This window comes from Streptomyces sp. NPDC028308, assembly GCF_055565855.1.
In genome coordinates, this window is the sequence record NZ_JBVHTO010000008.1 from 341,894 (window position 1) to 396,778 (window position 54,885).

Annotated in this window: 56 protein-coding genes and 3 pseudogenes (1 of these 59 running past the window's edge); 35 read left to right on the plus strand and 24 right to left on the minus strand. The window is 71.5% G+C overall.

All coding sequences use genetic code 11. The features are described from left to right. From ACZ4VA_RS20430 to ACZ4VA_RS20445, 4 genes are all read left to right on the plus strand, one after another. Positions 1–1,426, plus strand: the 3' portion of a protein-coding gene (locus tag ACZ4VA_RS20430; protein ID WP_468082305.1) for a winged helix-turn-helix domain-containing protein. The gene continues 1,295 nt to the left of window position 1, outside the view; 1,426 of the gene's 2,721 nt are visible here — the last part of the coding sequence; its start codon lies beyond the left edge, outside the window; its stop codon occupies positions 1,424–1,426. A 334-nt stretch (positions 1,427–1,760) separates the two neighbouring features. Beyond that, the gene (locus ACZ4VA_RS20435) at positions 1,761–3,389 is read left to right on the plus strand and encodes an MFS transporter (RefSeq protein ID WP_468082306.1); all 1,629 of its coding nucleotides are present in this window, start codon (positions 1,761–1,763) and stop codon (positions 3,387–3,389) included. A gap of 15 nt (positions 3,390–3,404) precedes the next feature. Beyond that, complete coding sequence (locus tag ACZ4VA_RS20440; protein WP_356169923.1) at positions 3,405–3,926, plus strand: hypothetical protein; 522 nt, start codon at positions 3,405–3,407, stop codon at positions 3,924–3,926. Positions 3,927–4,056: 130 nt separating this feature from the next. Continuing rightward, positions 4,057–4,254, plus strand: coding sequence for a hypothetical protein (locus ACZ4VA_RS20445; protein ID WP_355788727.1), 198 nt, complete (start codon positions 4,057–4,059; stop codon positions 4,252–4,254). A gap of 328 nt (positions 4,255–4,582) precedes the next feature. Here the strand turns inward: ACZ4VA_RS20445 and ACZ4VA_RS20450 are convergent, their stop codons facing one another. Then, positions 4,583–5,992: a DUF2252 domain-containing protein gene (locus ACZ4VA_RS20450; RefSeq protein ID WP_356169920.1), complete on the minus strand. Its 1,410-nt coding sequence runs from the start codon at positions 5,990–5,992 to the stop codon at positions 4,583–4,585. Positions 5,993–6,484: 492 nt separating this feature from the next. Between ACZ4VA_RS20450 and ACZ4VA_RS20455 the strand changes: the two genes are divergently transcribed. From ACZ4VA_RS20455 to ACZ4VA_RS20480, 6 genes are all read left to right on the plus strand, one after another. Next, on the plus strand, positions 6,485–7,159 hold the full coding sequence (locus ACZ4VA_RS20455) for an HdeD family acid-resistance protein (protein WP_468082307.1): 675 nt from the start codon (positions 6,485–6,487) through the stop codon (positions 7,157–7,159). Positions 7,160–7,235: 76 nt separating this feature from the next. Beyond that, the gene (locus ACZ4VA_RS20460) at positions 7,236–8,237 is read left to right on the plus strand and encodes a hypothetical protein (RefSeq protein ID WP_355794461.1); all 1,002 of its coding nucleotides are present in this window, start codon (positions 7,236–7,238) and stop codon (positions 8,235–8,237) included. Positions 8,238–8,282: 45 nt separating this feature from the next. Further along, positions 8,283–9,176 carry a YhjD/YihY/BrkB family envelope integrity protein gene (locus ACZ4VA_RS20465; protein ID WP_356169914.1) on the plus strand — a complete coding sequence of 298 codons (894 nt, stop codon included), beginning with the start codon at positions 8,283–8,285 and terminating at the stop codon, positions 9,174–9,176. A gap of 48 nt (positions 9,177–9,224) precedes the next feature. Further along, a complete protein-coding gene (locus ACZ4VA_RS20470; RefSeq protein ID WP_356169911.1) occupies positions 9,225–9,695 on the plus strand; it encodes an SHOCT domain-containing protein in 471 nt (156 codons plus the stop codon). A 35-nt stretch (positions 9,696–9,730) separates the two neighbouring features. Continuing rightward, the gene (locus ACZ4VA_RS20475) at positions 9,731–10,156 is read left to right on the plus strand and encodes a DUF7144 family membrane protein (protein ID WP_388904882.1); all 426 of its coding nucleotides are present in this window, start codon (positions 9,731–9,733) and stop codon (positions 10,154–10,156) included. A 67-nt stretch (positions 10,157–10,223) separates the two neighbouring features. Further along, a complete protein-coding gene (locus ACZ4VA_RS20480; protein ID WP_468082308.1) occupies positions 10,224–11,576 on the plus strand; it encodes a diacylglycerol/lipid kinase family protein in 1,353 nt (450 codons plus the stop codon). Positions 11,577–11,723: 147 nt separating this feature from the next. On the opposite strand, the gene ACZ4VA_RS20485 is transcribed toward ACZ4VA_RS20480, so the two are convergent. Continuing rightward, positions 11,724–12,275 (minus strand): hypothetical protein, encoded by a 552-nt coding sequence (locus ACZ4VA_RS20485; RefSeq protein ID WP_468082309.1) that lies wholly within the window; start codon positions 12,273–12,275, stop codon positions 11,724–11,726. Positions 12,276–12,470: 195 nt separating this feature from the next. Here ACZ4VA_RS20485 and ACZ4VA_RS20490 point away from each other — a divergent pair, with 195 nt between their 5' ends. Beyond that, positions 12,471–13,001, plus strand: coding sequence for an Imm21 family immunity protein (locus tag ACZ4VA_RS20490; RefSeq protein WP_468082310.1), 531 nt, complete (start codon positions 12,471–12,473; stop codon positions 12,999–13,001). 133 nt (positions 13,002–13,134) lie between these two features. Here ACZ4VA_RS20490 and ACZ4VA_RS20495 read toward each other — a convergent pair whose 3' ends face one another. Beyond that, positions 13,135–14,676: a pectate lyase family protein gene (locus ACZ4VA_RS20495; RefSeq protein ID WP_468082311.1), complete on the minus strand. Its 1,542-nt coding sequence runs from the start codon at positions 14,674–14,676 to the stop codon at positions 13,135–13,137. 896 nt (positions 14,677–15,572) lie between these two features. On the opposite strand from ACZ4VA_RS20495, the gene ACZ4VA_RS20500 reads away from it, so the two are divergent. Next, a complete protein-coding gene (locus ACZ4VA_RS20500; RefSeq protein ID WP_356169974.1) occupies positions 15,573–16,223 on the plus strand; it encodes a class I SAM-dependent methyltransferase in 651 nt (216 codons plus the stop codon). A 244-nt stretch (positions 16,224–16,467) separates the two neighbouring features. Here the strand turns inward: ACZ4VA_RS20500 and ACZ4VA_RS20505 are convergent, their stop codons facing one another. From ACZ4VA_RS20505 to ACZ4VA_RS20530, 6 genes and pseudogenes are all read right to left on the minus strand, one after another. After that, positions 16,468–17,133 (minus strand): hemerythrin domain-containing protein, encoded by a 666-nt coding sequence (locus ACZ4VA_RS20505; protein WP_468082312.1) that lies wholly within the window; start codon positions 17,131–17,133, stop codon positions 16,468–16,470. A 223-nt stretch (positions 17,134–17,356) separates the two neighbouring features. After that, the gene (locus tag ACZ4VA_RS20510) at positions 17,357–18,037 is read right to left on the minus strand and encodes a DUF3618 domain-containing protein (RefSeq protein WP_355779733.1); all 681 of its coding nucleotides are present in this window, start codon (positions 18,035–18,037) and stop codon (positions 17,357–17,359) included. After that, on the minus strand, positions 18,013–18,450 hold the full coding sequence (locus ACZ4VA_RS20515) for a phage holin family protein (RefSeq protein WP_468082313.1): 438 nt from the start codon (positions 18,448–18,450) through the stop codon (positions 18,013–18,015). Before ACZ4VA_RS20515 ends, ACZ4VA_RS20510 begins: the two co-directional genes overlap by 25 nt. Before the next feature lies 1 nt (position 18,451). Further along, positions 18,452–19,093 carry a hypothetical protein gene (locus tag ACZ4VA_RS20520; RefSeq protein ID WP_355779727.1) on the minus strand — a complete coding sequence of 214 codons (642 nt, stop codon included), beginning with the start codon at positions 19,091–19,093 and terminating at the stop codon, positions 18,452–18,454. Between the two features lie 403 nt (positions 19,094–19,496). Beyond that, positions 19,497–20,387: pseudogene (locus tag ACZ4VA_RS20525) on the minus strand (phytase); the annotation flags it as partial. Between the two features lie 82 nt (positions 20,388–20,469). After that, a complete protein-coding gene (locus ACZ4VA_RS20530; RefSeq protein WP_468082314.1) occupies positions 20,470–21,228 on the minus strand; it encodes an SDR family NAD(P)-dependent oxidoreductase in 759 nt (252 codons plus the stop codon). A 150-nt stretch (positions 21,229–21,378) separates the two neighbouring features. Between ACZ4VA_RS20530 and ACZ4VA_RS20535 the strand changes: the two genes are divergently transcribed. Beyond that, positions 21,379–22,017, plus strand: coding sequence for a TetR/AcrR family transcriptional regulator (locus ACZ4VA_RS20535; protein WP_389391540.1), 639 nt, complete (start codon positions 21,379–21,381; stop codon positions 22,015–22,017). Between the two features lie 88 nt (positions 22,018–22,105). Here the strand turns inward: ACZ4VA_RS20535 and ACZ4VA_RS20540 are convergent, their stop codons facing one another. Next, positions 22,106–23,329, minus strand: coding sequence for a cation:proton antiporter (locus ACZ4VA_RS20540; RefSeq protein ID WP_468082315.1), 1,224 nt, complete (start codon positions 23,327–23,329; stop codon positions 22,106–22,108). A 22-nt stretch (positions 23,330–23,351) separates the two neighbouring features. After that, a complete protein-coding gene (locus ACZ4VA_RS20545) occupies positions 23,352–23,498 on the minus strand; it encodes a hypothetical protein (protein ID WP_356169880.1) in 147 nt (48 codons plus the stop codon). A 267-nt stretch (positions 23,499–23,765) separates the two neighbouring features. On the opposite strand from ACZ4VA_RS20545, the gene ACZ4VA_RS20550 reads away from it, so the two are divergent. Both ACZ4VA_RS20550 and ACZ4VA_RS20555 read left to right on the plus strand, forming a co-directional pair. Next, positions 23,766–24,956, plus strand: a complete 1,191-nt coding sequence (locus tag ACZ4VA_RS20550; RefSeq protein ID WP_356169877.1) for an MFS transporter — start codon at positions 23,766–23,768, stop codon at positions 24,954–24,956. A 319-nt stretch (positions 24,957–25,275) separates the two neighbouring features. Further along, entirely contained in the window at positions 25,276–26,043 is a 768-nt protein-coding gene (locus tag ACZ4VA_RS20555; protein ID WP_468082316.1) for a tetratricopeptide repeat protein, read from the plus strand. 185 nt (positions 26,044–26,228) lie between these two features. Here ACZ4VA_RS20555 and ACZ4VA_RS20560 read toward each other — a convergent pair whose 3' ends face one another. Beyond that, positions 26,229–26,507 carry a GlsB/YeaQ/YmgE family stress response membrane protein gene (locus ACZ4VA_RS20560; protein ID WP_356169872.1) on the minus strand — a complete coding sequence of 93 codons (279 nt, stop codon included), beginning with the start codon at positions 26,505–26,507 and terminating at the stop codon, positions 26,229–26,231. 290 nt (positions 26,508–26,797) lie between these two features. Next, positions 26,798–27,199 (minus strand): excalibur calcium-binding protein, encoded by a 402-nt coding sequence (locus tag ACZ4VA_RS20565; protein ID WP_355795494.1) that lies wholly within the window; start codon positions 27,197–27,199, stop codon positions 26,798–26,800. Positions 27,200–27,373: 174 nt separating this feature from the next. Here ACZ4VA_RS20565 and ACZ4VA_RS20570 point away from each other — a divergent pair. The 6 genes and pseudogenes from ACZ4VA_RS20570 to ACZ4VA_RS20595 form a co-directional block, all read left to right on the plus strand. After that, positions 27,374–27,556, plus strand: a pseudogene (locus ACZ4VA_RS20570) (DUF2269 domain-containing protein); the annotation flags it as partial. A 287-nt stretch (positions 27,557–27,843) separates the two neighbouring features. After that, on the plus strand, positions 27,844–28,389 hold the full coding sequence (locus tag ACZ4VA_RS20575) for an ATP-binding protein (protein ID WP_356169868.1): 546 nt from the start codon (positions 27,844–27,846) through the stop codon (positions 28,387–28,389). A gap of 195 nt (positions 28,390–28,584) precedes the next feature. Beyond that, entirely contained in the window at positions 28,585–29,391 is an 807-nt protein-coding gene (locus ACZ4VA_RS20580) for an MBL fold metallo-hydrolase (protein WP_356169865.1), read from the plus strand. A 397-nt stretch (positions 29,392–29,788) separates the two neighbouring features. After that, positions 29,789–30,232 (plus strand): VOC family protein, encoded by a 444-nt coding sequence (locus ACZ4VA_RS20585; protein ID WP_355791969.1) that lies wholly within the window; start codon positions 29,789–29,791, stop codon positions 30,230–30,232. 141 nt (positions 30,233–30,373) lie between these two features. After that, a complete protein-coding gene (locus tag ACZ4VA_RS20590; protein ID WP_468082317.1) occupies positions 30,374–31,849 on the plus strand; it encodes a dihydrolipoyl dehydrogenase family protein in 1,476 nt (491 codons plus the stop codon). 438 nt (positions 31,850–32,287) lie between these two features. Then, positions 32,288–32,845, plus strand: coding sequence for a CGNR zinc finger domain-containing protein (locus ACZ4VA_RS20595; protein WP_355791975.1), 558 nt, complete (start codon positions 32,288–32,290; stop codon positions 32,843–32,845). A 55-nt stretch (positions 32,846–32,900) separates the two neighbouring features. Here ACZ4VA_RS20595 and ACZ4VA_RS20600 read toward each other — a convergent pair whose 3' ends face one another. Beyond that, entirely contained in the window at positions 32,901–33,269 is a 369-nt protein-coding gene (locus ACZ4VA_RS20600; protein ID WP_468082318.1) for an SgcJ/EcaC family oxidoreductase, read from the minus strand. 262 nt (positions 33,270–33,531) lie between these two features. After that, positions 33,532–34,455: a LysR family transcriptional regulator gene (locus ACZ4VA_RS20605; protein ID WP_468082319.1), complete on the minus strand. Its 924-nt coding sequence runs from the start codon at positions 34,453–34,455 to the stop codon at positions 33,532–33,534. A 426-nt stretch (positions 34,456–34,881) separates the two neighbouring features. Here ACZ4VA_RS20605 and ACZ4VA_RS20610 point away from each other — a divergent pair, with 426 nt between their 5' ends. The 3 genes from ACZ4VA_RS20610 (at position 34,882) to ACZ4VA_RS20620 (ending at position 37,402) form a co-directional block, all read left to right on the plus strand. Beyond that, on the plus strand, positions 34,882–35,184 hold the full coding sequence (locus ACZ4VA_RS20610; RefSeq protein WP_356241252.1) for a muconolactone Delta-isomerase family protein: 303 nt from the start codon (positions 34,882–34,884) through the stop codon (positions 35,182–35,184). A 251-nt stretch (positions 35,185–35,435) separates the two neighbouring features. Further along, a complete protein-coding gene (locus ACZ4VA_RS20615; protein ID WP_468082359.1) occupies positions 35,436–36,611 on the plus strand; it encodes a YbfB/YjiJ family MFS transporter in 1,176 nt (391 codons plus the stop codon). A gap of 389 nt (positions 36,612–37,000) precedes the next feature. Next, positions 37,001–37,402 (plus strand): MarR family winged helix-turn-helix transcriptional regulator, encoded by a 402-nt coding sequence (locus tag ACZ4VA_RS20620; protein WP_468082320.1) that lies wholly within the window; start codon positions 37,001–37,003, stop codon positions 37,400–37,402. 128 nt (positions 37,403–37,530) lie between these two features. Here ACZ4VA_RS20620 and ACZ4VA_RS20625 read toward each other — a convergent pair whose 3' ends face one another. Next, positions 37,531–37,782 (minus strand): DUF5133 domain-containing protein, encoded by a 252-nt coding sequence (locus tag ACZ4VA_RS20625; protein ID WP_468082321.1) that lies wholly within the window; start codon positions 37,780–37,782, stop codon positions 37,531–37,533. Positions 37,783–38,540: 758 nt separating this feature from the next. Here ACZ4VA_RS20625 and ACZ4VA_RS20630 point away from each other — a divergent pair. Both ACZ4VA_RS20630 and ACZ4VA_RS20635 read left to right on the plus strand, forming a co-directional pair. Then, positions 38,541–39,098, plus strand: a complete 558-nt coding sequence (locus tag ACZ4VA_RS20630; RefSeq protein ID WP_468082322.1) for a DUF3291 domain-containing protein — start codon at positions 38,541–38,543, stop codon at positions 39,096–39,098. A 21-nt stretch (positions 39,099–39,119) separates the two neighbouring features. Beyond that, positions 39,120–39,650, plus strand: a complete 531-nt coding sequence (locus tag ACZ4VA_RS20635) for a GNAT family N-acetyltransferase (protein ID WP_355793538.1) — start codon at positions 39,120–39,122, stop codon at positions 39,648–39,650. A gap of 86 nt (positions 39,651–39,736) precedes the next feature. Here ACZ4VA_RS20635 and ACZ4VA_RS20640 read toward each other — a convergent pair whose 3' ends face one another. Next, positions 39,737–41,344 (minus strand): sodium/solute symporter, encoded by a 1,608-nt coding sequence (locus tag ACZ4VA_RS20640; RefSeq protein WP_389391547.1) that lies wholly within the window; start codon positions 41,342–41,344, stop codon positions 39,737–39,739. Between the two features lie 397 nt (positions 41,345–41,741). On the opposite strand from ACZ4VA_RS20640, the gene ACZ4VA_RS20645 reads away from it, so the two are divergent. Together ACZ4VA_RS20645 and ACZ4VA_RS20650 are read left to right on the plus strand one after the other, a co-directional pair. Continuing rightward, the gene (locus ACZ4VA_RS20645; protein WP_356241268.1) at positions 41,742–42,071 is read left to right on the plus strand and encodes an antibiotic biosynthesis monooxygenase family protein; all 330 of its coding nucleotides are present in this window, start codon (positions 41,742–41,744) and stop codon (positions 42,069–42,071) included. A 219-nt stretch (positions 42,072–42,290) separates the two neighbouring features. Next, positions 42,291–42,764: a carboxymuconolactone decarboxylase family protein gene (locus ACZ4VA_RS20650; RefSeq protein WP_468082323.1), complete on the plus strand. Its 474-nt coding sequence runs from the start codon at positions 42,291–42,293 to the stop codon at positions 42,762–42,764. A 250-nt stretch (positions 42,765–43,014) separates the two neighbouring features. On the opposite strand, the gene ACZ4VA_RS20655 is transcribed toward ACZ4VA_RS20650, so the two are convergent. Together ACZ4VA_RS20655 and ACZ4VA_RS20660 are read right to left on the minus strand one after the other, a co-directional pair. Further along, complete coding sequence (locus ACZ4VA_RS20655; RefSeq protein ID WP_356169838.1) at positions 43,015–43,365, minus strand: hypothetical protein; 351 nt, start codon at positions 43,363–43,365, stop codon at positions 43,015–43,017. Between the two features lie 175 nt (positions 43,366–43,540). Then, positions 43,541–44,101, minus strand: a complete 561-nt coding sequence (locus tag ACZ4VA_RS20660) for an AMIN-like domain-containing (lipo)protein (protein ID WP_355794548.1) — start codon at positions 44,099–44,101, stop codon at positions 43,541–43,543. A gap of 281 nt (positions 44,102–44,382) precedes the next feature. Here ACZ4VA_RS20660 and ACZ4VA_RS20665 point away from each other — a divergent pair, with 281 nt between their 5' ends. Both ACZ4VA_RS20665 and ACZ4VA_RS20670 read left to right on the plus strand, forming a co-directional pair. Further along, positions 44,383–44,808, plus strand: coding sequence for a DUF6003 family protein (locus ACZ4VA_RS20665; protein ID WP_355793749.1), 426 nt, complete (start codon positions 44,383–44,385; stop codon positions 44,806–44,808). Between the two features lie 88 nt (positions 44,809–44,896). After that, positions 44,897–45,490: a DinB family protein gene (locus ACZ4VA_RS20670; RefSeq protein ID WP_468082324.1), complete on the plus strand. Its 594-nt coding sequence runs from the start codon at positions 44,897–44,899 to the stop codon at positions 45,488–45,490. 154 nt (positions 45,491–45,644) lie between these two features. Here ACZ4VA_RS20670 and ACZ4VA_RS20675 read toward each other — a convergent pair whose 3' ends face one another. Then, positions 45,645–46,028: a hypothetical protein gene (locus ACZ4VA_RS20675; RefSeq protein WP_468082325.1), complete on the minus strand. Its 384-nt coding sequence runs from the start codon at positions 46,026–46,028 to the stop codon at positions 45,645–45,647. Between the two features lie 433 nt (positions 46,029–46,461). On the opposite strand from ACZ4VA_RS20675, the gene ACZ4VA_RS20680 reads away from it, so the two are divergent. Then, entirely contained in the window at positions 46,462–47,583 is a 1,122-nt protein-coding gene (locus ACZ4VA_RS20680; protein WP_356169833.1) for a lipid II:glycine glycyltransferase FemX, read from the plus strand. Between the two features lie 16 nt (positions 47,584–47,599). Here ACZ4VA_RS20680 and ACZ4VA_RS20685 read toward each other — a convergent pair. Next, positions 47,600–47,854 (minus strand): annotated as a pseudogene (locus ACZ4VA_RS20685) (SAM-dependent methyltransferase); the annotation flags it as partial. 371 nt (positions 47,855–48,225) lie between these two features. Between ACZ4VA_RS20685 and ACZ4VA_RS20690 the strand changes: the two are divergent. The 4 genes from ACZ4VA_RS20690 to ACZ4VA_RS20705 all read left to right on the plus strand — a co-directional run bounded on the left by ACZ4VA_RS20690 (position 48,226) and on the right by ACZ4VA_RS20705 (position 52,166). Beyond that, on the plus strand, positions 48,226–48,558 hold the full coding sequence (locus tag ACZ4VA_RS20690) for a putative quinol monooxygenase (RefSeq protein ID WP_468082326.1): 333 nt from the start codon (positions 48,226–48,228) through the stop codon (positions 48,556–48,558). A 252-nt stretch (positions 48,559–48,810) separates the two neighbouring features. Beyond that, entirely contained in the window at positions 48,811–50,280 is a 1,470-nt protein-coding gene (locus ACZ4VA_RS20695) for a glycosyltransferase (RefSeq protein WP_468082327.1), read from the plus strand. A 102-nt stretch (positions 50,281–50,382) separates the two neighbouring features. Continuing rightward, on the plus strand, positions 50,383–51,408 hold the full coding sequence (locus tag ACZ4VA_RS20700) for a permease (protein ID WP_355791797.1): 1,026 nt from the start codon (positions 50,383–50,385) through the stop codon (positions 51,406–51,408). Further along, positions 51,405–52,166 carry a TIGR03943 family putative permease subunit gene (locus ACZ4VA_RS20705; protein ID WP_468082328.1) on the plus strand — a complete coding sequence of 254 codons (762 nt, stop codon included), beginning with the start codon at positions 51,405–51,407 and terminating at the stop codon, positions 52,164–52,166. Before ACZ4VA_RS20700 ends, ACZ4VA_RS20705 begins: the two co-directional genes overlap by 4 nt. A 32-nt stretch (positions 52,167–52,198) precedes the next feature. On the opposite strand, the gene rpmF is transcribed toward ACZ4VA_RS20705, so the two are convergent. From rpmF to ACZ4VA_RS20720, 3 genes are all read right to left on the minus strand, one after another. Then, positions 52,199–52,369 (minus strand): 50S ribosomal protein L32, encoded by a 171-nt coding sequence (gene rpmF / locus ACZ4VA_RS20710; protein WP_468082329.1) that lies wholly within the window; start codon positions 52,367–52,369, stop codon positions 52,199–52,201. Between the two features lie 89 nt (positions 52,370–52,458). Further along, positions 52,459–53,823 carry a vWA domain-containing protein gene (locus ACZ4VA_RS20715; protein ID WP_468082330.1) on the minus strand — a complete coding sequence of 455 codons (1,365 nt, stop codon included), beginning with the start codon at positions 53,821–53,823 and terminating at the stop codon, positions 52,459–52,461. Then, the gene (locus ACZ4VA_RS20720; protein WP_468082360.1) at positions 53,820–54,677 is read right to left on the minus strand and encodes an AAA family ATPase; all 858 of its coding nucleotides are present in this window, start codon (positions 54,675–54,677) and stop codon (positions 53,820–53,822) included. Before ACZ4VA_RS20720 ends, ACZ4VA_RS20715 begins: the two co-directional genes overlap by 4 nt. Positions 54,678–54,885: the final 208 nt, after the last annotated feature.

Below are 54,885 nucleotides of genomic sequence, written 5' to 3' on the forward strand. Positions count from 1 at the left end.
GCGGGCGGCCCGCGACCTGTCCCGGGGCGAAGCCGAACGCGGACTGCACCACCTGCGCCGCGCGCAGGAGCGGCTGGCCGCCGCGGGACCCGACGCCGCGTCCGCCCGGCTGAGCTGCGCCCTGCTGCAGACGCTGGCCGCCCGGCTGACCGGCGCGCCCGACGACGCCGAGGCGGCCGCCGAGACGGCCGGCGCACTCCGGCGGGAGGTCCCGGGTCCACTGCTGGACGGGCATCCCGAACTCATGGCGCTCCTGCGGACCCACCTGGGCTCGGCCCGCCTGTGGGCCGGACGGTTCGAGGACGCGCGCGCGGTGCTGGCCCAGGTGGCGGGCACGCCGGGCGGGGCGCCCACCGTGCTCCCGCGTGAGGAGGCGGTCGGGCACCTGGCTCTGATCGACCACCTCCACGGCTGGATCGGCCGGGCGGAGCGCAAGGCCCTGACGGGAGCCCCCGAACCGCAGCGGTCCGGTCCGCCTCGCCAGGACCCCTCGTCCGGGCCGCCCCGACAGGACCCGTCCGGCGCCGGCTCCGCCCTCGGGCTGCTGGTGCTGGCCGCCGTGGCCATCGAGCGCGATGAGCTGGGCCGGGCCCAGGGACTCCTCGACGAGACGGCCCGGCTCCCCCTCATCGGGCAGGACCCGGTGACGGCGGCGGGACGAGCCGTCGTCGAGGCTCGCCTTCTGCTGGCCCGGGGCAAGGCCCGCGCCGCCGTGGAGGTGGTGGACCCGGGCGTGTCCACCGCCGTGCCCTCGCCCTGGGCGGACGGCTGCGCGGCACTGGTCGTCTCCGCCGCCCACCTGTCGGAGGGGCACCCGGAGAGCGCGGTCGAGGTACTCGAAGACGTGTCCGCCGATCAGCCGGCCTGCGCGGTCGAGGCGGCACGGATGTTCCTCGCCGCGGCCCGTCCCGAGAGGGCGCTCGCCCTGCTCGACGCGATCCCCACCACGGGCCGCACCGGTCCGGCCGTGACCGTCCGGGCAGCGCTGGTCAAGGCCCGGGCGGCGCAGGAGGCGGGCGACGGCGCCACCGCCCGCCGACTCGTCGCGCAGGCGCTTCTCGACGCCCGGCGTGAGCGGCTGCGGCGTCCCTTCCTCGATGCCGGTCCATGGCTACGGCCCATGCTGGCCACCGCGCCGCTGCACGACCTTGCCGCGGACTGGCTGGCCCCCGGTCCGTCGCGACGGAGCACGCCGGCCGCCGCCGAGGACGAGCGGCCCCCGGCGCTCGTCGCCGAGGAGTTGAGCGGACGCGAGCGCGACGTCCTGGAACGGCTGGCCAGGATGATGTCCACCGAGGAGATCGCCGCGGACCTCTACGTGTCCGTGAACACGGTGAAGACCCACCTCAAGAGCGTCTACCGGAAACTGGCCGTGAACCGGCGCAACGAGGCGGTGCGCCGCGCCCGCGAGCTCGGGCTGATGTGAACCGCCCGCGCCGACGACCCCGGCCGGGGCGTCCGGCGTAGGCATCAGGTGCGGGCGGCCGCGGGCGCGAGCCGCCGCCTCCGGGCGACCGAAGTGAACTCCTTCCCTTGGGCCGTGTGGCCGAGGCCCGCATCCGATGGCGCGAGAGACTTCCGGACGCCGCGCCGGCCCGATTACCGCACGGCCCCGCCCGATCCCCTCTCCCTCCCCCGTGGCGGGTGAGGCGCTGGGCGGGCCGTTCGGCTGCGATGGGAGGGCGGCAGCGCACGCGTGGGCCGCCGCCCGGCGCATTCCGCCGGCAGCACGGCCGACTCACTGAGGCGAGGTGGACACCTTGAAGCACTGGCGCGCTCTGATCGTCCTGGGTACGGCCCAGTTCCTGATGGTCCTGGACACGTCCGTCATGAACGTCTCGATCAGCCAGCTGGTCGAGGACTTCGACACCGAGGTCACCGCCATCCAGGCCGTCATCACGCTGTACGCGCTGGTGATGGCCGCCTTCATGATCATCGGTGGCAGGTTCGGTGACATCCTGGGGCGCCGCCGCGTCTTCCTTCTCGGTCTCACCGTCTACGCCGTCGGATCGGCCCTGACCGCCGTGGCACCCACGCTGTGGGTCCTCACCCTGGGCTGGTCCGTCATCGAAGGACTCGGCGCCGCCATGGTGCTGCCCGCCATGGCCGCCCTCATCGCGGAGTCGTACCGAGGACGGGACCGGGCCGTCGCCTACGCGGTGGTCGGCGGGCTCGCCGGCGCGGGAATCGCGGTCGGCCCCCTGCTGGGCGGCTGGGTGACGACGTACCTCACCTGGCGGCTGGTCTTCGTCGGTGAAGTCGTGGTCGTGCTGGCCGTCCTGCTGTGCCGCGGGGTGATCCCGCGCACCGACCCGACCGGCCCACGACCGCGGCTGGACGGGATCGGCGCGGTGCTCTCCGCGGCCGGACTGGGGCTGTGCGTGCTCGGCGTGCTGCAGAGCAGCACCTGGGGATGGGTGCAGCCCCGCAATCCGCCCTTCACCGTCCTCGGCTTCGCCCCGACGCTGTTCGTCGTCGCCGCCGGAGCCGCCGTCCTCACCCTCTTCCGGTACTGGGAACGACGGCGGGACGAACAGGGCGCCGATCCCCTCGTCCATCTGTCCCTGCTGAGCAGACCGGTGCTGCGCTCCGGCCTGATGACGCTGCTGAGCCAGAACCTCATCCTGCTCGGACTGTTCTTCGCCATCCCGCTGTACCTCCAGGTGGTGCAGGGGTTCGACGCCTTCCAGACGGGGCTGCGGCTGCTCCCGGTGTCCGCCACCATGCTGGTGACCTCCCTGTGCGGTTCCGCGCTGGGAAGGGTGATGGGACCGCGCCGGGTGGTCCGGCTGGCCCTGCTGACTCTCACGGTGGCCGTCGTATGGCTACTGGCCACCATCGAGCCGGAGATCGACGACGCCCAGTTCGCCGGCGCGATGGCGCTGCTCGGCGTGGGTGTCGGCCTGCTCGCCTCGCAGCTCGGCAACGTCGTCCAGTCCAGCGTCGGCGAGAAGGAGCGCAGCGAGGTCGGAGGGCTCCAGTTCACCGCACAGAACCTGGGCTCCGCTCTGGGAACCGCGCTCATCGGGTCGATCCTCATCGGCGCGCTGGGCCACGCCGTCACCAGCAAGGTCGAGGACGACCCGCGGCTGTCCGCGCAGGCACGCGAGGGGGTCAGCGTGGCCCTGGAGGCCGGAGTCTCCTTCGTCCCGACCGAAGAGGTCCGCACGGCGGCCGAACGCGAGGGACTGCCGCCTTCGGAGGTCGACGCCATCGCGGAGTCCTACGCCGACGCGCAGCTCGACGGGCTGAAGGCGGCGATCCTCGCCACGGGCGGCATCACCCTCGCCAGTTTCCTCGTCACCCCGCATCTGCCGGCGGGCCGCGAGCGCCGTCCCTCGCGGCCGAAGAGCGGAGCCCCGGCCGGCGTCACAGGATCGACGCGCTGAACCCCTGGAGGACCGATGTCCCGGACCCCGAGCCCCGCCGAGGAGCGGACGACACCGACCGAGCGCCGGACGCGTGCCGACTACACGGGCGGCGTCTACGGCTCCATGCTCGCGGCCTCCGTGGTGATCGGCGCCGGCACTCTCGGCTCGTTCCCGCGCACGGAACTGGTGCTGCTGCTGTTGCTCACCGGCGTGGTGTTCTGGGTGGCGCACGTCCACGCGCAGTTGTTCGGCGCGCGTCTGGCGCAGCAGGCCCTGGACCGCAGAGCGGTACTGCACGTCTGCCGCGAGGAGTGGCCGATCGTCAAGGCGGCCGTTCCGCCCGCCGCCGCGGTGGCCGTGAGCCCGCTCCTGGGGCTGGACGTGCAGGGTGCCGTCTGGCTGGCCCTGTCCGTCGCGGTGGCCGGGCAGGTGGGCTGGTCCGTGGCCGCGGCCCGCCGGGCCGGTGCCTCGCGGCGTCTCATGGCGAGCACCGCCTCGGTCAACCTGGTGCTGGGGCTGCTGATCATCACCTTCAAGATCGTCCTGAAGCATTGACGCCCTTCGACCTCCGCGCCGTGCCCGGCGGGTCACCTGTACCGGGTGATGGCCGGTCCGGCGCGAAGGAGCACGATCGCAGGGAAGGGCGCCGTCCGCCTGCCCCACGCCGCCCAGGGGAGAGCAAGCCATGCGCTACGAGATTCGCGTCGAGGGAGACCTGTCGGACACGCTGGCCGAGGCGTTCCCGGAGCTCGGTCACGTGGTGATGTCCGGCCAGACGCTCCTGTTCGGCCCCGTCGTGGACGATGCGCACCTGTTCGGGCTGCTGGCCCGCTGCCAGTCGCTGGGGCTGCGCGTCCTGGAGATGCGGCAGTTGCCGGAGTGACGGAACGGATGATCCTGCTGACACCGGGTGTCCCGGGAATTCGGCTGGGGTGAGTCCGCCTCCGTCCGGGTGGGGATGCGGGCGGCGATCACACGGGGTTTCACGCTGACGAGAAGCGAGCCGGCGGTCCTTGGAGGCCGGCGCGGGTAGTCAGCACAGACACAGCGCAGGTGACGCGATGAGGAAGGCCCCCGACGAGGGGGCCTCCGACGAAGCGGACAGAGGGGCGGCGGAGCCGGAACCAGGGCTACGGCGCGGGGAGTTCGGGTCGGCGGAGCTGGAACAAGGGCTACAGCGTGCGGAGTTCGGGTCGGCGGAAGCCCGCCTCTCAGAGACTCTCCGCCGTGATCCGCCCGGAACGGCGCGCCGCTCCCAGCGCCTCGAAGTCCCGCTCGTTCTGGTCGGCGTAGGACTGGGCGAAGACGGTGAGCGCCCTGTCGAAGCGGTCGCTGCCGCCCAGGTACGCGGCGATCGCGACGGGGTCGCCGGAGCGGGCGTGGGCACGGGCCAGCGAGGCCCCGCACAGCCGAGCGAAGAGGGAGAGCAGGCCGGGGTCCATCGTCTCCGGCTGTGCGATGCCCTTCCAGTCCCGCAGTTGACGCACGTAGAAGTCCCGGTCCTGCCCGTCCAGGCCCGTGACGTGTGTCCATCCCAGGAAGATGTCGCTGGTCGTCTGGATCAGGCGCTGGCCGGTCACCACCCGGCGGCCCTGGTTGTCGTAGCCGTCCCCGCCCGTGTGGGCCGCAAGGACCGACTCCTGGGCCTCCTTGGCCTGCAGCAGCAGGGGGTCGTCGTCGTCCCTGCCGAGCAGCAGCAGGATCCAGCAGCGGGTGCCCACGCTTCCGACGCCCACGACCTTCCGGGCCATGTCCACGAGCCGGTAGTGACGCAGCAGGTGACGGCGTTCGGACGGCAGGGTTCGCGCGTATCCGCCCACCAGACCGCGCAGTTGCTCCTCGCGCCCGACCTCGGCACGGTCGTCCCGCAACTGGTCGAGCGGCGTGATCAGCGGTGGGTCCGGGGCGATGCGCCGGCCGTCGACCGTGACCCGGGTCAGCTTCTCGAACGCCTGGATGTTGGTCCGCGTGCGCGCCCGCTCCGTCGCCCGGGCCGTACGGCGCCTGGCCTCCTTGTCCATCGAGGAGGCCAGCAACTGGCGCATCCGGTCGGTGTCGTCCTGCGCGTACCAGATGTCCAGGGTGCGCATGCCGGCGAACTCGCGCATCCGTTCCCGGTACGCGCTCACGCAGGCGCGCACCGCTCTGTTCTGCTCCTTGAGCGAGAAGCCGTTGGCTCGACTCGCCGTCACGAAGCTCGCCGCCAGCCGCTTGACGTCCCACTCGAAGGGGCCGGGCAGGGTCTCGTCGAAGTCGTTGATGTCGAAGACCAGATGACGTTCCGGCGACGCGAGGAGCCGGAAGTTGAGCAGGTGCGCGTCCCCGCAGAGCTGCACCCACAGTCCCGTGCTGGGCAGGGCCGCGAGGTCGCCCGCCATGATGGCCGCCGCCCCGCGGTAGAAGCGGAACGGCGACTCCAGCATGCGGCCGTAGCGGATCGGCACCAACTCCCGCACACGGTCGGCGGACTGGCGCTCGACCACCTCCACAGGGTCGGTCCGCCGCTCGTCGGCCTCGAACCAGCCGTGACTCGATCGCGAGGCGCGTGAGCGTGCGCTCCTGCCGTGAGCCGCTCGCTCGGCCTCGGGCAGGGACGCGGTGAAGTGGTTCGGTACGGTCATGGTCCGGCCTCCCGGTTCGGCGTCCTGGCGTCGGGGACGGCACCCGGCACGGTCCCCCGGCGCCGGTGAGGCAGCAGCGTCCGGGAAGCGCCCGTGTGCATGCGCGCGGCTCCGTCCCGGAGAGGTGGCCCGCCGGCCGTCCGCGGCCTCGTCATGGCGCGCACCTCCCGGGAGGTACGCGCTGATCCCACGGAGCCGCGGCGGGTACGGGCGGTCGCGCCGTGCCCGCGGTGCGGTGGCTCCGGCGGCCTGTGCCGGTCCGTTCCGGGTTCGCTCATGCCATGGCTCTTCGTTCCGTCCGACGTGCTGCTTGCGTTCACCGCGGGTCCGGCGAACACGTCCGGGTCCCAGCTCACACCGCGGCACGGTCCGCCGGATCACCCGCGGCGGGTGACCCGACGGGCGGGCGGCACGGGGGACGCTGAGGCGGTCAGGTCCCCGCGCACCGTCCAGCCGGCGGTCCGGTAGCGACCTGCTCGGCGAGGAGGAGCCATGACCATGCCGCGTGATCCGGCGCCGCCCACCGGACCGGAGATCCTCACCGACGGGCCGGCCCCACGCCCGGCCGGCAACCCCGTCGACGTACTGGCACAGCTGGGACGCTCGTGGACCTGGATCCTGTGTTCGGCGATCGCGACCCTGGTGCCAGGTGTCCTGGTCCTGGTCCTGGTCCTGGTCTGGCCGGACGAGACCCTGCACGTCCTGGCCGTCCTCATCGGCCTGTACCTGCTGGCCGCCGGAGTGTTCCGCTTCGTGGCCGTCTTCGGCCGGGAGGAGTCCGGGGAACGGCTGCCCGGGCTGCTCATGGCGGTGCTGTACCTCCTCGCCGGAGTGCTGTGCCTGCGCAACCCGCTGCAGACCATCGCCGCCCTGTCCCTGATCGTCGGCGTCGTATGGCTGGCCTCCGGCGTCCTGACCCTCTACACGGCCATCGCCGCCAAGGACCTCCCCCACCGCGGCGTCGTCGTGGGTGTCGCGGTGCTCGCCATCGTCGCGGGCATCGTGGTCCTGGCCCTGCCGACCGAATCCGCCCGCGCCCTGACCCGGCTCCTCGGGCTGTGGCTCGTCCTGCTCGGCCTGGCCGAAGCGGCCGTCGCCCTGGCCTGGCGGGCCGCGCTCCGCAGGGCCGGCGTACCGGGCGCGCACGCCTCCGGTGCGAGGACCTGACCGCGGCCCGGCCCGTGGGAGCCGCCGGTCGAGGGGCTCGCGGCGACCCGCTCACCGCACGAGGAGGGGAGCACGCATGAACCCGGCCTCACCGAGCCCCGAGGACCGCGCGCCCACGCACCCCCTGACGGCCGCGGAACGCGCGGAGTACGAACGCCTGCGTCGGCACGCGGGTGTACGGCACCGCCGGGTGCGCCGGGCCGGCGCGTCGGTCCTGCCGCTCCTGACGCTGCTGCTCGCGCCGCTGGCCGTGGTCGCCGCCTGGGTCCAGGACTTGGTCACGGACACCGACCGGTACGTGCAGACCGTCGCGCCGCCGGCGTCCGAACCCTCGGTGCAGAAGGTCGTCACCGACCGCCTCTCCGACCGCGTCGTCGCGGATGTGGACGTCAAAGCCGTTACGGACTCCCTCGCCAAGGCCCTCCAGGACGCCGGGGCACAACCCCGCGTCGTGGACGGCGCCGAGGCACTCACCGGCCCTCTGCGGTCCGCGGTCACAGAGGTCGTCGACCGCACAGTGAGCCGCGTGATCACCAGCGACGTCTTCCAGCAGGCCTGGGAGGGCGTTAACCGGCGGGCGCACGGCGCAGTGGTGGGCATGCTCACCGGTGACCGGAGCGGCGTCGTGAGCGCGGAGGGCGACACGGTCCGCCTGGACGTCGGCGAGGTCGTCGACGAGGTGCGCCAGCGTTTTGTCGACGCCGGCTTCGGCAAGGCCACCGCCATCCCCGACACCGACCGCACGATCACCCTGTTCGAGACGGAGAAGCTGAACAAGGCGCAGGACACGATGCGGCTGCTCGACGTCGTCGGCACGTGGGTGCCCGTGGTGACCCTCGTACTCGCCGCGCTCGCCGTCTGGACGACGCCGTACCACCGGCTGATGATGCTCACGAAGTGGGTGTCCGCCGGCCTCATCGCGGCGGGAGCCCTGGCGCTGCTGCGGTGGAACCACCCCTCGGTGGGCGCGGTCGCGCTCATCGTCTGCCTGGTCCTCGCCGCCCTGATCCTGGCGGCGGTCCTCGCGGCCGCGGCGGGTCCGACCGCCGGCGAGAAGCACCGACCGGCGGCCACGTGAGCCATGGTCAGGAAACCCGGCCCCGTTCCGGCAAACCGTAGACGCATGGCGGTGGAGCGGGTCGCGGCGGGCCTGCGGTCCGGTCAGGCGGCACGGCTGCTGACCCGCCTGTCGGCGCTCAACGTCGTGGAGGGCGCCGTGCGGCTGGCGGCGCAGGCCTTCATCACCGCGCTGCCGCTGCTGATGACCGTCGCGGCGTTCGCCCCCGCGGGCGTGCAGGACCTGCTGGCCGACTCCGTGCGTACGGTTCTCGGAGTGCGCGGCGACACCCTCGACGAGGTGCGTCGCGCCTTCGCCGCCACCGGCACGACACGCGACGCGGTCGGCGCCCTGGGTGTGATCGTCACGCTGGTGTCGGCCACGGCCTTCAGCCGGGCGCTCCAAGCGGTGTGCGAGCGGTGCTGGCACCTGCCACGCGCGCCGATCCGCGCCGCGGTCTGGCGCTGGCTGCTGTGGCTGGTGGTCTGGCTGGCCGTCCTCCTCGTCCAGGCGCCGCTGCGCAGCGGCTTCGGCGGCCGTGCGGTCATCGGGTGGGTGCTGGCGCTGCTGTCGGCGACGCTGCTGTGGTGGTGGTCCCAGCACCTGCTGCTCGGCGGCCGGATCGGCTGGCGGAACCTGCTGCCGGGAGCGCTGCTGGCGGGCACGGGCACCGTGGTGCTGAGCTGGGCCGCCGCCCTGTTCATGCCCACGGCCGTGGAACGCAGCCTGCGGGAGTTCGGCCCGCTGGGGCCCGTCTTCACGGTCCTGTCCTGGCTGATCGCCGTGTTCCTCGTGGCGGTCTCCGGCCTCGCGCTGGGCGAGTACGTGGCCTCCTCGGACTGGTACCGCGCCGCGTCCGCGTCCTGGCACCGTCCCGGCGGTGGGGACGCGGGCCGTCGGGCGCACCCGGAGTCACCCGCGCCGGGTGAGGTCGACAGGCACCCGCCGAGGCCACGCTGAGAACACCACACAGGTCGGCCGGCGGAGGCGCCGGGAACGGAGGGCGAGATGAGCGCGCAGACGTACCTGGCGTACGACTATCCCTTGCTGAGCGTCTTCTGGAGCATGTTCGTGTTCTTCCTGTGGATCATGTGGTTCATCCTGCTGTTCCGCGTGGTCATCGACATCTTCCGTGATGACGCGATGAGCGGATGGGCGAAGACGGGCTGGCTGGTCCTCACCGTCCTGCTGCCCTTCCTGGGCGTCTTCATCTACGTCATCGCACGCGGCAAGAACATGGGCCGTCGCGAGATGGCCCAGGCACGCGCACAGCAGGCCGACTTCGACGCCTACATCAGGCAGGCGGCGGGCACCACGCCCGGGACCGGCAGCGTCGACGAGCTCGCCCGGCTGGCCGAGATCCGCGACCGCGGAGCCATCACGGACGAGGAGTTCCGCAGGGCGAAGGAACTGGTGCTGTCGGGACACGGTCCGTCCCAGCACCCAGGCGGCGCGACAGCCGCAGGCTCCGCACGCTGAGCAGGTGTCCGACGACACGAAAACGAGGCAGCGGTATGAGCGCGACACACACACGGCAGGCCGACCCGAGGAAGCAGGCGTGGGCAGGCGGACTGACGGTCTTCGCGGGCGTCATGCTCATGATCGTCGGAGTGCTCGACATCCTCCGGGGCGTCATGGCCATCGCCGAGGACGACATCTTCCTCACCACACGCAACTACGTCTTCGAGTTCGACCTGACCGGCTGGGGCTGGATCCACCTGGTACTGGGCGCGCTGGCCGTCGTCGTCAGCCTCGGGCTGGTTCGGGCCACGATGTGGGCCCGCGTCGCCGGCGTGGTGATCGCCGGATTCGTCATCATCGCCAACTTCCTCTCCGTGCCGTACTACCCGGTCTGGTCGGTCGTGATGATCGCGATCTCGGGGTTCGTCATCTGGGCCCTGTGCGCGGTACGCGGGGACGACCACCTCGACTCGGCCTGACGGCACGCGCTCGCCGGGCGGCCGCGGACAGGAAGGGCGCGCACGTGGAACGAACGGCACGGTTCCCATGAACAGTCCACGCACGGCCGGGACTTCGCGGCACCGAGGTGCCGGATGGGCTCGCCTCGCACTGCTCGCCCTGCTGGCCGCCGTCCTGGTGCCGCTCGTCACCGCCGGCCTGCGCAGCGTGCTGTGGCTGCTGGTCGGTCTCGCCGGGCTGGCACTCGGTGTCGCCGGTGTGTGGTGGGCCCTCGCCCACACCGGCGTGGCCCGCGTCCTCGGAGTCGCCCTGTCACTGGCCGCGCCCGCCGCCGTGCTCGCTCTGTACGCGGCGGCCGGCATCCTGTGGGCCGCCTTCCTGTCGCTGGGCCTGTGGGCACTCGCCGCCACGGCCGCGCGTGTCGCCCTGGCACCGGGGCGCGACGCGACCGGACACCTGGTGACCGAGCCCGCACGCCATCCCTGGATTCTCATGAACCCGCGCTCGGGCGGCGGCAAGGTGGGCCGCTTCCACCTCGTGGAGAAGGCCCGGGAGGCGGGCTGCCGCGTGACCCTGCTGGAGGGCGTCCAGGACGTGTCCGAGCTGGCGCGGCAGGCCGTCGCCGACGGTGCCGACCTGCTGGCGGTGGCGGGCGGCGACGGCACCCAGGCCCTGGTGGCCGAGGTCGCCGCCCAGCACGATCTGCCGTTCGTGGTGGTGCCCGTGGGTACCCGCAACCACTTCGCCCTCGACCTCGGACTGGACCGCGACGACCCGCCCCGAGCTCTGGAGGCCCTGACCGACGCCGTGGAACTCCGCGTCGACCTCGGTTACGCCGCGGACCGCGTCTTCGTGAACAACGCCTCCTTCGGGACGTACGCGTCCGTGGTCGCCGACCCCGAGTACCGCGACGCGAAGACGCAGACGATCCTGCGCGCCCTGCCCGGTCTCCTCACCGGCGCCGACGCACCCCGGCTGCGGATGCGGGCCGGACGGACACGCTCCGAGGGGCTCCAGGCACTGCTCGTCAGCAACAACCCGTACGGGCGTGCCGTCGACGCGGCCCACCCCGGACGCAGGAAGCGGCTGGACTCGGGACAGCTGGGCGTGGTGTGCGTACGAGTCGACAACGCCGCCCAGGCGGCGACCCTGGTGCGCGGACCGCGCGCCGGCGGCACGGAGGGACTCATCCGCCTCAACGCCGAGGAAGTCGTCGTCGAGTCGGACACCGGCACCCTCTCGGTCGGCATCGACGGCGAGCACACCGTGCTGCCCGCACCGGTCGTGTGCCGCAGCGCCCCCGGAGCACTCAGGGTCCGCGTGCCACGCCATCGCCCCGGCACGCCACGGAGCGCCGCGGAGACCGACTGGCGACGCGTTACGAGGCTGGCCCTGGAACGCCCACTCGGAGACCGCGGCCGGCACGCCGAGACGACGTGAGGGGCGGTGTCCCTCAGCAGCGGTTGAGCACCGACTGCGCCACCCTCCACGCCGCCCCACATTTCAAGCCGCTACCGTCCGGACGCCTACGCGACGCGGCAACAACTCAACCAAGGCGAATGAACGAGCGGCCAACGGTCGTGCCGTTCAACCGAGTTGGGCCGCCCAAGCGCCCAACACGTCGAAATCCTCATCGACGAGGCCGCTTCGGGGGTCCACTCGGTGAAGCAGGGCCGGACCGTCATGGTGGTCCAGCACCCAGGTGCGGTCGGCCTCGGTGATCTCGTCGTCGATCCATGCGAACACCCGGCCTTTCGCCCACGCGACGATCGCGGGCGTCTTCCAGAACACGCCGTCCGCGGGCTCGGGACGTTGTGCGGGCCAGGAGATGAACGGCAGTCGGGGCAGCCCCAGCACCGGCGCGATGAAGTCATTGGCTTCGTCCTCCCACGTCGTCGCCCACACCAGGTCGAAGGGGAGCGCCGTCAGCGCCGGGCCGTGGCGCGGGTCGAGCCACACCCGCAGGGGCTTCACCGCCTTGTCCGGCAACCCGAACTCAGTGAGCCGCCGCCGCTCAGCGGCCTCCCAGTTCGGCGTCAGCAGCCTGTGCGTCTCATACCCCTCGGGTCGCCGGTACGGCTTCGCGGCATACGGATTCAACGGCCCGTCGACATCCACCAACAACACCGGTCGCACCAACTGCCCTCTCCTGAGGTGTGGATGGCACGGGACTGGGCCAGGCTGAAAGGGACACCTGGATTCCGTGAAGGTTGCGTCGCTTATCTGTAGGAGGCAGGCAGCCACGGCCGGCATGTCAATGGGTGCGGGCACACTGACGGCAGGAGCACCCTTTCACCCGCCGCAACCGACGCATCCCGCACCCCATCCACCTGGGTGGAGTCGATGGGTGGGCCCCTGATCGTCATTCCCGTCGGCGCTTTGGCTGCCTGGCGCGGATGTACGGAATCCGGGGTCACGGCCGGAGACGCCAGTGCCCCGGACGATTACGACCGGGCTTGCGCGGTGGCGGATCTGGCTGGCGTGATCACGGCGGGCCCGAATGGTGAACAGGCACTGGTGCTGGCGGACGAGCCTGCCACCACCCGTTATCTGCCTGAACACCGGACGTTCCTGAGATGGCTGGCCGCTGACTCCGAAGCCGGTCTGAGGACTGCGGCGGACGCCGTACTCGCCGACTCAGCGACCAGTTGGGAGGAGTGCGGCACCTGGGTGGCGGACGGGCCGGCCGTGCTCATGGACTCAGCCGAAGCCGGCTCCGAATTGAACATCGAATATCCAGGCGGCGGAATGCCCGCCCAGGCAGCGGTCCCACTACCCACCGGTCGCTGGAGGGTGCGAGCCCCTCACACCGAACATGACGGCTACAGGGTCGGGTTGGTCCAGCTACTGCCCATCGAATCCTGAAGCTTCAGTCGTTTCGTCGGTTGGATCCGAGGGACCAGAACAGAGCCCACACGCGGCGCCCCGGCCCACAAGAGCAGGTCAGGAGCGGCTCCGGCCGGCCGCTTGTGCGGCCGGCCGGGTCACGCCGTTCCGGTCAGGCGTAGGTCTCGAACTCGGCCACCTTGGGCGTCCCGCTCGACGAGGTGATCTCGAACGTGACCTTCTTCAGCGAAGTGGACGCGAAGGAGACGACCCCCGCCCCGCTGCCCGAGGCCAGCACGGACCCGGTGTCGCCGTTGAGTACGCGCCAGGAGCCGATGTTGCCGGTGGCGCCCGAGGCCTCCTTGATGTTGATCTTGGAGATGGTCGTCGCGGAGCCCCACTTGATCGAGATGGAGCCGGTCGAGCCGGCCGGCGACCAGTAGGTGCTGGTGTTTCCGTCACGGACGTTGCCGTAACTGGTCCCGCTCGCCTTGCTGGAGCCGTCGGAGTCGGCGCCGATGCTCAGGTTGGTCCCGATCGGCGTGGGCGTGGGCGTCGGAGTGGGCGTGGGCGTCGGCGACGACGGCGGGGTGGGAGTGGGCGTCGTCGGCGTGCAGTTGCCGTCCGACACCTTCAGGCCGTTGTTGGCGCCCGCCGTCGCGGTCACGATCGACGGTACGCAGGACGCGCCGTCCAGGGTGTAGGCGTAGGGGATGCTCACGGTCGTGTTCGACGTCGGGTTCGGGCCGGCCGGGTTGTTGTCCTCCCCAGGGGCCGACCAGGTCACGTTGTCGAAGATGTTGCCGCTGACCTGCCAGTAGCCGGGCAGGTCCGTGTAGAAGGTGCCAAGGACGTCCTTGGAGTCCTTGAAGTAGTTGTTGTCGACCTTGGCCTTGCCGCCGGCGCGGGGGTTGATGCCGGACGAGTTCAGGCTGACGTAGTAGTTGTTGTAGATGTGCGCGGTGGCGCCGCGCAGCAGGGGCGTACGGGAATCGATGTTCTCGTACCGGTTGTGGTGGAAGGTGACGGGCCCGTTGGCGAGGTCGCTGTCGCTGGAACCGACGAGCCCGCCACGGCCGGAGTTGCGCAGGATGCTGTAGGACAAGGTCACGTACTTGGTGTTGTCCTTCATGTCGAACAGGCCGTCGAAACCCTCCGATTCACCTCCCGAGGCGACCAACGTGGCATGGTCGACCCAGACGTTGTGCACGTCGGTCTCCATGCCGATGGCGTCACCGCCGTTGGACGTGGGCGAGCCGGACTTCTTCACGTTCTGCACGGTCACGTTCTGGACGATGATGTTGCTGGACTGGCGGATGTGGATGCCGATCTGGTCGAACACGGCACCTCCGCCCACTCCCACGAGAGTGACGTTGCTGATGTCCTTCAGCTCGATCACGCCCGCGGCCGTGTTGCAGCTGGCCCCGGACACCTTGGCGGTGTTGCCGACGGTGATGGTCCCCTCGACCTGGATGACCAGCGGGGTGCTGCTGCTGGCCCTGCTGCACAGCGCCTGGTGGATCTGGGTGCCGGTGGTGGCCTTGACCGTCGCTCCGCCGGCGCCGCCGGTCGTCCCACCGTTCTGGGTGGCGAACCCGGTCGCTCCGGCCGCTGCCGCCGAAGCGGTGGGCATCGACAGGACCACGCCTGTCGCCGCCGCCAGGGCCAGCGTGCCGAGTGCCGCGGAGAGTCGCAGTGCGACTGGCTTTCTCATCCTTGCCTCGTCTTTCGTAATCGCGTGCCGGGGGTGCCGCGCACGTCCGAGCCCGGTCGGCAGGCAGGGGGAGATCACCGAAATGCCATGCACATGTCATGTACGCAGGGCACATTCGGATCTGCCGATCCGGTGCGGGTGTTGTTCTCGCCACCAGGCGAGAGGAACGGTGGTGCGGGTGATACAGCTCTGACTTGAAGTGCGGCCGGTGTGCGGATGGGATGCCGGACCCCTGGAGTACACGCCCGCGGCGGAGGCGTACGCCGCCGAGAGGAGCGACCCCGGGGAAGGAAGTGCGTCCCGGTCGGAACCTGAGTGCGGTGCGGGCGCCCGTCGCCGTGGCCACGACGGCGGGCAGGGCGATGCGTCCGTACCCCGGAGCCCATCCCTGACTCCCGGCACGTCGGCACCTCGGCGCGGCCGGCCTTCACGCCACCCCTCGCCGGATCGGTTACGGCTTGCGGGCTGCGACGGCTGTACCGCGGCCACCTTCTCCGGCGCGGTCGACACACACCGGGAAAGCGCTTTCTCTCCGCGAGGATAGGGCGGTCGTCGCCGAGTTGACAAGAATGTGAACAGCGTTCCCTCAGTCGATTTCCGTCGCTGCGCCATCCGCGTTGTGGCGCCACACCTGCACCCGGTCTTCACCTGACTCGGGTCGGCATACCGGAGCACCACCACGTCACACGCTCGTTCACAACAATGAACGTTGTTCTGTGATGAGAACGCCCTCAGAAGGGGTGCCGGAGAGCCGTCACTTCACTCGGACTTGCCTGGCGAGCCGGCAACACCTCTGTCCGAGCCCGGTTTTGCCGGTTCGGCAAGCGGACTGGCCGGGGCGGAGCATCCTGCCCGACCGTGGGTCCGTGAGCGACGACACCGTAGGAGAAACGACCATGGCCGACCTGCCGACGTCTGCCGACACCTACGCCGGAGACCCGGCGGTGCGGGAGGAGTGGGACACGCGCTACGCCGGGCGAGAGCAACTGTGGAGCGGCCGACCCAATGGCGCGCTGGAGGCCGAGGTCGCCGGGCTCACTCCCGGACGGGCACTCGACGTCGGCTGCGGCGAGGGCGCCGACGCCGTCTGGCTGGCCCGCGAGGGCTGGGAGGTGACCGCGATCGAGGTCTCCGGCGTGGCGCTGGAGCGGGCGGCCAGGCACGCGCGGGACGCCGGTGTCACCGTTCGCTGGGTGCACGCCGCACTGACGGAGGCGGCGCTCGCGCCGGGCTCGTTCGACCTGGTCTCCGCGCAGTACCCGGCGCTGCTGCGCACCCCCGATGCGGCTGCCGAGCGCGCACTGCTCGCGGCCGTCGCACCCGGCGGCGTACTGCTGGTCGTGCATCACGCCGGCATGGAGACACGGCAGGCGGACGACGGGGACTTCGATCCCGCCGACTACGTATGGCCCTCGATGATCTCCGCCCTGCTCGACGACGACTGGGAGATCGAAGCCGACGAGCAGCGTCCACGTGTGGCACCCGATGGCGGCGCGGGCGCGCATCACACCGATGACGTGGTGCTGCGTGCTCGCCGACTGCGTTGATGTCCGTGAGCGGCTGACGGATCGTGAAAGACCGGCGGGCAGGGGCGAGACGCACGGCCCCGGTGGGATGATTTGTCCTCCACCGAGGCGGTGACTCCGACGGCGCACCCCTCCCCCGCTGTCGACTCCCGCGCTGCGATGGTGAGTTACCCTCGGCGGCAGCGCTCCACAGGCGCACGCGGAGTCCGCTTCGGGAGACCTCGGCACGGGTGATCTCGTACCCGCGTCGTCAACGGCCGCTGTCTCACAGCCGTTTGCGCAGGACGACCACGGCGGTGACAGCGGCCAGAGCAGCACCCACGCCGATGAGCGCCTTGTCGGGAGCGGAACCGTTGACGCCGAAAGCGTCGCGGGCACGGTCGGAGAGACTGAGGGGTACGCCCAGGAGCGCGTTCCCGGGCGGGCGCCTGGGGATGACGGGGTGCGGGTGGGTGGGGGCGGTCCTCCGTACCGCTTCCCAGGCGGTGCCGAGTCCCCGTAGCCGCGCGTCGTCCATGGCGTCCTGGAGCCGGGGCAACAGCAGGTCCTCCTCGTCTCTGATGTCCTGCCATATCAGATCGAAGGCTCGCCGCACCTTGTCCTCGCGCTCGGGATCTCCCGGGGACAGACGCTCCATGTCGGCCACGAGACCGTTGATCTCCTGGTGTTCCTCCTCGACCCGGGCGGTGAGCTCCTCGCCGCCCGGGACCGAGCGCCGTACGGCGGGCCACAGCACGCTCTCCTCCGCGAAGGCGTGGCTGAAAACCAGTTGGACGAGCTGCCGCAGGATCTGTTCGCGTCGGCGTGTGTCGCCCATGGCCCCGTACCGGTTCATCAGCTCGTCCATCTGCACGTGTTCACGGCGCTGCCGGACAAGGACGCTGCCGTGGCCGCCGAGTTGCAGAACGCTCTGGTCCTTGATGGTCCTCACGATGGTTCACTCCCGTCTTCACACCACCACGAGCCGGGACCCGTGATCCGGCGATCCCCTTCGCCGTTCGTGCGACGCCGGTGCCCGCTGCCGCCCTGTAGGCAGGGCCCGTTCGCGCCGACGGGATGTCCCTGGGCGGGTGCAGTCCGGGGACATCCTGTCGCGATGGGTCGCGGCGTCACTCGTCTCTCCGAAGCGAGCCGCCACCAGCGGGCTCAGCGGATCACAGGCCTCCGCCGGACGGCCGCCGGGCCTCGTCGGCGATGTTCTGGCCCGAGGACCGGGCCTGATCCGTGACGTGCTCGGCCTTGCCCCGTGCCTCTTCCTGTGTGGTGCGCGCCGCGTCCACCGTCGTCTCCTTGACGCTCTGGGCGGCGTCCTGCGCGACTTCGGTCGCGTCCTGCTTGAGCTGCTGGGCCGATTCCACCGCGGCCTGCTTGACCGGTTCGATGACACCGTCGGCGCGGTCGGCGAGCTGCGCGGCCGCCTGCTCCTCGGCCTGCGTGGTCGGGAGGAGGGAAGCCGCGAGCAGCCCCGCTCCGAAGGCGATCAGACCGGCCGCGAGAGGATTGCCCTGGGTCTGGCGCATCGCCTGCTCCGGCATGTTCTGAACGGCTTCACCGGCCTGGCCCACCGCCTGCTTGGCGGTGTCGGTGGCCTGTCCGGCCGATTCCTGGAGGGACTGGGTCGCCTGGCGGGTGCGGTCGGTGGCCTGGCCCGCGGTCGTGGAGGCGCTGCCCATGACACGCTCGCGCAGCCCGGTGACGGCCCCGCGGACGTGCTCGGTGCGGCGGCGTACGACCCGCGAGGGGCTGGTGCGGTCCGCCAGCCGGTCCACGTCCTGAGAGAGCTTCTCCCGCGTCGCTTCGATCTCGGCCCTCACTTGGTCGGGTGACGTGCCCATTCCGCGTCCTCCTTCAACGTCTCGACGGTCTGCTCGGGCTTGGGTGACACCGTCTTCATCTGGGAGCGGCCCTTCGCGTACAGGACGGCCCCGATGACGGCCCACACGGCGGTGACGATGAGTGCCGCCCACGCGGCGTCCATCACGTTGGCGAGGCCGAAGACAGCGGCCAGCGACAGGAAGAGGGCGACCATGTAGCCGGCGAAACCGGCGCCGCCGTACATGCCCGCGGCCTTGCCCGCCTTCGTGGCCTCCTCGCGGACCTCTACCTTGGCCAGCTCCACCTCCTGGCGGAACAGTTGCTGCACGTCGGCGGTGATCGTGGAGAGCAGCGCGCCTACCGACTGGTCCCCGCCCTCCGACCGTCCCTGTCCGTATCCCTGCGACCCCGGCGGGGGGTATGCCGACGCCATCTCACACCCCCGGGTGCGGCGGCACCGGCGGCGTGGTGGGCGGTACGACCGGCGCGGGCGGCACCCCCTGGGACGGTGGCAGCGGCATCTGGGGAGGCGGTTCTATGGACTGCGGGGCGGTGGAGCCCTGCCCCGTCCGTACGCCACCGGTGGAGCCGGACTGGCTCGCCTTCTTCCCGGCCTTCGCGAGCCGGCCGACGAGCAGCCCGGCCGCGACCGCCCCGCCCAGGAACGCGCCGGGGCGGCGCCTGGCGAACTGCTGGAGGTCTTGGAGCGCTCCGTCGACACCGCTCTTGTCCAGGTAGTCGGCGGCCCGGTGGCCGCCGCCCGCCGCCTGGTCGACCAGGGCACGGGCCGGTGAGTCGCCCGGCGCGTTGTCGGCGAGCCCGGTCAGGTCCTGCGCCCACTGCCGCAGCGTTCCGGACAGCCGCTGCACCTGGCCGTCGGCCTCAGCGCGGACCCGGTCCTGAAGGTCCCCGAATGCCGAGCCGACCTGCCGGCGCGCCTCGTCCGTCACGTTCCTGGCCTGATCTACGGCCGTCGACGTGACGTCACTCGCGGCCTGCTTCACCTGCCCAGCGGTCTGGGACACCTCCTCCTTGGATGTCTGCGTCGCCTGTTGCACACGTCCCGTATCGGTCATGAGCCCTCCTCCTCGGTCCAGGCCCAGTCCGCCGTCGACGCCGTGGCGCGGTGGGCGCCACGTCACCGGCAAGGTGAGAACCGGGGTGAAAACGTGTTGTCGGCGCCCCGGGTATCCACCCCGTCGTCGTAGGAAACGAGGTGATGCCCTCCGATTACGGGAGTGAGGTGACATGCCCGGAATTCGCGCACACTCCGCCTTCGTCACCGTTCGGCATATGGGATGCGCGATCGCCCCTCCTCCCTGGTGGGGGCCGCGGAACGGTGGCGAGGGCGGCCCGCACCGCCGAGCGGCTCGTCCGGCAGGAAGCGGTGGAACATGCCGAACGGCGCGGAGGAGTCGTCGGTCTCGTGGACGGCACCGCTCTACGGGTCGACGGCGACCGACTCGTGGGCGAAACGCCCCCGGTGGCTTCGCGCTCCTCGTCTTCGCCGTCGGTCACGGCGGGGGGGTCGTGGCCGTCCTGGACGACCAGCAGGCCTTGCGGATAGCGGCTGCCCAGTGGGGCGTTGAGGACGGCGGCACCGTCGCACTGCTCGGATCCGTCGAACGTGCTGCTCGCGGCCACGATCCGGACGCCGCCTTCGTACTCGTTGTCCTCGTCGGTCCCACGGTCGTAGAGCACGAAGGTGTCGTCGCCCTGGCTGGAGGCCATGAGGTAACCGTCGCCGTCCGGTACTTGGAGCAGGGTGAGGCCCTCGACGTCGGCGGCCAGCCGGGTGCCGTCGTAGCCCGGGTCCGCGCCCGGGGTGCACTCCCCGGTGACGTCGTCATAGGTGCCCGGGACGCCGAACTCCCTGACCTTGTCGACCAGGACGGGTGGGCCGGTGAGCTCGGCGCGCAGCCTCCAGATGCCGACGTCCTCCTGTCCGGCGTAGAGCAGCCGTGCGCCGGGTCCGCCACCGTCCCCTCGCCCTGCGGGCCTCGCCCGGTTCACCGCACGGGGTCCAGGAGGTGCCGGCGGGGAGACGGAAGGCGGACGGCAGGTCGAGGGTGCGGATCTGGCGGTAGCCGACCGTTCCGGCGAAGGCGGGCCGCAACTCCAGGAGCGCGAGGCGGGTTTCGTCGCGGCGGCTGACCAGGGCGTACGCGCGTCCGGTGGCCCGGTCCGTCCAGGTGGCGAGGCCATAAACGGTGGGCTGGTCGCTGATCTCGTCCCGGTTCGAGGAGAAGACGGCGGGAGCGGACGGGTCGGTCACGTCGGTGAGGGGGCGCCGGCACCGGACGGGGCGACGCGGTAGACCCGGAGTCTGTCGTTGCCGCGATCACTGACGACCGCCAGATCCGACCGGCCGTGGCGAGCGGGAAGCGGGATACGAAAGCGTCGGCGGCTACACCCCAGCCAGCCGCGTCACCAACCCGTCCGATCAGCACACCTAGAGCAGGGCGCCTCCTGAGACTTCGAGGCGCTGGGCGGTGACCCAGCGCAGGCTGTCGGAGGCGAGGGCGGCGATGGCGTCGCCGATCTCGGCGGGTTCGCCGACGCGACCCAGAGCGGTCTGCGCCGCCAGCCCCGCTCGCATGTCGGTGTCATCGCGCATGGCGCCGCCGTTGAAGTCGGTGGCGGTCGGCCCCGGGGCGACGGAGTTGACCCGGATGCCGCGCGGCCCCAGTTCCAGGGCAAGGGTGCGGCTGAGTGCCTCGACGGCGGCCTTGGACGCCGAGTAGACGGCGGTGGCGGGGCTGGTGTGGCGGGTCAGGGAGCTGGACACGTTGATGACGCCGGCGGGGTCGGCAAGGAGCGGCAGCAGAGCCTGGATGAGGAAGAACGTGCCGCGAACGTTGGTATCCATCATCGCGTCGAAGTCCGCGACGCTGACCTGCTCCAAGGGGCCGAAGATCCCCACCCCGGCGTTGTTCACCAGGATGTCGAGCCGTATGGCGTCCCAGAGCCGCAGATGGTCGCCGAGCTCTGCCGCGAAGAGAGGGAACGAATCGACGTCACTGATGTCGAGACGCAGCGCGAGGGCGGCGGACCCGGCCGCCCGCACCGCCTCAACGGTCTCCCGCGCCCCCGCCTCGTCGCCCCGGTGCGTGACGATCACCCTGGCCCCGCGCTGCGCCAGCGCCACCGCCGTACCGCGGCCCAGCCCCCGGTTGGCACCGGTCACCAGCGCGATCTTCTTGCTGTCCATGCAACGACTCCTCGGGCGGAAAAAGGAAAGAGCCCGCCGGGCTCACTGCCACGGCGCGGGCTGCGAGTCGACCGACTCGCCTCTTTCACCGTAGGGTCACCCCAGAGGCGAGTCAAGTGACTCGCCTCGCCACCCAGGCATACTGTCCTCATGGCAGAAGGACTCTCCGACCACCACCGTCGGCTGGCTCAGCAGAAGCGGGAAGCGATCACCTCGTCCGCCACCGCACTGTTCCTGGAACGGGGATACGGGGGGACGTCGCTGGCCCGGATCGCCGAGGCGGCCTCCGTGTCGAAGTCGACGCTGTTCAAGCAGTTCCCGACCAAGGCCGCCCTGTTCGAGGCCATCGTGACCGAGTCCTGGCAGCAGGGGTCCGGCGAGGCACCGGCCCGGCCCCCGGCGGGCGACCTGCGTGCGGGGCTGGAGGTCATCGGCCGCCAGTACGCCGAGCTGATGGGCCGGCCCGGCATGACGGCCCTGTTCAGGATCGTGATCGCCGAGCTGCCGCGCCTGCCCGAGCTGGGCACGATGCAGTTCCAGCTGGGCAAGCTGCCCTACTTCGACTCCGTGCGGCTCTACCTACAGGCGGAGGACGAGGCCGGCACCGCCCGCGTGCCCGACGCGGAGAGTGCCGCGAACCAGTTCCTCGGCATGATCGCCAACTTCGTCCTGTGGCCCCGGATGCTGCTCACCGACTGGGACCCCGGCGCGCGGGAGACGGGCTACGCCGTCGACGAGGCCGTGGAGACGATGCTCGCCCGGTACGGCACCGACCGGCAGAATCCGTAGACCCAAGGGCCGCCCGACCGTGCCGCTGCGTGCGTCCGTGCGGCGGGGATGAATCTGGCCTGAGTTCGCGCGCGAACGCCTACCCCCCTCACCACGTCTCCGCGTCCTTCGCCGTGCCGAGGTCCGGTTCCTCGCGGGCCGTGGGTCCGGTGGACGACCGCACCCGCATCGCCAGCAGCGGGAGTACGAGGACCGAGATCATCGCGGCGCCCACCAGCGCCGCGGCGGCGTCCGAGCCGAGCACCTTCTGGTCGACGCCGATGGTCGTGATCGCCGCGACGAGCGGGAGGCACGTCGACGCGAAGAGGGCGAGCGCGGCCCGGTCCGGCCGCGTGAGGTCGCGGGGAGCGAGCAGGTAGACCGGGCCGCCGCGCACCAGCACGACGAGCAGCAGGAACACCGGCACGAGCAGCAGGGCCCCGAGGTCGTGCAGCAGCGCGTGCAGGTCGAACTCGATGCCGGTGACCACGTAGAACAGGGGCACCAGGAAGCCGAATCCCATGGCCTCCACCTTGCCCAGGACCTCTTCGCTGCTCTCGGGCGCGGCTCGGTGCAGGACGAGACGCGTCAGGACACCGGCGGCGAACGCGCCGAGCAGCACGTCGAGACCGAAGACCTCGGCCAGTCCCAGCATGCAGGCCAGCAGCAGCATCACGAAACGGACCGCGAACTGCCCGCTGCTGTGCAGGGTCCGCTCGGTCAGCCGGGCGAACCACGGCGGCCTCGGGCGCAGCGCCCAGAACACGGCGCCGGCCGTGATCACACCGAACGCGGCGAGCAGGGCCGCGGACTCCCCCGGACGGCGGCCGCTGAACAACAGGGCCACGGCGACCACGGGGCCGAACTCCCCCACCGCGCCGAACGACGACATCACGGTGCCGAAGCGGCCCCGCAGCTGGCCGCTGTCGCGGAGCATCGGCAGGACCGTGCCGAGCGCCGTGCTGGTCAGCGCGGTGCCGATGACGAACGCCTCGTAGGCGTCCCCGCCGCTGATCGGGAAGGCCACCCCGATGCCCACCGCGAGCGAGACCAGCCACGCCCACACGGAGCGGCGCAGCGTGTCACCGCGTACCGCCGCGAAGTCGATCTCGTAGCCGGCCAGGAAGATCAGCATGGACAGTCCGAGGTCGGCGAGGGTGTCGACGACCTTGTCGGGCTGGGCCCAGCCGAGGACGTCGGGACCGATCAGAATGCCGAGTCCGATCTCGAAGATGACCAGCGGCACCCTGATGTGGCGGCCCGAGGCGTAGACGAGCAGAGGCGCCAGGACGGACGCCGCGAGGATCAGGACGAGGGTGCCGGGGTGGGTCATCAGCGGCTCGACGGACGCCGGATCACGGCGCGACGACGGCGAACTGGGCCTCCACCGCGCCGAGATGGCGACGACGGAGCGGTCCGGCGAACAACCGCACCGTGACTCCCGTCTCGGCCTCGGGACGCCGATCCAGGCCCTCGGGACCGGACCGCGTGTGCTGTGGCATGGACGTCTTCCTCCCGCGTGGCATGCGCCGGCCGACGACGCCGGGGCTGCGGCGCGCGGCCCTGTGCCACTCTCACCCGGGCCTCGGGAGCGGACCACCGGGTGTACGCCGTCGGAGGGAGACCGGCGGTGGGTGGCGAAAGCGCGAGCTCGGCGCGGGCTAGCGGTGGACCGGCAGACGTGCGCGTGAGCGTGTCATCGGCAGCCCTCGCTCCCGACGGCACGCCGATCACGGTCCGGGTGGCCGGGCGGGGTTACGGTCGGCGGCATGGACAGTGATCGCCGTGGCTGGCTCCCGTGTCTGCTGGGCGGGGCGGTGTTCGCCGTGTGCATGGCCGGCACCACGCTGCCGACTCCCCTCTACGGCCTGTACCAGGAGAAGTTCGACTTCTCCGAGCTGACGGTCACCGTCGTGTACGCCGTGTACGCGTTCGGAGTCATCGCCGTGCTGCTGGCGGCGGGCAACGCCTCGGACGCCATCGGCAGACGGCCCGTCCTGCTGTGGGGTCTGGGCTTCGCGGCGGCGAGCGCCGTGTGCTTCCTGGCCGCCCAGGGGCTGGGCTGGCTGTACGTGGGGCGGCTGCTGTCGGGCCTGTCCGCCGGCCTGTTCACCGGGGCGGCGACGGCGTACGTGATGGACCTGGCGCCGCGGGGTGCCGCGGCACGGGCCACTTTGGTCGCGACGGCCGCCAACATGGGCGGGCTCGGCTGCGGCCCGCTGCTCGCCGGAGTGCTCGCCCAGTACGCGGACTGGCCGCTGTACCTGCCGTTCGTCGTGCACCTCGCCCTGGTGGCCTGCTCGGCCGCCGTCCTGCTGTGGCTCCCGGAGACGGTACGCGAGCGACAGCCGCTGAGGAGCGTACGGCCACAACGACCCAGCCTTCCGCCTCAGGTCAGGTCGGTGTTCGCGCCCGCCGCCATCGCCTCGTTCGTGGGCTTCGCGCTGTTCGGGGTGTTCACCTCGGTCAGTCCCGCGTTCCTGGCGCAGTCGTTGGACGTGCACAACCACGCCGTGAGCGGGCTGGTCGTCGCGCTGGCCTTCTTCGCCTCGACCGGCGGGCAACTGGCCGTCGGCCGGGTCGGGGTGAGCCGGTCCCTGCCACTGGGCTGTGCGCTGCTCTTCGCGGGGCTGGCGCTCCTCGCGGGCGCGCTGCGGTGGGACCTGCTGGTGCTGGTGGTCCTGGCCGCGGTCGTCGGTGGCGTCGGGCAGGGGCTCGCCTTTCGTGGCGCGCTGTCCGCGGTGGCCGGCGCGTCCCCGCCCGAGCACCGTGCTGCCGTGATCTCGACGTTGTTCGTGGTGGCTTACGCGGGCATCTCGGTGCCGGTCATCGGTGTGGGGCTGCTGACGGAACCGCTCGGGCTGGAGGGCGCGGGACTGGTGTTCATCGCGTGCATGGCCGTACTCGTGACGACCGCCGCCGTGTATCTGCTGCGGCGACCGGTGCCGACGGACAAGTAGTGGGGTGAGTGCGGTATCCCGCGTACCGGTGCCCACCGCGCCGGGTTCCGCCCGTCGTTCCGCCGCAGGCCCGACAGCGCCGACCGGACCACACGTACGCCGTGTACGCCCCGCTGATCTCAACACAGCTCACACTCTGTTCACTTGGGCCCTCAGGCGCCCTTGAGCCGGATGAACGCGGGCCGCCGCCGAACACAACGGCCAGGCCCATGTACCGTCGCTCCTCGTGGAGTTCGTACGGATGCGCGGTGTGCGGTGGTGGCCCCGGCGGGACGCGAAGGGATTCTCCGAATCCCAGACGGCGGCCCTCAAAGAGCTCTTGAGTCTCGTCAAAGCGGACAGGTACGAGGAGGTCGAGGTCCGGGCACGTGCCCTCGCGACCGTGCCCCACCGCAACGGAGGCCGGGACGCCATGACCGTGTGGCTGGCCAGGACGTTCGCGGCGTCGGCGGCCGTGCTGCACGGACGCGGGGAGGATGTCCTGCCGGAACTGGACGCGCTCTCGGTCGAGTTGGCGCACACCAGCGGCACCGACCGGACCGTCCTGCTGGTGAACCGGGTGAGCCGTGCCACCGTCCTCATCCGCCTGGAGCGCCACAACGAGGCAGAGGCCGAGGTGTCCGACGTCCTGCGCGCTGTGACCCGGTTGGCGCATCTGACGGACGTGTGGGACGTCGAACTGTCCGCCTTGGCGTGCCTGGCGGAGGTCCTGTGCGCGCAGGGCCGGTACGAGGAGGCCGAGGCCGTGGCACGGGGACATCTGCCGCGCGCGAAGGGCAGCAGGGCCACCTCCCTGCGGTGTCTGCTGGCCCAGAGTCTGAACAGGCAGGGCCGGTACGAGGAGGCCCTGGCCGAGTGCCATATCCCCACCGCGCCCGTCTCCCGGGCCGGAACCGGACACCTGGGTATGGTCACCGCCGACGCCCTGCACGGCCTGGGCCGCCGCGTCGAGGCGGAGACCACGGCGCGGCAGGCGCTCGACGACTGCGAGCGTCTTCTCCATCCGTCCCATCCCCGCATCGGCAAGATCCGCGCCCTGCTGGCCGACATCACCGCCGAGGAGCCCCCGGGCGAGGGTTCCAACTGAGCTCGCCCGCAGGGCCTGACCCCGGCCGGGCACGCCGTCGACGGGGAGACCCGCTCGCGCGACCTCCCGCGATCATGCGTTGCGGCGCCGGGCATCCTGCGCGCACGGACTTCGTCCGCGAGTGTCGCGGGACAGACGTCGGCAGGCCCCGCCCGGAGAGGGCGGGGCCTGCCGAGACGGGTAGGTCAGGCGTGACGGTGCGAACGCCGATTGCCCGTGACGAGTCGGTACAGCACGAGCAGGATCAGGGAACCGACGATCGCCGCCACCCAGGTCGACAGCTCGAAGAAGCCGTCAACGGAGTCGACGTCGAAGAGGACCTTCCCCAGCCAGCCTCCCAGCAGGCCGCCCGCGATACCGATCAGCATGGTGATGATGATTCCGCCCGGGTCTTTACCGGGCAGCAGCAGCTTGGCGATGGCACCGGCCAGCAGGCCGATCAGAATCCAGGCGATGATGCCCACGACTCCTCCTCAGACAATCGGAAGTGCGTTCATCCTCCGACTGCACCCAGAACGTGAACATAAACATTCCATAAGCCAATCCGCTGCCTGGGAATCTTCGAGGGCGGAGGTGCGAGGACGTGCCCGACGGCCCGGACCACCCCGAGGACCGACGCACCCTCCGCCGCACCGCTGTGGGCCGGACCAGCCGGGATGACTCCGCAGAACTCGAGCGGGACCGGAACGATTCTCACCGGCGTGCACCGCCCAGGACCCCCAGACTCCAGACCCGTCTCGCTCGTCCGGGACTGTCAGCCGCGGCGCATCCGCCTCAGCACCACGACCGCCGCGAGCACGCCGGCCGCGGTGAGTCCCGCACCCAGACTCACGTCCCAGACGGACGGACCGGTGTGGACGGCTCCACCCGTACCGCCCTGAACACCACGGGTGGGGGTGAGGGGCACCGGGACAGAGGCTCTGCTCGGCGAGGCGGTAGGGCGGTGCGGCAGGACCTCGCACGCGATGCCGTCGTCCACGCCCCGGTCCTCGTCCAGACGGTTCGGGTCCGCGGGGTTCGCGTCGAAGACGGCCTGCGCGTCCTCCTGGTAGACGAAATTGCGGCAGTCGAGGTCCTGAGCGTGCGCGACGCCGGACAAGGGAGCGACCGATGCGATCGCGGCGACTATGCCGCCCACAACTCCACGGCGACTCATGTAACGCCTCCTTCCAGCCTGGAACGGCTGACGTCCCGACGCTAGAAGCGGCCGCTCGGCACGGCCCGCGAGGCTGGGCCGAACGAGTGCGTCACCGACCGTGCACGCCGTGTGCCGCCCGGGAAGACGCGGTTTTCCACGGACACCGGTGACCACCGAGAAGCAGGCCCGCCCGCGCGCGATCCCCTGCCCGACGCCGGCGATCTCCTGTTCCGGCCGATCGTCTCCCTGTCCGCGTACGTCTTCATGGTGGTGATCTCGGTCCTGAAGCCCTGGGGGCCGACGCGACGGGGTCGCGAACTGCGTACGTCCGCCCCTGACGCGATCCGGGCCGCGCGCAGCCGCCGGACGACGTGAGCAAGCGCGCAATCGCGTGCGGGGCGTCGGGCTGAGCCGAGGGCCGGAACGCTCTGTCGGCGCGGTCGCCGGTCCCGCCCGCGCCGGCACCGGTGATGCCGCCGCGCGCGGGCCGCCGGCGGGCTCCAGCGCCGCCGGAAGCGTCGCCGATCCTCGTCCCGGGGCGTCTGCGAGACCGGTCGCACTCCCCTCCCGGCCTTTAAAGTGGGAGACCTGGGGTATGTGGGCTGTCGTGCCGACAGCACGACAGTGACAAAGCACCACAGATCGACAGGGCGTGTTTACCCATGGTCATCCCGCTTGGGAAGCAGGCGGCGGATGAGCACGGGCCCGACTCGAACGTGACGCCGAACTGGGAGATCTCCTGGGACGGCGGTGCGATGACAAGCGCGCGAGCGCGCCACGCGGCGAGCGCGTTCCTCGAGCGGACCCGGCAGTCCGGCCTGATTTCCCCCACCCCCCACGACATGCAGAACGTCCAACTCGTGGTCAGTGAACTGGTGACGAACGTGTTGCGCCACACGTCCGGTACCGGCAGCCTGCGCATCGAGCTCGCTCCCGACGGCACCCAGGCCCGGATCACCGTCCGGGACACCTCCCCCTGCACACCCCGGGTGCTGGAGCGGGACCCCGGGCGCCTCGGCGGTCACGGCCTGGAGATCGTCGAGGCCGTCAGCCGAAGCCTGAGTGTCGAACCGGGTCCGGACGGCACCGGCAAAATGATCATCGTGGACATCCCCCTCACCCCGGCGGAGCCCGCCAACTGGTCCTCCGGGCAGACGCGGGTCACCGGCGCCGGCCGGCAGACGGCGCGCTCCTCCCAGGACGCCTGAGGCCCGTCGGGCGACAGCTCAAAGGTGCGCTGACCGCCCGCGCCGACGGTTGCGGTCGCCCCGCGTGCGACCCGGCCTCCGCCGCCTCCAGCCCCGGGCCCAGGGCGGCGGCTCCCCGCCCACTCGAACTACGCCGCAGGGGCATGACAGTTACAGTGAGTCTCCAGAGAGGCAACTCACCAGCGAGGTGCGGTCATGGCTCACGCAGTCAGTTCCGAACGCCGACCCTGTGCCGTCTCGGTGCTCGGCGGACCGACCACCGTCATCGACATCGGCGGTCTGCGGCTGGTCTGCGATCCCACATTCGACGACGCCGGTGACCACGGCTACCTGACGAAGACCGCGGGGCCCGCGGCGACCGAGGCGGACCTCGGCGCGGTCGACGCCGTCCTGATCAGTCACGACCTGCATCCCGACAACCTGGACACCCGTGGCCGAGCCTTCGCGCTGGGCTCCCCGCTCGTACTCACCGGCCCTGCCGCCGCCGCACGCCTGGGCTCACCCGCGCAAGGGCTCGCGACCTGGGACATGGCCGCCCTCGACCGGCCCGACGGCGGAACGCTCGAAGTCTGCGCCGTCCCCGCCCAGCACGGGCCCGACGACGGAGAGCGCGATCAGGACGGGCACGTGAACTGCGAGGTGACCGGGTTCGTACTGCGCGGCTCCGGTCTGCCGACCGTGTACGTGAGCGGTGACAACGCCTCCGTCGGAATCGTCGCCAGGATCGCCAGGCGCATGGCGCCGATCGATGTCGCCGTGCTGTTCATGGGCGCGGCGCGGGTGCCGGCCAAGATGGGCGGGCGTCCGCTGACCCTGTCCGCGCAGCGGGCGAGCGCCGCCGCGTCCGTACTGGGCGCGCCCGTCGTGATCCCAGCGCACTGCGACGGTTGGGCGCATTTCAGTGAGGAACGCGGCGACATCCGGCAGGCGTTCGACGACGCGGGACTCGCCGGGTGCCTGCGCACGGCGGACAACGGCACCTGGATCGACCTGCCGTTCTGAGCGTCGGCAACTCCACGTCCCGCAGGTGCTGCTGACGGTGGCGCCGAAGCCCGGAGCGGCCGGAGTCGCCCGGCTTGTGCGTAAAAGTGGCGCCGTCGAAGTCCCGCAGTATCGTGGAGTGGTCTTCAGGCCGCGCCGCCTCCGCGGATCCGGCGTGGCATCGGCGCCTCGGGCGGCTGTCGCACGGCCGCGCTTCCGCACTCGCGGCGCCGGGCAGGACCGTACAGCTTTCTGTGCGCCCCACCGCGGCGCACTCACATCGGCGCCACCCGCGCTGCCGGGACGAGCACCACTTTCCGTCCCGCGGGCGCACTCCTCTTCCCCACGCGGGAACGGGAGTTGCGGCGACCGGCGCGAGTTGCGCGCACGACTGCCGACAGGGCAGGAGGACTCCACCGTGGACATGAGACTCGAAGTCGTGGTCATCCCGGTCGCCGACGTCGACCGCTCGAAGGACTTCTACAAGGCACTGGGGTGGCGGCTGGACGCCGACTTCGACGCCGGTGACGGCTTCCGTGTGGTGCAGCTGACTCCCCCGGGTTCGTCGTGCTCGGTGATCTTCGGAAACAAGGTCAGCTCGGCCGCACCGGGTTCCGCGGAGGGCCTGCACCTCGTGGTCTCGGACATCGAGGCCGCGCGGGAGGAGTTGGCCCGCGGCGGAGTCGAGGTGAGCGAGGTCTTCCACGACGCGGCAGGGGTCTTCCACCGTGCCGGCGGCGAGAACCAGGTGCCGGGGCCGGATCCCGAGCGGCGCAGCTATTCGTCCTTCGTCTCGTTCACCGACCCGGACGGCAACGCCTGGACGGTGCAGGAGATCACGGAGCGCCTTCCCGGACGGTGACGCTCAAGCCCCTCGTGCGCGAGACGGGGCACGTGGGCGGTACGAATGATCGCTCCGGCGGCGTGGCTCCGGCCTGTCACTTACGGTGCCGCGTCGGTGTGACAGGCAGACCGGAGGTTCCGGCGACGAGGGAGAGCACGCATGGCCGCGACCGTGGATCCGGACCGCTCGGAATGGGATGTGATCGTTCTGGGGGGTGCCGCCGCTGGCGAGAACGCCGCACAGTACGCCGGTCAGTTCTCCGGACTGTCCGCGGTGCTCGTGGAGGACGAACTGCTCGGCGGCGAATGCTCCTACTGGGCCTGCATGCCCAGCAAAGCGCTCCTGCGGCCCGTCGAGGTCGTGGACTCCGCGGCCCATCTGCCGGGAGTCTCGGCCCGGTTGGACGCCGCCGAAGTCCTCGCCCAGCGTGACACCGTGATCAACGGCCTGGACGACGGTTCACAGATCTCCTGGGCCCTCTCCGCAGGCATCGACGTCGTTCGCGGCTATGGGCGGCTGGCGGGTGAGCGCACGGTCGTCGTCAGCCGCCCTGACGGTTCGACCAGGACGCTGACGGCCCGCCACGCCGTGGTCCTCGACACCGGTTCCCGTCCCGCCGTACCGGACATTCCCGGGCTGCGCGCGGCGTTGCCATGGACGTCACGTGACGTGACGACGATGCGCGAGGTGCCGCGACGCGTGGTCGTCCTGGGCGGTGGCGTGGTGGCCTGCGAGGCGGCCACCTGGCTGCGCGGCCTCGGCGCCGACGAGGTGTCGGTCGTCTACCGCGGCGACCGCCTCCTGCCCCGGCTGGAGCCTTTCGCGGGCGAACTGGTCGGCGAGGACCTGCGGGACAGCGGGGTACGGCTGTACGCGGGGCGCAATCTCGCCCGCGTGGAGCGGACCGGTCCCAGCGACACCGGCCATGGGCGCGTCCACGGCGGGGAGATCCGCGCGACGCTGGACGACGGCACCGCCCTCGTCGCCGACGAGATCGTCGTGGCCACGGGCCGCGTCCCCAACTCCGAGGACATCGGCCTCGACACCGTCGGGCTGAGCCCCGGCGGATTCGTCGGCGTCGACGACCACCAGTGCGTGCGGGAGGCCGACGGCCACTGGCTGTACGCCATCGGCGACGTGTGCGGCCGGGCACTGCTGACGCACATGGGCAAGTACCAGGCCCGTATCGCGGGCGATGTGATCGCGGCGCGCGCACAGGGCTCCGCCGAACTGCCCTCCTCCGCCGCCGGGCACGTCGGACTGCCCCAAGTGGTGTTCACCCACCCGGAAGTGGGCAGCGCAGGGATGACCGAGCAGCAGGCGCGGGACGCCGGCATCGACGTCGAGGCCGTCGAGTACGACCTCGCCGCGCTCGCCGGTACGTACGTGATGCGCCCCGACTACCGCGGGCTCGCCAAACTGGTCATCGACCGTACGGACGACGTGGTGGTCGGAGCCACCTTCGTGGGAGCCGGGATCGCGGAACTCGTGCACTCGGCGACGACGGCGATCGTGGGGCGGATCCCGGTCTCCACCCTCTGGCACGTCGTCCCGAGCTATCCGACGGCCAGCGAGATCTGGCTCCGGCTCCTGGAAGCCCTGCGCGCCAAACGGCATACGGGCAAACCGAGTTGAGCCGGCACCCAGGCCCTCTGTCTGCGACACCAGAGCCCCCGCACATCCGCGTCACCGGCCCGATGACCGGGAACACACAAAGGATCACGCCCGCACCAATCACGCCACTACCTCGACAGGTGACACGACAGGGCCCCATAAGGCTCGTGGAACTCCTCTGCCCGCCTGGCACCCGACCTGGGCCTGTGACGACGGGCGTCGCCGCTCACCCTCCCTCCCCCACAGGTCGGCAACTCAACGCACCGGCCCGGGAGTTGCCCCGTCGGCACGTCAACTCCCATCACGGGCAGGGGGACGCGAGGACGTCGAAGGGCGCGGCACACACGTGCCGCGCCTGACCGGTTCGCCCCGGCCTACGCCGACTCATGGGCCGCGCGAATCCCGCCGGACCACCGGAGGCACTTGGCGGTTCCGGCAGTCACCTGTCAAAATAGTGATGTGAATCTAGACCACGTCTTCGTGTGCGGAAACCCGGCCCTCGACTTCGCCGCGACCCTCCGGGCGCGACGTTCGACGCGCTTCGAGATGTTCGCGGCGCCGGACAGACTGGACGCCTGGTACCTGGAGTCCGGGATCGTCGACGCCGTCTCCCCCAGCCAAGAGGCCGACGTGGAGCAGGCGAAGACCGTACGGGAGGCCGTCTACCACCTGGTCACCGACCGCCGCCTCGGCGAGGAGTACGCCAACGGGGCGCTGGCCGTGGTGAACGGCGCGGCGCGCAAGCCCTCCGCGGTGCCGCAGCTCACTCCCTCCGGGCGCTGGACGGCGGCCACCCCCGACGAGGCGCTGTCCACGATCGCCCGGCTCGCCATCGAGCTTCTCAACGGGCCCGACGTGCCTCTGCTCAAGGAGTGCGGCAACCCCGAGTGCACCCGCGTCTACATCGACCGCTCACGGGGCATGCGGCGCCAGTGGTGCGGCATGGAGTCCTGCGGCAACAAGTACAAGGCCGCCGCGTACCGCGCCCGCAAGAAGACCGCCGGCGCCGCTCACTGACAGCGACGGCGCACTCGACGGACACACCCCCGGCCGGGGTGGGGCGAGGGGACCATCAGAGGCGCGAGACCTGGTAGTGCGCGATGAACCAGCCGTCGTCCGTGCGCTGAACCAGCAGGCTCAGATTGACGTCGATCGTGGGCCGGTCGGTGAACGAGAAGTCCACGCGGACATAGCCGAGGATGACGCCGTCGGCGAGGCGCCTGGTCTCGAGCAGGCGGTAGTCGGCCTCCAGGCCCAGGGGCTGGGAGTCGTAATAGTCCGCGACCGCCTGGCGGCCGACACCGTAGGGGTGCAGACCCTGGAAGATGGCGTCCTCGGTGAACAGGGACGCGACCTGCTGCGGTTCATGCTGGTCGACGCCGGCCTTCCACTGGTCGATGACGCCGCGCAGGATCTCTTCCGTGTCCGTCGTGCTGTGCATCAGGGTTCTCCTGTCGTTTCGGAACCGTCGCCCGGGCGTCGCTCCCGTCTGCTTCGACGGATGTCTAGGCGACCGGTCTACTAATGGACTCTAAGGCGCTGCGGGAGAAGAGTCAAAGACCCACGGACTGCGACATGGAACCGGTTTCCTCCCGTGTGCGAGGCACCGCCTCTCAGCGACACGCCACTTAGGGCCTGCCGTTTGGATCAGGCCGGCCGGGACGAACCCTCTGTAACCGCCGACCTGATCCAAACGACAGACCCTAGCGCCGGTACGGGTCCCCGACGGGGAGCCAGGCGTCGGGACCGTGGAGGGCGGAGTCCTCCACGCCGTCGCACAGCGCGTCGACCACGGCCAGGACCTCGGCGCGGACGTCGCTGCAGCGCCACACCAACGACCACGTCCAGTAGACCTCAGGTGCGACGACTCGGCGACGCACCAGGTCCGGAGGCAGCGGCGCGGTCTGCCCCTTGGGCGAGTTGACGACCGGGCGGCGGCTGTCGCGGACGTGCTGGAAGAAGGCCGGCCCGGTGACTCCGTTGTCGGAGATGCGTAGCGGCCGGGCGCCGGTGTCCCGGGCGAGTTGTTCGGCATACGCGTTCCAGGACGACCACGAGGTGGTGTCGCCGTCCAGCAGGACCACGGTGTCCCTGGCGGCCACGTCACCGGAGTCGTCCCCGGAGGCGACGGCATGCAGCCGGTCGGCGCCGAGGAACCGGGCGTGCAGGCCGTGCTTGTCGAGGTCTTCGGTGCGCACCCAGCACACGGCGAGGTCGAGGCTGCCGTCGGCCACCCGGGCGGCCTGCGTGTGGGACGGCGCGACCCAGGCGTCGACGTGGAGCTGGGCGACCGCCGAGGTACGGGTGGTCAGGTCCGCCGGAAGCCAGCTGACGTATCCCAGACGTACCGGCTCGGACCCGGACAGCCCTCGCGCGCGCTGCTGAAGGGCGTCGGCCTGCTCCAGCAGGGCGCGGGTATGCGGGAGCAGGGCCGAACCGGCGGCGGTGAGCGAGACCGAGCGGCGGTCGCGGTCGAACAGGCGCACCCCGAGGTCGCGTTCGAGCACCTTGATCTGCTGGGACAGGGATGGTCCCGCGATCAGAAGCCGCTCGGCGGCCCGGCCGAAGTTCAGCTCCTCGGCGACCGCGACGAAGTATCGCAATTGACGCAGCTCCACGGCCGCCATGCTACGGCCGGTGAGAGGCTGCGCCTACCAGCAGCGAGGATGCCGGTCGTAGCGCCCGCCGGGCGGCGAGCGCACCATGAGGGAGTGGAAGCCGTCCGACGACGCCCGACCGCACGGCCCTCCCCCGGACACGGGGCACGGCCGCCGGACCGTGGCGCTCGTGGGGCGCGGTGTCACTCGAACCCGTGCCGGGCCGGTGGCCGCCGTGGTGACGGCCACCGAACGGTCCCACCACGCCGGCGGCTCGGGTGTCGGCCCCGTACTCCAGCCCGGGAACAACGGTCGGGCGTGCCGACGGCCGACAGCTGCGACACCTTCCCAGGCCCGGGCAATCCGTCGGCCGACCAGCCAGTTCCACGACGGAAGGCCACCACCAAGCACGGCGCACGGGTCCTGCCCGGACGCCTCACAGAGCGGAGCAGCACCATGCAGGAGTTCCTGGTCGAGATCACCACCACGGTGCCCGACGGCACGAGCCAGGAGGAGGTCGACCGGCGGCGTGCCGCCGAGGCCGTCCGCGCCCGCGAGCTCGCCTCCACCGGCCATCTCGGGCGGATCTGGCGCCCGGTGGGTGAACTGCGCAGCATCGGAATCTGGCGGGCCGACGACGAGGAAGAGCTGCACGAGAAAGTCCTGGGCACCCTGCCGCTGAGCCCCTGGATGAGCTTCGTCGTCACCCCGCTCGTGCCCCATCCGAACGACCCGGGCCGCACCGACGACAACCGGTGACGGCGCGCTGCCCGGTCCTCTCCCACGCCTTCGGGCGCCGTGGCGGCACCGGCGACAGCGCCCTCACAGTTCCGAAATGACCGTCAGTCCGCACCGCGGCGGCCCACCGAGGTCGCCGCGTGTCTCCGCATGCCCACAAGGACTTCGCCATGACCGTACGGCCTTCGCGCGCTCCCTCCGTTCGAGGAGCCGGATTGGCGTCCTCACCCTGGGGCCACGTCGCCCAGGCGGCCGCCGCCCTCGCCGCCGGAATGGGGGTCGGGCGGTTCGTGTACACGCCGATCCTGCCGCTGATGCACGTCCAGGCGGGCCTGTCGGCGGGGGACGGCGCACACCTGGCCACGGCCAACTATGTGGGCTACCTGGTGGGCGCGTTCGCGGGCATCCTCGCCCCCGCGCTGGTCCGCTCACCGGTCCTGCTCCGCGCGTCCCTGCTCGTACTCATCGCGACCCTTGTGGCGATGCCCCTCACCCACGCCACGGAAGTGTGGGTCGTGCTGCGTCTGCTGGCGGGAGTGGCCAGCGCACTGATCTTCGTGATCGCGGTCAGTTCCCTGCTCAGCCATCTGCGCGAGCATCCCGCCCACCTCCCCGGCTGGGCCTTCGGCGGGGTCGGTGCCGGCATCGCCCTGTCCGGGCTGCTCGTCCTCGCGCTGCGTTCCACCGCCGACTGGCGGGCCGCCTGGTGGGCCGCCTGGTGGGCTTCGGCGGTCCTCGCCGCCGTCCTCGCCGCCGGTGCGTGGAACCTGCGCCCCGAGTCCGCCCCCGCGAGCGTTCCCGAGGCCACCGGCGCGGTGGACCGGCCGGCTCCGCGCCCGCACCGGTGGTTCACCGCCCTGTTCGCCTCCTACACGCTCGAGGGCGTCGGCTACATCGTCGCCGGCACCTTCCTGGTCGCCGCGATCGAACAGGGCTCGCCGGGCCGGGCGGGCAGCGGGGCGTGGGTGCTGGTGGGCGTGGCGGCCGTACCGTCCTCGGCCCTGTGGTCCTGGCTCGGGCGGCGCTGGTCCCGGCCCGGCCTCCTGCTCGTCGCCCTCACCGTGCAGGCCGTCGGCATCGCCCTGCCCGCGCTGGTCGGCGGGGTGGCGCCCGCACTGGTCTCGGCGGTCCTGTTCGGCGCGACCTTCATCGGCATCAGCACGCTCGCGCTCGCCACGGGCGCGCACCTGCAATTCCCGCGTTCCGTGGCGCTGTTGACCGCCGGGTACTCCGTCGGCCAGATCGCCGGACCCCTCGTCGTCGCACCACTGCTCCGCCACGGCTACCACCAGGCGCTGCTCGTGGCGGCCGCCGTGGTCCTGGTCGCCGCCGGAGCCGCCGCCGTGCTGCGCGTCGGCTTCCCGGGCCTCGGCGCGTCAGCACGGACCCCGGTCGTCGTACGTCGATCGACACCGGAGGCGCCCTCCGGGGACCGGACGGGCGCCTGAGGGACGTGCGTTTCGCGCTTCATGTGACGGATTCACCGACGGCCTACCCCGCAGGTGTGCAGCTGGGCCCCCGCGGGGCAGGCCGGCAATGGCAGGGCCCGCCCGGATGCGTGCCGCGGCCCTGCGTCGCGTGGCTCCCGCGCCCGCTCGACGCGGGAGACACGTTCATGACGGCTCCCCGGTCGGGCGGAGAAACGACGCCGATGTGGTCATGCCAGTGCTTGGGCCCGACCGCCCCGAGGCACGTGATCGGCCCGCCACAAGCATGCTTGCCCGGGCAAATAGAATCCCAGTTTGTTTGACTTGTCAAGGAGTACAGTGGGGGCATGCCGTCGCCCGCGTCTCAGGACCTCCGCCCGCAGCCCCTCAATCCGAAGGAGGAGGCACTCATGCGCGCGCTGGGACGCGTCATGTTCGCCCTGCCCCGGCTGATCGACGCGGACATGGGCGGTGAGGGACAGTTGCCGCTGTCCGGGTACACCCCGCTGATGCACCTGTCCGAGGCTCCCGGACGGCGGATGCGCATGAGCGAACTGGCCTACGCCTGCGACGTCTCGCTCAGTGGCATGACCCGTGTGGTGACACGACTGGAGAAGCGGGGGCTGGTGCTGCGGGCCAAGTGCCATGAGGACGCGCGCGGCTGGAACGCCGTACTGACCGAGCCTGGTCTCGCCTGTCTGGAGGAGGCATGGCCGGCGCATTTGTTCAGCGTGCGGCGGCACGTCTTCGACCACTTGGAGGGTCACGACCTCGTAGAACTCGCCGCCGCGCTCAGGAAGATCGCGAACTGAGGAAACCCGTCACGGAACGGGGTGCGTTACGCAACGGCCGGACCAGGGACTGCTCCGCACGGGGACGCGCCAGCCGTCCGGGTCCCCCGAGGAGCCGCCGGACGACCGGGGCCTCGGAGGGGAAGGCGTCAGGCGGCCAGTGCCGCGCCGTCTGCGGCCGTCGAGAGGCGGGAGGCGCGCTGCTTCCGGACGTGCCGGTCGAGGATGTCGTCGGCCTTGGAGACCGCGTCGGCGATTGAACGCGCGCCGGTCAGCGCGCACAAGGCACGAGTCACGTCGTCCAGTTCCCGCTGCCACGCCGGGGTGCTCTTCTCCGCGAGAGCGATGCGCGCGCTCGCGTACCGGGCGAGCAGCGTCCTCACGTGGCGGGGATCCGGCATCGACACAGTGACACCCTTTCGGTGATCTGCCTGAGCTGTTGATGTGCGTCTGCCCCGGCTCACCGATCCCATGCCCCTCTCCTGTCCCCCGGTTCGACGAACACCCCGATGGCACGCCTCCAGGGCCCGTCAGGCCGTGCCGACAGACGCAGGTTCCGGGGGCGACGGGTGCCCTCGCGCGCGGAGAGGTGAACGGGTCCCGCCCCGAGCGGATGGTGGGCGGGACCCGTTCACCTGCCATTCTCGGCGCGATGGGCGGCGCACGGCAGGGCGTGAGACCGCCGGGGCCGACAGAGGGAAGGACTCGAGGGGTGAACGGCACACCTCCCGTGTGAAGTGCGCCGTGTCCGGCGGCCGGCACGCTGCTCGGTCTTGTGGCCGTAGGCAGTCTTCTTCAACCGCACGCGTTCGGCGACACTCGGGGCTGTCGGACGAGGGGTGTGGACGGGCAGGCCTGCCGAACCGATCGGAGGAAGGGGATCACCGGTATCCGCAGCCGGCCCCTCCGGTCACCTCCCCAAGACCTCGCGATGACCGGTTCCGGAGGCCACTTTGACAGGAAAAGCGCAACTTCGACAGGGCGCGCGGAGGCAGCTACCTTCACCTGGTCTTCAGCAATCGCCCACGGTGGCAGGGGAGTTCCCTCAGGCTGAGCCGCCCGCTACAGCAGGGTCGGTCACGCCCCATGAACCCTCGCGCCCCATGCGTAAGCCACCGAACCGGGTCCACTCCAGGCACCCCCGATCAGGGAGAGACGCATGCCCCCACTCGCGCTGTACACGTTCGGCGTCCTGAAGTCCCCTCTCGCCGATCCCGCACCTCTCACACGCGAGTTCTACGACATCGGCGAGGCCGTCTACGAGAAGATCAGTCAGCACCCCGGACACCTCGCGCATGCTCAAGCGGCGGACGGTGAGCGGGGCTCGCACTTCGAGACGGACTGGGGAGCCTGGGGAGAGTTCGTCGTGCCGACCTGGTACGACAAGGGCCGTACGGTGGAAACCACCGCCCTGGCCGCGACGCTCTCGCTCTGGACCGGCCTGCGCCCCGCCTTCGACGCCATCTACACCGGACAGCACCGCGAGGCGCTGAACAGGCGTTACGACTGGTTCGAGAGGAGGGGGCACCCGGGCTACGTGTTCTGGTGGGTCCCCGACGGCGTGACACCCACCTGGCAGGACGGGGTGACCAGGCTGGAGCACCTCCACTCCCACGGCTCCACGCCGCGCGCCTTCACCTTCCACGACTCGTTCGCCCCTGACGGAACTCCGGCCAGGAAGAGTGGTGTTGGACCGAACAGCGACCGGGTCTACTGAACTGGCCACTAAGCTCCCGCCGTGAACGACGGCACGCATGACCTGCGGATCAGACCGGGCGGCCCCGCCGACGCACCAGCGGTCCTGGACATGCTCGACGCGGCCGTGGCCTGGATGAACTCCCGTGGCAACACCGAGCAGTGGGGCACGACTCCGTATTCGCAGACGCCGGGGGGTGTCGCACGCGTCGAGCGGTACACGACGGAGAACGACCCGTGGATCGCCGAACTGGACGGGGTTGTCGTCGGCGCCCTGGTCCTGGACTCCGGACCCAGCCCGCAGATGCCGATCGCACCGGCCGGGGAACCCGAGAGGTACGTCCGACTCCTTGTCTCCGACCGTCGGTACGCCGGCCTGGGCGTCGGAGCGGCCCTGCTGGCCCATGCCGCCGACGAGACCCGGCGGGCCGGCGTGGACCTGCTGCGGGTCGACTGCTGGGCCGGGGGCGGGGGTCGACTGGTCGCGTATTACCGGCGCAACGGCTTCACTCCCACCGAGCGGTTCCTGTCCGGGGCGTGGCCGGGTCAGGTGCTGGCCAGACGGGTGGCCTGACCCGCATGCGCCCGGCCACCGTCCTGACCTGGCAGGAACCGCCCCGTTCGGATACCGGGGGGATGGGAGAGGTGACGGTCACGCTCTCATCTCCGGAAGGCCCCCGTCGTCCTCAGCGACATGGTCCGCGCGTCCCGCGCCGCCGGGTGGGCCCGGTCTCGCGTGCGGTTGCGGTCGCGGCCGATGAGACCGAGCAGGAAGCCCGCGGGGATGGTCACCAACCCCGGGGTCTGGAGCGGGAACCAGTGGAAGTCACGCTCGGGGAAGAGCGCGATGGGCGTGCCCGAGACGGCGGGTGAGCCCGCCATCAGCAGCAAGACCAGCGGCAGCGTCCCGTACACGGTCCACCGCGCCCCGGTGGCGGTGTGGCCGGGCAGGAAGAGCGCGTACAGCAGGACGGGAGCGAGCACCGAGGCCGCGACGGTGAACGACAGTGAGATCAGGGTCAGCCTGCCGCGGTCCTCGAGGAGCACCGCCAGGACGACGGCGACGAGGCCGACCAGGACGATGCCCACGCGGGCCCTGCGGATCTCGCCGCCGGGCGAGCGGGGCGCCGCCCGGTCCGCGGGCCGGCCGCCGAAGTCCCGGGCGAGACTGGTCGCGGCGGCCAGCGTGATGCCGGCGACGGCCGCGAGGGTGGTGACGAACACGGCACAGGCGACGATCGCGAACAGCATGCTGTGCCGGACTCCCCCGGCGGCGGGGTCGAGTACGCCGGTCACCATCAGCAGGGCGGTCGCCCCGCCCGGATCCGCGGCACGGATGGGATCGCGGCCGATCATGGCGCACGCGCCCAGCCCGGCGATCACGACGCCCGCGCAGACCACGGCGACGGGTCCCACCGCCCAGCCGACCGCCCGACGGGCGGTCCGCGCGTCGCGCAGGGGGTGCAGCCGCATCGTGAGGTGCGGCAGACAGGCCGCGCCGATCAGGAGGGTGGCCTCGAAGCTGATCAGATCCAGGCGCCCGCCGAAGGAGTGACCGAAGTGCAGCCCGGGGAACGCGTAGTCGGAGCCCGCCCCCGACCGCTCGCGCGCGGCGTCGAAGAGGGCGGGCGGCGACCAACCGAACCGGGCGAGAACCAGTCCGGCGAGCAGCAGGACGGCGGTCAGGGTCACACCGACCTTGAGGATCTGCACGTAGCCGATGCCGCGCATACCGCCGAAGGCGGCGTAACAGACCATCAGGGCGCCACCGGCCACGGTGCACCCGGTGAGCGCGCCCTCCGGGAGGCCGAACATGGCCGCCATGATGTGCCCCGCGGTCGACAGCTGCACAAGCAGCAGCGGAGTCAGTACGACGAGGGTCGCGACGCCGAGAGCACGGCGTACGGAGAGGTCCTTGAGCCGGTCGGAGAGGAAGTCGCCCATCGTGAACACGCCCCGGCGGCGCAGGGGTTCGCCCAGGATCCGCATGACGAGGAAGAGCGAGACGACCGTGGCGCAGGCGAAGAGCACGCCGTCGGTCCCGTCCAGGGCGACGGAGCCGGTGGTACTGAGCAGGGTGGCCGCCGAGATGTAGTCACCGGCGATCGCGAGCCCGCTGCCGACCGGTCCGAAGGCGGCACTGCCGCCCGCGTAGAAGTGCTCGGGGTCGTCGAGGTCGGCCGCGGCCAGCCCGCACAGCAGCAGCGACACCGCGACGAAGGCGAGGAAGACCATGGCGGCGAGCGACTGTCCGTCGCCGGTACTCACGGGCGGCGCTCCGGTGCCGTCGTCGCGTGCGGGTCTGTCGGCGCGCCCGGGCCCGACGTTGCAGGGGAAGCAGGAAGCATGCCGGTCATGGCACCAGCGCCCGGGTGCCTCGTACAGGGGTTGTGGCGGGTGAGAGGCCTGTGCACAGTGCGGGCCGGGTCGCGTTGTGCCGGGGCACAGGGGCGCCGCGGGCCGACCGGGACGAGGGCTGCGGTGGGCGGCCCCGGCTGCGGTCCGGCCGTGGCTTCGGCGGTGTCGCCACCTGGAGGAGCCTCCGCGGCGGGGGCTTTACGGGGCCGTCGGACACGCAGCCCGGCCTGGTCCGGTGACGCGTTCCTCGGTCGCACACGCCCGAGGCGCTGCTCGCGCGCCCCACGACGTGCGGCAGGATGGAGCCATGAGCGTAGTCAAGATCAACGTACTGTCCGTCCCCGCCGAGCAGCGCGAGACCCTGGAGAAGCGCTTCGCCTCCCGGGCCCACGCCGTGGAGAACTCGGACGGGTTCGAGTGGTTCGAACTTCTCCGCCCCGTCGAGGGCACCGACAGCTACCTCGTGTACACCCGGTGGCGGGACGAGGAGTCCTTCCAGGCCTGGATGGAGGGCCCCATGAAGGCCGCTCACCAGGGTGGCGACGCGGGCGGCGCCGAGCGCCCGAAGCCCGCGGCCAGTGGCTCCACCCTGTGGTCGTTCGACGTCGTACAGCAGGCGGCTCCGAAGGGCGCCTAGGCACCTCTTTCCCGGCCGCGTGAGCGGCGGGGCGGCGGGAGGCGCGGGCGGCGCCCGGGGTGTCGGAACCCGGGCGCCGCCCGCGTTCCGTCGCGTGCCGGCCGCCCGTCGGGGAGGGGCCGCGGTCGTGGTGACCCAGCTCACATCCATCCCGTGTCACGTCCTGTCGAGTCCGATCCGTCAATGCGGTGTAACCCGACAACGGCACTGGAGTTCAAAGTGGACGCTCGCCTGAACCTCTTCGGCAACTCGGTCGCGCCCAAGGTCCTGCGGCACATCAAATCGGCAGGCAAGGTCATCTCGGACTCGACGCTCCCCGCCGAGACGCAGGAGCTGGTGAAGATCCGTGCCAGCCAGATCAACGGCTGCGGCTTCTGCACGGACATGCACACCAAGGACGCCATCCACGCGGGCGAGACCCAGCTGCGCCTCAACCTGATCGCCGCCTGGCGGGAGGCAACGGTGTTCACCGACGCCGAGCGCGCCGCCCTGGAGCTGACGGAGCAGGGCACCCGGATCGCCGACGCGGCCGGTGGCGTGAGCGACGAGGCCTGGGCGGCCGCCGCCAAGCACTACGACGAGGACCAGCTCGCCGCCCTGATCTCCCTGATCGCTCTGATCAACGCCTACAACCGCGTCAACGTCATCGTGCGGCAGCCGGCCGGCGACTACCAGCCGGGCATGTTCGGATGACGACCGCCGGCGCGCCGTCACCGATCGTGCGGTGACGGCGACGCCGCCGGTGTCCGACCGAGGCGCCGCAGCCGAACACCGTTGCAAGGAAGGTCATTTGAGCCCGCAGCTCACCGAACGCCCCCGCCGCGCTGCTCCTCGCGGGGCTGACGACAGCCTCACGGGCCGGTCACCCTCCACGTCGGCGACGACGACATCATGGGTGGCCGGCCGTGCTCGGCGACTTGCGTGCGGCCGAGCGGCCCGACGTCTACCGGAACTCGTGGACCACTTCGATCTCACCGACGATGTGGTCGTTGAACGCGTCGAGTTCCTCGGCCGGCACCCACAGTTCGAGGATCGTGCGTCCACCCGCCTGCTGTACGGGATACCGGGCGAGGAACCGGGTGTCGACCTCGAAGCGCGTGACGAACCCGGCGCCGTCGTGCTTCACGTTCCAGTCCCTCGCGATGCGGACCGCGTACTCCTCGTTGAGGACCGGATAGAAGATCGGCTGCTCGGGCAGTCGCGGCGGCCAGGCACGCCAGTTCAGCTCACGGACCAGGTCCAGCTCCGCGGGGCCCGTCGGCCGCCAGAGCGTCGTCGTCCGCCCGCCGGTCATGCGCGTCCCTTTCCACACGTCGAAGACCGCCGGAACCGCCGGTCAGGCAAGGGACGTTACCCGTGACGGCATTCGCATGGCGACAGTGTTTCCCGCCCACCGGCCACGCCCGCACGGCACCGTGGGAGCACGGCGGATCCGTGACGGGCGTGGTCGCGGTGCTGAGCGGACCGGGTCACCAGGTGTGGGCGACGTCCACCACGATCCGATCGGCCAATTGCGTCACGCGGAACGGCAGCCGGGCCCGCACGCCGAGGCCGATCTGCGTGTCGCCCTCGAAACTGCCGGCGAAACGCGTGTCCCTGAACGTCTTGTAGCCGGTGACGTCGACGCCGGGGAGCGGCTGTGCCACCTTCCCGGGATACGTCGGCGAGCCGGTCTCCGGGTCGTAGCTCGGCGCGCCCGCGCGTACCTCGATCACGGCGCCACCGGCGACGGGGATGTACTGGCCCGAGCCGTCCTGGTAGAGGCGGTCCACGTACTGGACGTGGTAGCCGAGGCCCGAGGTGCCGCCGCCGGGGATGTCGAGGACCATCCGGTCGTAGCAGTCGTGCCGTCCCGTCCTGACGCCCACCAGCGATGCCGAGGTCGTCGCCGTGGCGCTCTTCGGGCCGCTTCCCCAGGCCGTCGCACACGCCGTCGCCTGCGTCGAGGCCGCCGCGGCCGGAACGGCCGTCGCCCCCAGTCCCCCGGCCGCCAGCACGAGCGCCAGCACTGCCACTCCGCTCCTGCGCATGACATCCCCCTGTCTGTTCGGTGCCGCCCCGCCCCGTGCGGGCAGCTACCGGTTGAGACAGTCCGACGGCGCGGAAGGTTGTGCCCGCGCCGCGCCCGGCCCGGCCACCTCCCGCTTTTCCCCGGCCGAGGTGTCCCGGACGGGAACAGCGGTCCGGACGGGGACATCGGAATCGCTTCTGCGTGCGCACGCGTGAACACCGCCCGTCCGGTCGCCATGCCACGGCCGCGACGGGGTAGAAAGCCGCCATCAGCACAACCACCCCCCGTGAGGAACCGACAATGACTGACGACGCCTATCTCGTCCTGCTGGACGGCACCGCCGCGAACCTGGGGGTCCCCCCGTCGGCCGTGGGAGAACTGGCGTGCATGGACACCCCCGCCGTCCAGGCGTGGCTCGGCGCCCAGGGCATCACGACGGCGTCCCCGCGGCTGCGCCTCCTGCCCCCGGAGGAGACTTCGGCGGTGCCCGAGGAAGCGGAGCGTCTGCCCGTGCCCCTCAGCGACGATGAGCTGAGCCGTGTGCGGAACGGCTCGGCGCCGCAGGACATCGCCCGGCTGGAGAAGGAACTGCTGGCCTATCGCTCCTGCGCCGACGGTCGCGACGCACTGCTCACGCGTGCTCTCGCGGCGGGCGTCCCGGCCCACCGCATCGCGGAACTCACCGGCGAGGACCTCACGGCGGTGAAGGCGGCCGGCAGCCGCTAGCAGGAGGACGGGCCAGCCCCGGGCCCTCACGGTCGCGGGCCACCGCGAAATGAGTGGACGGAGATCACGTCGTGGGCAGACTTGCCGCATGACCGCATCGGATCCCAAGGACGACCTCCACTTCTACCTGCAGTCGGCCCGCGACGCCTTGCTGTGGAAGCTGGAAGGGCTGTCGGAGTACGACGTACGGCGCCCCCTGACGCCGACCGGCACGAACCTCCTCGGTCTGGTCAAACACGCGACGAGCGTCGAACTGGGCTATCTGGGCGACACCTTCGGACGGCCGTCCGGTGAGCCGCTCCCCTGGCTCGACGACGGCGCCGAGCCCAACGCCGACATGTGGGTCCCCGCCGACGAGTCGCGGAAACAGATCGTGGAGCTCTACCGACGGGCCTGGGCCCACGCGGACGCGACGATCGACGCCCTGCCACTGGAAACGGTCGGCCGGGTCCCGTGGTGGCCGACCGGCAGGGACGAGGTGACGCTGCACCATGCCGTGGTGCGGGTGATCTCCGATACGCACCGCCACGCCGGGCACGCCGACATCCTCCGGGAGCTCATGGACGGCGCCGTGGGCATGAACGAGGGCAACACCAGCATGCCGACGGACGATTCGGCGTGGTGGGCGGACTACCGGGACCGGCTGGAGCGCGCGGCCAGGGACGCGGACTCCGCGGGGTGATCCCTTGACCGCGGGTGACTGCGCGGCGGGCGCACCGCTCCCGGCGGGACTCAGTGTCCCGTTCGGCGAGACCCGTCGAGTGCTTCGGGCTCGGCGGGCCTCCGGCCGAGCAGATGTTCCCTGCCCCAGGCGCCGAGCGGGACCAACGCCGTGTTCAGGGAGACGCCGAGGTCCCCGTCGGCGAGTTCGAGGAGGTCTCCGGTCGTGAGCGCTCGGCCGGGGACCAGGAGAGCTCCCACGGTCTGTCCTCGACCTGGCCCCGCCACAGGAGCACTCGCCGCTTCCTCTCAAAGCGGGCGGCGACGCAGCCGCGGAACAGACAGTCCAGCGCCATCGACATCGGGGTCAGTGACAGCCACGGATTCCAGGCCAGTCCCATGGCCAGCGCCGGAACCACCGGGACGGCGACCAGACTCCCCCGCACGGGCACGTGGCGCGTCGTGTGGTCCGCCGGCAGGACTTCGGGATTTTCCAGCGGCAACGCATGCTCGAAATCGCGATTCTCCGTCAGCCGTACGAGCGTGAACAGCAGCGGCAACGTTGACATCGTGATGAGGGTGACCGCACCGGCCGAGTCACTCGGGACGGACGGCGCTCCGCGAACGGCGAGGCACACCGGAACCGCCACTGCGCAGGCGGCGACCGCCGCGGCGAACCCCGCCAGCCGCGCCCCAGCGGGTTCTCGACGGCCGGGTCCGACGGTTCGGTGTGGCCGCTGCCGGGGACCTCTTCGACGCCGCCGACTTTCCGCGCGCGCTCGACCCCGAGCACCTCACCTTCACCGGACCCGACGAGCGACCAGGCTGAGCAACCGTCAAAGACTCCGCCGGGTACGTGATGCGGCCGACCGAGTGAGAGGCGGTGCGCCGGTCGGTGCCTGTGGCCGACCCGTTCGCGGCGTCGCTCGTGTGAAGCGCGGGAACCGGCCCCCTGGCTCGTACGCTGACGCTTCGAGCAAAGGAGCACGGCGCATGAGTCATCACCTGAAGGCGATCGACCGCGAGGAACACCTGGCCTTCGTCACGGCTCGGCCCTCGGTGAGCCACATGCAGGTCCCGTCCTGGGGGGACGTGAAGCCGGACTGGCGGGCGGAGAGCCTCGGCTGGTTCTCCGAGGACGGCACCCTCGTCGGCGCGGGCCTCGTACTGCTGCGGCCGCTGCCGAAGCTGAAGCGGTACTTCGCGTATCTCCCCGAGGGGCCGGTCATCGACTGGGCCTCGGGCGACCTCGGGGCGTGGCTGGAGCCCATGCTCGCGCACCTCAGAAGGCGCGGCGCCTTCTCGGTGCGGATGGGCCCGCCCGTGGTGACCCGGCGCTGGAGCGCCGACGCGCTCAAGGCCGCGATCGCCGACCCGGGCGCCAGGCGTCTGGGTGACGTGGAAGCCACCGTGCACGAGCCGGGGGCCCGCGACGTCGCCGATCAGCTTCACCGGTTGGGCTGGCGGCGGACGGCGGCGGGCGAGGAGGACGGGTTCGCCGTCGGCCAGCCGCGTCACGTGTTCCAGGTCCCCTTCTCCGGACGGTCCCTGGAGGAGGTCCAGCAAGGCTTCAACCAGCAGTGGCGCCGCAACATCAAGAAGGCCGAGAACGCCGGTGTGAAGGTCGTCCAGGGCACGTACGAGGATCTGCCGGTCTTCTACGCCCTGTACACCGAGACCGCCGAGCGGGACCGCTTCATCCCGCGCCCGCTGCCGTACTTCCAGCGGATGTGGACCGCGCTGCGGGCCGAGCACCCGGACCGGATGCGTCTCTACCTCGCCCACCACGACGGCGAAGTCCTGGCGGCCGCAACCATGCTGACGGTCGGTCAGCACGTCTGGTACTCGTACGGTGCCTCGACCGGTCGCAAGCGCGAAGTCCAGCCGAACAACGCCATCCAGTGGCGCATGATGTCCGACGCCCACGAACTCGGCGCGGCCGTCTACGACTTCCGCGGCATCACGGACACCCTGGACGAGGGAAACCACCTGCTGGGACTGCTCCGGTTCAAGGCCGGTTCCGGCGGCGAGGCCGTCGAGTACCTCGGCGAGTGGGACCATCCGCTCAACAAGGTCCTGCACAAGGCCTTCCACCTCTACATGTCCCGGCGCTGAGACCGGGGCACCTCCAGGAGTCGATGCCGGTGACGCCCGCTCCGCGGTCCCGCAGCGACGCGGACAGGGGGCCCGAGCCGCGCCCGGCGTCCAGGACGCGGCGGCCGGACACGTCTCCGGCGAGGTCCAGCATCGCGGGCCGCTCGTAGTACGCGTTCACTAGACTGTTCTCGGTCTCCGCCGCGTACGCCTCGGCCATGCCGGCGTAGTCGTTCACGGGCGGGTCCACGGGCCGGGCGGGACTCCCGCTCACCTCGGTTGCGCGCTCCATCGCCGCAGCCTGGTAGGTGCATGATCCACCGAACAGCCCTATGTCCCGAGGTCCGGGCTGCCGCGCCCGCCCGCCGAACTGCACGGGTGCACACTCCCGCGTCCGGACACGATGAAGGCCGCGCCGCCGGTGATGGGGGGACAGGACCGATGCGGCGCGGCCGTACTCACCGGGTGCCCGGGTCCTCGGGCCCTACACCTGTGCGGCGAACAAAAAGTTTGGCTCCCGCTTCCTCTCGCGGCCCTCGTTCGCGCGAAGTCCGCCAGGCGTCGGCGGCACCGCCGCGAGAGGTCCTCCCGTCCGGCGTACGCTCCCAAAGCGTCCGTTCCGGCGGCGCGCCCACGATCCGGCACGACAGCCAGGGAGTCCTCATGATCTTCATCACCGCCCGGTTCAGCGTCCGGCCCGAGTACGCGGACCAGTGGCCGCAGATCGCCGGTGAATTCACCGCGGCCACCCGCGCGGAACCCGGCTGCCTGTTCTTCGACTGGTCCAGGAGCGTCGAGGAGCCCACCGAGTACGTCCTGGTCGAGGGGTTCCGTGACGACGAGGCCGGAGCCGCGCACGTGCAGTCCGCCCACTTCAAGGCAGCCCAGCAGGTGCTGCCGCGCCATCTGGCGGCGACCCCCCGCATCCTCAACATGACGATTCCCCAGGACGACTGGTCCCTGCTCGGCGAGATGGCCGTCGACGGGGAGTCCTGACGGGCCACTGCGGGCGGCGCGGCCACGTCCGCCGGCCGCCTCGGAACCCTTCCAGGACGGCACCCTCCGTACCGCTCACCTCACCCCATGCAACATAAGGGGCGAAACTCGTGAAACGGTGGAAAGTATAGTTTTGAAAGGGTTTCACGGATCACACCGGAGAGACGAGCCGGTGAGGGCCGTCAGGAGGCGGTCACGATCCGGATCGGTTCCGCACGAGCGGCAACCCTGGCCCCGAGCGGACGGACTGCCATGGCACAGCTTCTCTTCTCCCCGCACACGACCGCAGAGGAAGCGCTCCTGCCGGAGGTGGACCTCACCCCCGCCGATCCCTGGCTGCTCGGGGACACGATCGGCTCCGAGCGTGCGGCGGGCCTGGACGCCGCGATCAGGGGCCTGCGGGCGGCACTCGGGGCCCGCCGGGTCGTCGACGTGAACTCGACACCGGCCGGGGGCGGGGTCGCCGAGATGCTCTACCGGATCCTGCGCTACACCCGCGGCGCCGGCGTCGACGCGCGGTGGTTCACGATCGAGGCCGACCCGGCGTTCTTCGCCCTCACCAAGCGGCTCCACCACCTCCTGCACGGCCAGGACGCCGCCGGTCCCTCCCTCGACGCGCACACCGCCGCCCACTACGCGGCGGTCGGGGAGGCCAACGCGCGGGCACTGCTGCGGTCCGTGCGGCCGGGAGACCTGGTGACGCTGCACGACCCGCAGACGGCGGGCCTGGCGCCCGCGCTGCACCGGGCGGGAGTGCGGGTGGTGTGGCGCTCGCACATCGGCACCGACGCCCACGACGAGTCCACCGACCGGGCGTGGGCGTTCCTGCGGCCCTTTCTGGAGACGGTCGACGCGTTCGTCTTCTCGCGCACCCAGTACGTCCCCACCTGGCTCACGGAGCGGCACGTCGCCGTGATCCAGCCGTCGATCGACCCCCTGTCGGCGAAGAACCGGCCGCTGGACGACGACGCCGCCGCCGCGATCGTGCGCCGGATGGGCCTGCGTGCCGGTCGCCGCCCCCGCGAGCGGGCGCTGTACCGGCGCGGGGACGGGAGCGTCGGTGTCGTGCACCGCGAGCCTGTCAGCCTGCACAGCCTCGCGCCTCCCCCGGCCGAGGCCCCGCTGATCCTGCAGATCTCGCGGTGGGACCCGCTCAAGGACATGGCCGGGGTGATGTCCTCCTTCGCCGCGGACACCACCTCGCTCGACGGGGCGCACCTCGCCCTCGTGGGCCCCGACGTCACCGGTGTCACCGACGATCCCGAGGGCAGCCGGGTGTTCGCCGGGTGCGTCGAGCTGTGGCACCGTCTGCCGCCGCGCAGCCGCGCCCGTATCCACCTCGCCTGCCTGCCCATGGCCGACGCGGAGGAGAACGCGGTGATGGTCAGCGCCCTCCAGCGTCAGGCCACCGTCATCGCGCAGAAGAGCCTGGCTGAGGGATTCGGTCTGACGGTGACCGAGGCCATGTGGAAGAGCCGGCCGGTCGTGGCGAGTGCCGTCGGCGGCATCCGCGACCAGATTCAGCACGGTGTGCACGGCCTTCTCCTGGAGGACCCGCACGACCGGGCGGCCTTTGCCGCGGAGGCCGGTGGGCTGCTCCGGGACGACGGCCTGGCCGCCTCGCTCGGCGCCGGGGCCCGGAGCCGAGCGCTCGAACAGTTCCTGGACGACCGCCAGCTGTGCCAGCAGTCCGCCCTCTACCAGGTTCTCGCCGCCGCCTGAGACCGCGCGCTCGGGTGTGCCGGTGGCCACCCAGAGGGACCGTGACGGCCGGTTTCCGGCACCGGCTATGTTCGCTCTGGACATCGGACAGGCGGAGCGGACATGCAGACGACAGACGTACCGGCCGGCGGGGTCGAGCCGGCCGTCGCGGTGGCGGACGAGGCCCCGCCGCGCCGCTTGCCCCGGTTCTGGCTGCTCGAACTCCTCGGAGCGATCCTGCTGCCGCCCGCGCTGGCCTACGTCGCCGTGCGGTGGAACGAGCCGGCCGTACAGGCCTGGCGGACCGTGTGCATCGCGATCACGATGCAGGCGCTGCCGTTCCTGCTCCTCGGCACGGCACTGTCCGGCGCCATCAACGCCTTCGTGCCCGCGCGCGTGTTCGGCCGGCTGCTGCCCCGGCGGCCCGCTCTCGCCGTACCCGTCGCCGGGGTCGCCGGAGTCGTCCTGCCGGGCTGCGAGTGCGCGTCCGTGCCCGTCGCGAACAGTCTGATCGGCCGGGGTGTCACCCCGGCCGCCGCCTTCGCGTTCCTGCTGTCGGCGCCGGCCGTCAATCCCGTGGTGCTGACCGCGACCGCCGTCGCCTTCCCCGGCAGTCCGGGCATGGTGCTGGCGCGGCTGCTGGCCTCGCTCGCCACCGCCGCGGCGATGGGGTGGCTGTGGCTCTGGTTGGGCCGCGAGGAGTGGCTCAAGCCCACGGTCCGTCATACCGGGCACGTGCCGGGAGGCAGCCGCTGGAGGGAGTTCCGGCGCGGTTTCCAGCACGACTTCCTGCACGCGGGCGGGTTCCTGGTCCTGGGCGCGATGGCCGCCGCCACCTTCAACGTGGCGGTTCCACGCTCCGTCCTCGACACGTTCTCCGGCTCGCCGTGGCTCTCGGTGCTGTTCCTGGCCGCGCTCGCCATCGTGCTCGCGGTGTGCTCCGAAGCGGACGCGTTCCTGGCGGCGTCCCTCACCGGCTTCTCGCCGCTCGCCCGGCTGACGTTCATGGTCGTGGGGCCGATGGTCGACCTGAAGCTGATCGCTCTTCAGGCAGGCACCTTCGGACGTGCCTTCGCGATCCGCTTCTCCGCCGCGACCGCGGTCGTCGCGGTCGTGTGCAGCGCTCTGATCGGAGGAGTACTGCTGTGAAACGACCGCTCCAGGTCCTGCTGCTCGTCCTGAGCGGGCTCGGTCTGCTGCACGCCTCGCTCTTCACCGACCTGTGTCTGCGGTACGTGAAGCCGGGGATGCGTCCGATCCTGATCGCCTCGGGCGTGCTGCTGCTCCTGCTCGGAGTGGCGGAGGCGTGGTCGCGGCGCGGTCCCGCGGCAGACGACGGGCACGGCCCAGAGGGCGACCGGGACGGGGGCGGGGGCCATGGTCACGACCACTCCTCTGTGCCGCGTGTGGCCTGGCTGCTGTTCTTCCCCGCGCTGAGTCTGCTGTTCCTCGCCCCGCCCGCGCTCGGCGCGTACACGGCCTCGCGTCAGCCGCCCAAGGCCGTCGCCGAGCAACGGGAGTTCGACCCGCTGCCCGCGACGTCACCGGTCCCGATGACCCTCACCGACTTCACCAGCCGCGTACGGCAGGACCGCGAGCGGGCCGTCGAGGGCCGCACCGTCCGGCTGACGGGCTTCGTCACGCCGGGCGGGCGGGGCGACGGCTGGAACCTGACCCGGATCATCATCTCGTGCTGCGCCGCGGACGCGCAGTCCGTGCAGGTGCGGGTCCACGGGGCCGCGCCGCTGCCCGCCAACACCTGGGTGACCGTCACGGGCACCTGGCACCCCGCCGGGACCCTGGGCACCGAGTCCGCCGCGATCGCCCTCGACGCCCGGACGGTGAAGAAGGTGGCCAAACCGATGAACGCGTACAAGGACGCCTTGCCGCTCACCCTCTCCCGCTGACCGCCCCGGCGCGGCCGTCCCCGTCGGGCCGGTCAGCCGTCGGGGCGCAGCAGGCCGCGCTCGTACGCCTTCGCGAGGCGCTGCGGCACCAGGTGCGGGACTCCGTCCACGACGACCGGGGTCAGCCGGGGCACAGTCGCCTTCCACTGGGCGCGGCGGTGGCGGGTGTTGCTGCGGGACATCTTCCGTTTGGGTACGGCCATGGTGATCTCCTCGTGTACGACGGGGAGCCCACGCTATATGAAAATGACTGCCATTATCAACGTGGTCCTGCGGTGCCCCGCGGCGTCGGTCACACCGGCAGCAGGCGGCCGACCAGGGCACTGAGCTGCTGCGCGTTGCGGCACTCGTACATGTCGACGAGTTCCGCGTAGGCCGGCGCGGCGGAGTCGCCGGTGCCCCACTGCGAGCGCTGCTCCGGGTTCAACCAGTAGACGCGGCGGGCCCGTTCGGACAGCAGGCGCACCGCCGGGAGATTCGGGTCGCCCATGTTGGTACGGGCGTCCCCGAGTACGAAGACGGTCGTGCGGGGACCCACCGCGCCCTCGTACCGCTCGGTGAACTCACCGAACGCGGCACCGTAGTCGCTGCTGCCGTGCCAGCTGGTGAGCGTCGCCTCCGCACGGATGCGGCCGCCGAGCCCTGCCGGGTCCGCGGCGCCGTGCACGAGCAGGCCGGTCACCTCGTCGATCCGGTTGACGAAGGCGAACACCCGCAGCTTGCTGAACTGGTCGTGCAGCGCCTGCGTCAGCAGCATCGTGAAGTCCGAGAAGCCCGCCACGGAACCCGACACGTCGCACAGCAGCACGAGTTCGGGGCGGGCGGGGCGGCGGCGCCGCAGCACGGGCCGCATCGGCACTCCACCGGTCGACAGGGACCCGCGCAGGGTCCGCCGCAGGTCGATGGTGCCGCGCGAGGCGCGCCTGCGCCGTGCGGCGAGGCGAGTGGCCAGCTTGCGCGCCAGGGGCTGCACCACCCGCCGCAGCTCGGCGAGTTGGTCCCGTCCGGCGAAGAGGAAGTCGACCCGGTCGGCGGTGGTGACCACCGCGCGCCGTGCGATGAGGTCCCTGCCGCGCCGCTCCGCCACGCGGCGCCGCGCCTCGGTGACGACCTGGGCTCGGAAGGCCTGGATACGCCGACGGATCTCGTCCTCCAGCAGCCGGTCGGCGAACCCCGCTCCCCCGCCCTGCGCCCTGACGCCGTCACGCACGCGTGCCAGCAGCGTCTGCGGGCGCAGCCGGTCCAGCGTCTGGTACGACGACCAGCCGTCGGAGCCGGGCGAGGAACCGTACCCGCCGAAACCGTCCACCGCCTCGACGGCCAGCCGGGCCAGAGCCGCCAGGTCGTCCGCCGTGAGCGCGGCGACCAGCCGGTCCCTCAAGTCCTCCCGGTCGGCGGGGGTTTCGGTGTCCGCCGTCACGCCGACGCGGCGCGGGAAGTACACGTCGAAGACCGGATCGAAGACCTGGCGCTGCCCCGTGCTGTGGAGCAGGGTGGCGGCCAGCCCTTCGCGCAGCAGTTCCCGGTCGTCGAGACCGAGTGCCTCCAACGCCCGGGCGGCGTCCACGGTTTTGCCGGTGCCGATGCGGACGCCGTGCGAGCGCAGCGCGGCGACGAGTCCTGTCAGCCGGTCCGCGACACCGGACGGGGCGTTCACACGGCGTCCAGGTCGAGTTTGGCGGACGCCTTGAGGACATCGTCCTGGTGCTTGAGAAGGACGCCGAGGCTGTCGCGCACGACGGCCTCCTCCAGGGTGTCGGCGCCCAGGGCGAGCAGCGTGCGCGCCCAGTCGATGGTCTCGGCGACGGACGGGACCTTGCGCAGGTCCATCTCGCGGAGGGCGCCGACGACCCGCACCACGGATTCCGCGAGCGCCTCGTCGAGGTCCGGCACCTTCAGCCGTACGATCCGGCGCTCCAACTCCTCGTCGGGGAAACCGATGTGGAGGAAGAGGCAGCGGCGGCGCAGCGCCTCGGACAGTTCACGGCTCGCGTTCGAGGTGAGCACCACGAAGGGGCGGCTCGTCGCGGTGATCGTGCCGAGCTCGGGGACGGTGACCTGGAAGTCGCTGAGCACTTCGAGGAGCAGCCCCTCGACCTCGACGTCCGCCTTGTCGGTCTCGTCGATCAGCAGGACCTTCGGCTCGTCGCCGCGGATGGCGGTGAGCAGCGGCCGGGGCAGCAGGAACTCCTCGCTGAAGATGTCCGTACGCGCCTCGTCCCAGCTCTCGTCACGGCCCGCGCTGATGCGCAGCAGCTGTTTGGCGTGGTTCCACTCGTACAGGGCGCGTGACTCGTCGACGCCTTCGTAGCATTGGAGACGCACCAGCCGTGCTCCCGCCACCTGGGCGACGGCCTTGGCGAGTTCCGTCTTGCCGACGCCCGCCGGGCCCTCGACCAGGAGGGGCTTGCCGAGGCGGTCGGCCAGGAAGACCGTCGTGGCGACCGCCGGGGAGGCGAGGTACCCGGTATCGGCCAGGCGTGCGGAGACGTCGTCGACAGATGTGAACAGCAACGGGGCCTCCAGCGCGGCGCGGGCTAGTCGGTGTCGAAGCGAGTCACTATCTAAGCGCTTGTTCAGTGCCGCTGTCACGTGTGACGGCCCCCACGGGAGCGACCGGGGCTTCCGTGTCCGGCCGGCGGGACCGACGCCGCTCGCCCACCGGTGGAGGAGGGAAATCGCACCGCAGACGGCGGCTGTTTCCTTCCGGGGGCGGCGG

Bases quoted from the DNA above. Each gene is read 5' to 3' on its own strand.
- ACZ4VA_RS20440 (WP_356169923.1), top strand. From the start codon at position 3,405: ATGTCCCGGACCCCGAGCCCCGCCGAGGAGCGGACGACACCGACCGAG.
- ACZ4VA_RS20445 (WP_355788727.1), top strand. From the start codon at position 4,057: ATGCGCTACGAGATTCGCGTCGAGGGAGACCTGTCGGACACGCTGGCC.
- ACZ4VA_RS20450 (WP_356169920.1), bottom strand. From the start codon at position 5,992: ATGACCGTACCGAACCACTTCACCGCGTCCCTGCCCGAGGCCGAGCGA.
- ACZ4VA_RS20455 (WP_468082307.1), top strand. From the start codon at position 6,485: ATGACCATGCCGCGTGATCCGGCGCCGCCCACCGGACCGGAGATCCTC.
- ACZ4VA_RS20460 (WP_355794461.1), top strand. From the start codon at position 7,236: ATGAACCCGGCCTCACCGAGCCCCGAGGACCGCGCGCCCACGCACCCC.
- ACZ4VA_RS20465 (WP_356169914.1), top strand. From the start codon at position 8,283: ATGGCGGTGGAGCGGGTCGCGGCGGGCCTGCGGTCCGGTCAGGCGGCA.
- ACZ4VA_RS20470 (WP_356169911.1), top strand. From the start codon at position 9,225: ATGAGCGCGCAGACGTACCTGGCGTACGACTATCCCTTGCTGAGCGTC.
- ACZ4VA_RS20475 (WP_388904882.1), top strand. From the start codon at position 9,731: ATGAGCGCGACACACACACGGCAGGCCGACCCGAGGAAGCAGGCGTGG.
- ACZ4VA_RS20480 (WP_468082308.1), top strand. From the start codon at position 10,224: ATGAACAGTCCACGCACGGCCGGGACTTCGCGGCACCGAGGTGCCGGA.
- ACZ4VA_RS20495 (WP_468082311.1), bottom strand. From the start codon at position 14,676: ATGAGAAAGCCAGTCGCACTGCGACTCTCCGCGGCACTCGGCACGCTG.
- ACZ4VA_RS20500 (WP_356169974.1), top strand. From the start codon at position 15,573: ATGGCCGACCTGCCGACGTCTGCCGACACCTACGCCGGAGACCCGGCG.
- ACZ4VA_RS20510 (WP_355779733.1), bottom strand. From the start codon at position 18,037: ATGGGCACGTCACCCGACCAAGTGAGGGCCGAGATCGAAGCGACGCGG.
- ACZ4VA_RS20515 (WP_468082313.1), bottom strand. From the start codon at position 18,450: ATGGCGTCGGCATACCCCCCGCCGGGGTCGCAGGGATACGGACAGGGA.
- ACZ4VA_RS20520 (WP_355779727.1), bottom strand. From the start codon at position 19,093: ATGACCGATACGGGACGTGTGCAACAGGCGACGCAGACATCCAAGGAG.
- ACZ4VA_RS20530 (WP_468082314.1), bottom strand. From the start codon at position 21,228: ATGGACAGCAAGAAGATCGCGCTGGTGACCGGTGCCAACCGGGGGCTG.
- ACZ4VA_RS20535 (WP_389391540.1), top strand. From the start codon at position 21,379: ATGGCAGAAGGACTCTCCGACCACCACCGTCGGCTGGCTCAGCAGAAG.
- ACZ4VA_RS20540 (WP_468082315.1), bottom strand. From the start codon at position 23,329: ATGACCCACCCCGGCACCCTCGTCCTGATCCTCGCGGCGTCCGTCCTG.
- ACZ4VA_RS20545 (WP_356169880.1), bottom strand. From the start codon at position 23,498: ATGCCACAGCACACGCGGTCCGGTCCCGAGGGCCTGGATCGGCGTCCC.
- ACZ4VA_RS20550 (WP_356169877.1), top strand. From the start codon at position 23,766: ATGGACAGTGATCGCCGTGGCTGGCTCCCGTGTCTGCTGGGCGGGGCG.
- ACZ4VA_RS20565 (WP_355795494.1), bottom strand. From the start codon at position 27,199: ATGAGTCGCCGTGGAGTTGTGGGCGGCATAGTCGCCGCGATCGCATCG.
- ACZ4VA_RS20575 (WP_356169868.1), top strand. From the start codon at position 27,844: ATGGTCATCCCGCTTGGGAAGCAGGCGGCGGATGAGCACGGGCCCGAC.
- ACZ4VA_RS20580 (WP_356169865.1), top strand. From the start codon at position 28,585: ATGGCTCACGCAGTCAGTTCCGAACGCCGACCCTGTGCCGTCTCGGTG.
- ACZ4VA_RS20590 (WP_468082317.1), top strand. From the start codon at position 30,374: ATGGCCGCGACCGTGGATCCGGACCGCTCGGAATGGGATGTGATCGTT.
- ACZ4VA_RS20600 (WP_468082318.1), bottom strand. From the start codon at position 33,269: ATGCACAGCACGACGGACACGGAAGAGATCCTGCGCGGCGTCATCGAC.
- ACZ4VA_RS20605 (WP_468082319.1), bottom strand. From the start codon at position 34,455: ATGGCGGCCGTGGAGCTGCGTCAATTGCGATACTTCGTCGCGGTCGCC.
- ACZ4VA_RS20610 (WP_356241252.1), top strand. From the start codon at position 34,882: ATGCAGGAGTTCCTGGTCGAGATCACCACCACGGTGCCCGACGGCACG.
- ACZ4VA_RS20615 (WP_468082359.1), top strand. From the start codon at position 35,436: ATGGGGGTCGGGCGGTTCGTGTACACGCCGATCCTGCCGCTGATGCAC.
- ACZ4VA_RS20620 (WP_468082320.1), top strand. From the start codon at position 37,001: ATGCGCGCGCTGGGACGCGTCATGTTCGCCCTGCCCCGGCTGATCGAC.
- ACZ4VA_RS20625 (WP_468082321.1), bottom strand. From the start codon at position 37,782: ATGCCGGATCCCCGCCACGTGAGGACGCTGCTCGCCCGGTACGCGAGC.
- ACZ4VA_RS20630 (WP_468082322.1), top strand. From the start codon at position 38,541: ATGCCCCCACTCGCGCTGTACACGTTCGGCGTCCTGAAGTCCCCTCTC.
- ACZ4VA_RS20645 (WP_356241268.1), top strand. From the start codon at position 41,742: ATGAGCGTAGTCAAGATCAACGTACTGTCCGTCCCCGCCGAGCAGCGC.
- ACZ4VA_RS20655 (WP_356169838.1), bottom strand. From the start codon at position 43,365: ATGACCGGCGGGCGGACGACGACGCTCTGGCGGCCGACGGGCCCCGCG.
- ACZ4VA_RS20660 (WP_355794548.1), bottom strand. From the start codon at position 44,101: ATGCGCAGGAGCGGAGTGGCAGTGCTGGCGCTCGTGCTGGCGGCCGGG.
- ACZ4VA_RS20665 (WP_355793749.1), top strand. From the start codon at position 44,383: ATGACTGACGACGCCTATCTCGTCCTGCTGGACGGCACCGCCGCGAAC.
- ACZ4VA_RS20670 (WP_468082324.1), top strand. From the start codon at position 44,897: ATGACCGCATCGGATCCCAAGGACGACCTCCACTTCTACCTGCAGTCG.
- ACZ4VA_RS20680 (WP_356169833.1), top strand. From the start codon at position 46,462: ATGAGTCATCACCTGAAGGCGATCGACCGCGAGGAACACCTGGCCTTC.
- ACZ4VA_RS20690 (WP_468082326.1), top strand. From the start codon at position 48,226: ATGATCTTCATCACCGCCCGGTTCAGCGTCCGGCCCGAGTACGCGGAC.
- ACZ4VA_RS20695 (WP_468082327.1), top strand. From the start codon at position 48,811: ATGGCACAGCTTCTCTTCTCCCCGCACACGACCGCAGAGGAAGCGCTC.
- ACZ4VA_RS20700 (WP_355791797.1), top strand. From the start codon at position 50,383: ATGCAGACGACAGACGTACCGGCCGGCGGGGTCGAGCCGGCCGTCGCG.
- rpmF (WP_468082329.1), bottom strand. From the start codon at position 52,369: ATGGCCGTACCCAAACGGAAGATGTCCCGCAGCAACACCCGCCACCGC.